The sequence below is a fragment of the Pseudomonas sp. 3296 genome (assembly GCF_031456615.1).
GTDB lineage: Bacteria > Pseudomonadota > Gammaproteobacteria > Pseudomonadales > Pseudomonadaceae > Aquipseudomonas > Aquipseudomonas mucoides.
On sequence record NZ_JAVDUY010000007.1, the window covers coordinates 455,351 to 513,021 of the forward strand.

At 58.9% G+C, this 57,671-nt stretch carries 49 protein-coding genes (2 of these 49 running past the window's edge); 20 read left to right on the forward strand and 29 right to left on the reverse strand.

The window, feature by feature from the left end; translation table 11 throughout:
- The 3 genes from J2X66_RS21440 to J2X66_RS21450 all read right to left on the reverse strand — a co-directional run.
- Window positions 1-563, reverse strand: the beginning of a protein-coding gene (locus tag J2X66_RS21440) for an FAD-binding oxidoreductase (RefSeq protein ID WP_310268159.1). 739 nt of this gene lie to the left of the window's left edge; only the first 563 of its 1,302 coding nucleotides appear in the window; the start codon lies at window positions 561-563; its stop codon lies off the left edge, out of view.
- A complete protein-coding gene (locus tag J2X66_RS21445; RefSeq protein ID WP_310268162.1) occupies window positions 560-1,648 on the reverse strand; it encodes a polyamine ABC transporter substrate-binding protein in 1,089 nt (362 codons plus the stop codon). The genes J2X66_RS21440 and J2X66_RS21445 overlap by 4 nt, the downstream gene beginning before the upstream one ends.
- Window positions 1,649-1,787: 139 nt before the next feature.
- Window positions 1,788-3,146, reverse strand: coding sequence for a glutamine synthetase family protein (locus J2X66_RS21450; protein WP_310268166.1), 1,359 nt, complete (start codon window positions 3,144-3,146; stop codon window positions 1,788-1,790).
- A gap of 161 nt (window positions 3,147-3,307) precedes the next feature.
- Between J2X66_RS21450 and J2X66_RS21455 the strand changes: the two genes are divergently transcribed.
- Entirely contained in the window at window positions 3,308-4,216 is a 909-nt protein-coding gene (locus J2X66_RS21455; RefSeq protein WP_310268169.1) for a helix-turn-helix domain-containing protein, read from the forward strand.
- A 24-nt stretch (window positions 4,217-4,240) separates the two neighbouring features.
- Here J2X66_RS21455 and J2X66_RS21460 read toward each other — a convergent pair whose 3' ends face one another.
- Window positions 4,241-6,631: a DUF3772 domain-containing protein gene (locus J2X66_RS21460; protein ID WP_310268172.1), complete on the reverse strand. Its 2,391-nt coding sequence runs from the start codon at window positions 6,629-6,631 to the stop codon at window positions 4,241-4,243.
- A 197-nt stretch (window positions 6,632-6,828) separates the two neighbouring features.
- On the opposite strand from J2X66_RS21460, the gene J2X66_RS21465 reads away from it, so the two are divergent.
- Entirely contained in the window at window positions 6,829-7,284 is a 456-nt protein-coding gene (locus J2X66_RS21465; RefSeq protein WP_027923093.1) for a YMGG-like glycine zipper-containing protein, read from the forward strand.
- Here J2X66_RS21465 and J2X66_RS21470 read toward each other — a convergent pair.
- The 5 genes from J2X66_RS21470 to J2X66_RS21490 all read right to left on the reverse strand — a co-directional run bounded on the left by J2X66_RS21470 (window position 7,269) and on the right by J2X66_RS21490 (window position 13,075).
- A complete protein-coding gene (locus J2X66_RS21470; RefSeq protein WP_310268177.1) occupies window positions 7,269-8,297 on the reverse strand; it encodes a DUF2955 domain-containing protein in 1,029 nt (342 codons plus the stop codon). The two genes, J2X66_RS21465 and J2X66_RS21470, sit on opposite strands and share 16 nt — an antisense overlap.
- Complete coding sequence (locus J2X66_RS21475; RefSeq protein WP_310268179.1) at window positions 8,287-9,414, reverse strand: HlyD family secretion protein; 1,128 nt, start codon at window positions 9,412-9,414, stop codon at window positions 8,287-8,289. The genes J2X66_RS21470 and J2X66_RS21475 overlap by 11 nt, the downstream gene beginning before the upstream one ends.
- Complete coding sequence (locus tag J2X66_RS21480; RefSeq protein ID WP_310268182.1) at window positions 9,407-10,963, reverse strand: TolC family protein; 1,557 nt, start codon at window positions 10,961-10,963, stop codon at window positions 9,407-9,409. Before J2X66_RS21480 ends, J2X66_RS21475 begins: the two co-directional genes overlap by 8 nt.
- Window positions 10,964-11,042: 79 nt before the next feature.
- The gene (locus J2X66_RS21485; RefSeq protein WP_310268184.1) at window positions 11,043-11,675 is read right to left on the reverse strand and encodes a response regulator transcription factor; all 633 of its coding nucleotides are present in this window, start codon (window positions 11,673-11,675) and stop codon (window positions 11,043-11,045) included.
- Between the two features lie 32 nt (window positions 11,676-11,707).
- Entirely contained in the window at window positions 11,708-13,075 is a 1,368-nt protein-coding gene (locus J2X66_RS21490; RefSeq protein ID WP_027923098.1) for a cache domain-containing protein, read from the reverse strand.
- A gap of 360 nt (window positions 13,076-13,435) precedes the next feature.
- Here J2X66_RS21490 and J2X66_RS21495 point away from each other — a divergent pair, with 360 nt between their 5' ends.
- The 3 genes from J2X66_RS21495 to J2X66_RS21505 all read left to right on the forward strand — a co-directional run bounded on the left by J2X66_RS21495 (window position 13,436) and on the right by J2X66_RS21505 (window position 17,497).
- Window positions 13,436-15,493 (forward strand): carbon starvation CstA family protein, encoded by a 2,058-nt coding sequence (locus J2X66_RS21495; RefSeq protein WP_310268187.1) that lies wholly within the window; start codon window positions 13,436-13,438, stop codon window positions 15,491-15,493.
- A gap of 15 nt (window positions 15,494-15,508) precedes the next feature.
- Window positions 15,509-15,706, forward strand: coding sequence for a YbdD/YjiX family protein (locus tag J2X66_RS21500; protein WP_007949127.1), 198 nt, complete (start codon window positions 15,509-15,511; stop codon window positions 15,704-15,706).
- 180 nt (window positions 15,707-15,886) lie between these two features.
- Window positions 15,887-17,497: a mechanosensitive ion channel domain-containing protein gene (locus tag J2X66_RS21505; protein WP_310268191.1), complete on the forward strand. Its 1,611-nt coding sequence runs from the start codon at window positions 15,887-15,889 to the stop codon at window positions 17,495-17,497.
- A gap of 7 nt (window positions 17,498-17,504) precedes the next feature.
- Here the strand turns inward: J2X66_RS21505 and J2X66_RS21510 are convergent, their stop codons facing one another.
- Genes J2X66_RS21510 through potE form a run of 3 tightly spaced genes read right to left on the reverse strand, consistent with a single transcriptional unit; the run spans window position 17,505 to window position 20,005 of the window.
- On the reverse strand, window positions 17,505-17,693 hold the full coding sequence (locus J2X66_RS21510) for a hypothetical protein (RefSeq protein ID WP_310268194.1): 189 nt from the start codon (window positions 17,691-17,693) through the stop codon (window positions 17,505-17,507).
- A gap of 31 nt (window positions 17,694-17,724) precedes the next feature.
- A complete protein-coding gene (locus J2X66_RS21515) occupies window positions 17,725-18,618 on the reverse strand; it encodes an amino acid ABC transporter substrate-binding protein (protein ID WP_310268197.1) in 894 nt (297 codons plus the stop codon).
- 46 nt (window positions 18,619-18,664) lie between these two features.
- Window positions 18,665-20,005 carry a putrescine-ornithine antiporter gene (gene potE / locus J2X66_RS21520; RefSeq protein ID WP_310268200.1) on the reverse strand — a complete coding sequence of 447 codons (1,341 nt, stop codon included), beginning with the start codon at window positions 20,003-20,005 and terminating at the stop codon, window positions 18,665-18,667.
- 95 nt (window positions 20,006-20,100) lie between these two features.
- Here potE and J2X66_RS21525 point away from each other — a divergent pair, with 95 nt between their 5' ends.
- Entirely contained in the window at window positions 20,101-20,442 is a 342-nt protein-coding gene (locus tag J2X66_RS21525) for a potassium channel family protein (protein WP_310268203.1), read from the forward strand.
- A 23-nt stretch (window positions 20,443-20,465) separates the two neighbouring features.
- Here J2X66_RS21525 and ppk2 read toward each other — a convergent pair whose 3' ends face one another.
- From ppk2 to J2X66_RS21565, 8 genes are all read right to left on the reverse strand, one after another.
- The gene (gene ppk2, locus J2X66_RS21530) at window positions 20,466-21,284 is read right to left on the reverse strand and encodes a polyphosphate kinase 2 (protein ID WP_310268206.1); all 819 of its coding nucleotides are present in this window, start codon (window positions 21,282-21,284) and stop codon (window positions 20,466-20,468) included.
- 141 nt (window positions 21,285-21,425) lie between these two features.
- Window positions 21,426-23,150 (reverse strand): SulP family inorganic anion transporter, encoded by a 1,725-nt coding sequence (locus J2X66_RS21535; RefSeq protein ID WP_310268208.1) that lies wholly within the window; start codon window positions 23,148-23,150, stop codon window positions 21,426-21,428.
- A 158-nt stretch (window positions 23,151-23,308) separates the two neighbouring features.
- The gene (locus tag J2X66_RS21540) at window positions 23,309-24,268 is read right to left on the reverse strand and encodes an efflux RND transporter periplasmic adaptor subunit (RefSeq protein ID WP_310268210.1); all 960 of its coding nucleotides are present in this window, start codon (window positions 24,266-24,268) and stop codon (window positions 23,309-23,311) included.
- Between the two features lie 3 nt (window positions 24,269-24,271).
- On the reverse strand, window positions 24,272-24,643 hold the full coding sequence (locus J2X66_RS21545; protein ID WP_310268214.1) for a DUF3302 domain-containing protein: 372 nt from the start codon (window positions 24,641-24,643) through the stop codon (window positions 24,272-24,274).
- A 302-nt stretch (window positions 24,644-24,945) separates the two neighbouring features.
- The gene (locus J2X66_RS21550) at window positions 24,946-25,227 is read right to left on the reverse strand and encodes a hypothetical protein (RefSeq protein ID WP_310268218.1); all 282 of its coding nucleotides are present in this window, start codon (window positions 25,225-25,227) and stop codon (window positions 24,946-24,948) included.
- A 100-nt stretch (window positions 25,228-25,327) separates the two neighbouring features.
- Window positions 25,328-25,936: a trimeric intracellular cation channel family protein gene (locus J2X66_RS21555; protein WP_027923110.1), complete on the reverse strand. Its 609-nt coding sequence runs from the start codon at window positions 25,934-25,936 to the stop codon at window positions 25,328-25,330.
- Window positions 25,937-26,129: 193 nt separating this feature from the next.
- Window positions 26,130-27,068: a universal stress protein gene (locus J2X66_RS21560; protein ID WP_310268223.1), complete on the reverse strand. Its 939-nt coding sequence runs from the start codon at window positions 27,066-27,068 to the stop codon at window positions 26,130-26,132.
- Window positions 27,069-27,215: 147 nt separating this feature from the next.
- On the reverse strand, window positions 27,216-27,863 hold the full coding sequence (locus J2X66_RS21565; protein ID WP_310268226.1) for a BON domain-containing protein: 648 nt from the start codon (window positions 27,861-27,863) through the stop codon (window positions 27,216-27,218).
- A gap of 333 nt (window positions 27,864-28,196) precedes the next feature.
- On the opposite strand from J2X66_RS21565, the gene mgtA reads away from it, so the two are divergent.
- On the forward strand, window positions 28,197-31,793 hold the full coding sequence (gene mgtA / locus J2X66_RS21570) for a magnesium-translocating P-type ATPase (RefSeq protein ID WP_310268229.1): 3,597 nt from the start codon (window positions 28,197-28,199) through the stop codon (window positions 31,791-31,793).
- Window positions 31,794-31,826: 33 nt separating this feature from the next.
- On the opposite strand, the gene J2X66_RS21575 is transcribed toward mgtA, so the two are convergent.
- A complete protein-coding gene (locus J2X66_RS21575; RefSeq protein ID WP_027923114.1) occupies window positions 31,827-32,060 on the reverse strand; it encodes a hypothetical protein in 234 nt (77 codons plus the stop codon).
- 88 nt (window positions 32,061-32,148) lie between these two features.
- The gene (locus J2X66_RS21580; RefSeq protein ID WP_310268235.1) at window positions 32,149-32,646 is read right to left on the reverse strand and encodes a BCAM0308 family protein; all 498 of its coding nucleotides are present in this window, start codon (window positions 32,644-32,646) and stop codon (window positions 32,149-32,151) included.
- A 307-nt stretch (window positions 32,647-32,953) separates the two neighbouring features.
- On the opposite strand from J2X66_RS21580, the gene groL reads away from it, so the two are divergent.
- On the forward strand, window positions 32,954-34,570 hold the full coding sequence (gene groL, locus J2X66_RS21585) for a chaperonin GroEL (RefSeq protein ID WP_310268239.1): 1,617 nt from the start codon (window positions 32,954-32,956) through the stop codon (window positions 34,568-34,570).
- 21 nt (window positions 34,571-34,591) lie between these two features.
- Here the strand turns inward: groL and J2X66_RS21590 are convergent, their stop codons facing one another.
- Window positions 34,592-35,644, reverse strand: coding sequence for a phosphotransferase (locus J2X66_RS21590; protein ID WP_310268242.1), 1,053 nt, complete (start codon window positions 35,642-35,644; stop codon window positions 34,592-34,594).
- Window positions 35,645-35,904: 260 nt separating this feature from the next.
- Here J2X66_RS21590 and J2X66_RS21595 point away from each other — a divergent pair, with 260 nt between their 5' ends.
- Genes J2X66_RS21595 through J2X66_RS21620 form a run of 6 tightly spaced genes read left to right on the forward strand, consistent with a single transcriptional unit; the run spans window position 35,905 to window position 41,967 of the window.
- Window positions 35,905-36,792 (forward strand): universal stress protein, encoded by an 888-nt coding sequence (locus J2X66_RS21595; protein ID WP_310268245.1) that lies wholly within the window; start codon window positions 35,905-35,907, stop codon window positions 36,790-36,792.
- A gap of 31 nt (window positions 36,793-36,823) precedes the next feature.
- Window positions 36,824-38,587 (forward strand): acetate--CoA ligase, encoded by a 1,764-nt coding sequence (acsA, locus tag J2X66_RS21600; RefSeq protein ID WP_310268248.1) that lies wholly within the window; start codon window positions 36,824-36,826, stop codon window positions 38,585-38,587.
- A complete protein-coding gene (gene pdhA, locus J2X66_RS21605; protein WP_027923120.1) occupies window positions 38,584-39,567 on the forward strand; it encodes a pyruvate dehydrogenase (acetyl-transferring) E1 component subunit alpha in 984 nt (327 codons plus the stop codon). Before acsA ends, pdhA begins: the two co-directional genes overlap by 4 nt.
- The gene (locus J2X66_RS21610; protein WP_027923121.1) at window positions 39,564-40,550 is read left to right on the forward strand and encodes an alpha-ketoacid dehydrogenase subunit beta; all 987 of its coding nucleotides are present in this window, start codon (window positions 39,564-39,566) and stop codon (window positions 40,548-40,550) included. The genes pdhA and J2X66_RS21610 overlap by 4 nt, the downstream gene beginning before the upstream one ends.
- Window positions 40,551-40,597: 47 nt before the next feature.
- Window positions 40,598-41,713 carry a dihydrolipoamide acetyltransferase family protein gene (locus J2X66_RS21615; RefSeq protein WP_310268255.1) on the forward strand — a complete coding sequence of 372 codons (1,116 nt, stop codon included), beginning with the start codon at window positions 40,598-40,600 and terminating at the stop codon, window positions 41,711-41,713.
- 11 nt (window positions 41,714-41,724) lie between these two features.
- The gene (locus tag J2X66_RS21620) at window positions 41,725-41,967 is read left to right on the forward strand and encodes an acyl carrier protein (RefSeq protein ID WP_027923123.1); all 243 of its coding nucleotides are present in this window, start codon (window positions 41,725-41,727) and stop codon (window positions 41,965-41,967) included.
- 86 nt (window positions 41,968-42,053) lie between these two features.
- On the opposite strand, the gene J2X66_RS21625 is transcribed toward J2X66_RS21620, so the two are convergent.
- From J2X66_RS21625 to J2X66_RS21635, 3 genes are read right to left on the reverse strand one after another with little or no spacing between them, the layout of a single operon-like run.
- Entirely contained in the window at window positions 42,054-44,396 is a 2,343-nt protein-coding gene (locus J2X66_RS21625) for a serine hydrolase (RefSeq protein ID WP_310268259.1), read from the reverse strand.
- Window positions 44,396-45,664, reverse strand: coding sequence for a putative glycoside hydrolase (locus J2X66_RS21630; RefSeq protein ID WP_310268262.1), 1,269 nt, complete (start codon window positions 45,662-45,664; stop codon window positions 44,396-44,398). Before J2X66_RS21630 ends, J2X66_RS21625 begins: the two co-directional genes overlap by 1 nt.
- Window positions 45,661-46,509, reverse strand: a complete 849-nt coding sequence (locus J2X66_RS21635) for a polysaccharide deacetylase family protein (protein ID WP_310268264.1) — start codon at window positions 46,507-46,509, stop codon at window positions 45,661-45,663. Before J2X66_RS21635 ends, J2X66_RS21630 begins: the two co-directional genes overlap by 4 nt.
- 252 nt (window positions 46,510-46,761) lie before the next feature.
- Here J2X66_RS21635 and J2X66_RS21640 point away from each other — a divergent pair, with 252 nt between their 5' ends.
- From J2X66_RS21640 to glgP, 6 genes are all read left to right on the forward strand, one after another.
- Entirely contained in the window at window positions 46,762-47,322 is a 561-nt protein-coding gene (locus J2X66_RS21640; RefSeq protein ID WP_310268267.1) for a nitroreductase, read from the forward strand.
- A 213-nt stretch (window positions 47,323-47,535) separates the two neighbouring features.
- Window positions 47,536-48,135: a Spy/CpxP family protein refolding chaperone gene (locus J2X66_RS21645; protein ID WP_310268269.1), complete on the forward strand. Its 600-nt coding sequence runs from the start codon at window positions 47,536-47,538 to the stop codon at window positions 48,133-48,135.
- A gap of 32 nt (window positions 48,136-48,167) precedes the next feature.
- The gene (locus tag J2X66_RS21650; protein WP_310268272.1) at window positions 48,168-48,596 is read left to right on the forward strand and encodes a hypothetical protein; all 429 of its coding nucleotides are present in this window, start codon (window positions 48,168-48,170) and stop codon (window positions 48,594-48,596) included.
- Between the two features lie 98 nt (window positions 48,597-48,694).
- Window positions 48,695-50,512, forward strand: coding sequence for a DNA polymerase/3'-5' exonuclease PolX (polX, locus tag J2X66_RS21655; RefSeq protein ID WP_310268274.1), 1,818 nt, complete (start codon window positions 48,695-48,697; stop codon window positions 50,510-50,512).
- Window positions 50,513-50,733: 221 nt separating this feature from the next.
- Window positions 50,734-53,160 (forward strand): phosphoenolpyruvate synthase, encoded by a 2,427-nt coding sequence (gene ppsA, locus J2X66_RS21660; RefSeq protein ID WP_310268277.1) that lies wholly within the window; start codon window positions 50,734-50,736, stop codon window positions 53,158-53,160.
- A 65-nt stretch (window positions 53,161-53,225) separates the two neighbouring features.
- Entirely contained in the window at window positions 53,226-55,727 is a 2,502-nt protein-coding gene (glgP, locus tag J2X66_RS21665) for an alpha-glucan family phosphorylase (RefSeq protein ID WP_310268279.1), read from the forward strand.
- Between the two features lie 95 nt (window positions 55,728-55,822).
- Here the strand turns inward: glgP and J2X66_RS21670 are convergent, their stop codons facing one another.
- The 3 genes in view from J2X66_RS21670 to J2X66_RS21680 are tightly spaced (at most 48 nt apart) and all read right to left on the reverse strand, a layout consistent with a single transcriptional unit that may run on beyond the window.
- Window positions 55,823-56,356: a flavin reductase family protein gene (locus J2X66_RS21670; RefSeq protein WP_081743932.1), complete on the reverse strand. Its 534-nt coding sequence runs from the start codon at window positions 56,354-56,356 to the stop codon at window positions 55,823-55,825.
- Between the two features lie 48 nt (window positions 56,357-56,404).
- A complete protein-coding gene (locus J2X66_RS21675) occupies window positions 56,405-57,370 on the reverse strand; it encodes a ribose-phosphate diphosphokinase (RefSeq protein WP_310268284.1) in 966 nt (321 codons plus the stop codon).
- A gap of 38 nt (window positions 57,371-57,408) precedes the next feature.
- A protein-coding gene (locus tag J2X66_RS21680; RefSeq protein WP_027923134.1) for a phosphoribosyltransferase family protein crosses the window boundary here: on the reverse strand, window positions 57,409-57,671 show its 3' portion. It continues 304 nt past the right edge of the window; the window shows 263 of its 567 coding nt (coding positions 305-567); its start codon lies off the right edge, out of view — the gene reads right to left on this strand; it ends in the stop codon at window positions 57,409-57,411.

Consider the following 57,671-nt stretch of genomic DNA (forward strand, 5'->3'; position numbering starts at 1 on the left):
TGCAAGTGCCCCGAGCCCATGTCCATCAAACCACCGGCATACACGCCGGAGTTCACCACCTGCTCGCGGATCTGTCCGGGTTCGACCAGGCGGGTTTCATGGGCGTAGCCCGACGCGATCAGTTGCGTGTGCTCGGCCTTCAGCCCGGCGAACTGCGCCGGGGTGTTGGCCAGTTCACAGAAGCCCCAGCGCAGGTCGCAATCGATGCCGTGTTCGCGGACTCTATTGCCCACCACTTGCACTGATTCGACGCCGGCACGTTCCAGATAGCGCACACCTTCGGCGCCGACATGCTTGGCAAACCCGCTGACGTCGTGGCCGATGCCGCGAATCAACTGGCCGCCGTTGCGCCCGCTGGCACCCCAGCCAATCCGCCGGGCCTCCAGCAGAATCACCGAGAGCCCGCGCTGGGCCAGTTCGATGGCGGTGTTGATGCCAGTAAAACCACCGCCGATCACGCAGACATCGGCCGTCAGGTCCGAAGTCAGCGTGGGGTGCGGCGTCAGGCCGTTAGCCGACGCGGCGTAGTAGGAATGGGTGTGTTCGTTGCTGTACTGAGTCATTTGTTGGACTTCACTTTGCTCCAGGAACGGGTCATCAAACGCATGATCGCCTGGGGCGGGGTGGTCGAAATGTAGAGTTTGTCGAGGACCGCCTGCGATGGATATACCTCAGGATTGTTCACCAGTTCCGGGTCCATGAATGCCTTGGCCGGCGGGTTCGGGTTGGCGTAGCCGACCGATGCGCTGACCTTGGCAATCACTTGTGGGTCCAGCAGGTAGTTGATGAACGCGTGGGCCTCTTTGGAATTGCTCGCATCGGCGGGAACGGCCAGCAAGTCGAACCACAGGTTGCTGCCTTCCTTGGGAATGGCGTAGGCGATGTTCACACCGTTCTTGGCTTCCTTGGCGCGGTTGGCGGCCTGGAACACATCACCCGAGTAGCCGAAGGCCACGCAAATGTCGCCGTTGGCCAGATCGGACACGTACTTCGAGGAGTGGAAATAGGTGATGTAAGGACGGATCGCCAACAACTTGGCTTCGGCCTTTTTGAAGTCTTCAGGGTTTTCGCTGCGTGGGTCCATGCCCATGTAGTTGAGGATCGCCGGGAACACTTCATCCGCCGAGTCCATCATCGATACGCCGCACTGGCTGAGTTTCTTGATGTTTTCCGGTTCGAACAGCACGGCCCAGGAATCGATGTGATCGACGCCCAGTACTTGCTTGACCTTATCGACGTTGTAGCCGATGCCGTTAGTGCCCCACAGGTACGGTACGGAGTGCGCATTTTGCGGGTCGTTCTTTTCCAGCAAGGCCAATAGTTTCGGGTCGAGGTTCTTGAAATTCGGCAGTTGTTCGCGGTCGAGCTTCAGGAACGCGCCGGCTTTCACCTGACGGGCGAGGAAGTGGTTGGACGGCACTACGACGTCATAGCCGGTGCGGCCCGCGAGCAGTTTGCCCTCCAGGGTTTCATTGGAGTCGAAGACGTCGTAGATCACCTTGATCCCGGTTTTGGCCTGGAAGTCGGCGAGGGTGGTTTCGCCGATGTAATCGGTCCAGTTATAGACGCTGACCTGTGGCTGGGCCTGCACACCGGCGCTGAACATTGCCGCCAGCGCGACCGGGAACATGGATTTCAATAGACGCATGTCGACACCTCTTCTAATTATTGGATTCTTCCGGGATTTCATTGGTGTTCTGGAGGCCGACATCGCGAGCAAGTTCGCTCCCACAAGGGAATGCATTTCAAAATGTGGGAGTGAGCCTGCTCGCGACGGGGCGTACGGACTAGACGCTCATCATCAGGAACTCACGCTCCCAGGAGCTGATCACCCGCTTGAAGTTTTCGTGTTCGGCACGCTTGACCGCGACATAACCGCGAACAAACTTGTTGCCCAGATAACGTTCGACGGTGTCGCACTCTTCCATCTGGGTCAGGGCGTCTTCGATGGTGATCGGCAAGCGCAGGTTGCGACGTTCATAGGCGCGGCCCTGTACCGCAGCACTCGGCTCGACGCGCTCGACCATGCCCAGGTAACCGCACAGCAAACTCGCGGCAATCGCCAGGTACGGGTTGGCGTCGGCGCCCGGCAGGCGGTTCTCCACGCGCATCGCATCCGGCGACGAGGTGGGCACGCGCAAACCGACGGTACGGTTTTCTTCGCCCCATTCGACGTTGACCGGCGCCGAGGTGTCCGGCAGGAAGCGGCGGAACGAGTTCACGTTGGGCGCGAACATCGGCAGTACTTTGGGGATGTACTTTTGCAAACCGCCAATGTGGTGCTGGAACAGCTCGCTCATGTTGCCATCGGCGTCGGCGAAGATCGGCTGGCCGGTGGCGATGTCGACCACGCTCTGGTGAATGTGCATGGCGCTGCCAGGCTCATCGCCAATCGGCTTGGCCATGAAGGTCGCCGCAACGTTGTGCTTGAGCGCGGCTTCACGCAGGGTGCGCTTGAACACGGTGATCTGGTCCGCCAGGTCCAGCGCGTCGCCGTGACGGAAGTTGATTTCCATCTGCGCCGGGCCGTCTTCGTGGATCAAGGTGTCGAGGTCCAGGCCCTGCAGTTCACACCAGTCGTAGACGTCTTCAAACAGCGGATCGAACTCGTTGGCCGCGTCGATGGAAAACGACTGACGACCGCTTTCGGCACGGCCCGAACGGCCCATCGGTGCCTTGAGTGGCAGGTCAGGGTCTTCGCAACGCTGGGTCAGGTAAAACTCCATTTCCGGCGCCACAATCGGCCGCCAGCCTTTGTCGGTGTACAACTGCAGCACTTTCTTAAGCACGTTGCGCGGCGACAATTCAATCGGGTTGCCGAACTTGTCGAAGGTGTCGTGGATGACGATGGCGGTCGGCTCGATGGCCCATGGAATCACATAGACCGCATTCGGGTCCGGCTTGCAGACCATGTCGATGTCGGCCGGGTCGAGCAGGTCGTAGTAGATGTCGTCGTCGACAAAGTCCCCGGTTACCGTTTGCAAAAGCACACTTTCCGGCAGGCGCATGCCTCGCTCATGCAGGAACTTGTTAGTGGGTGCAATCTTGCCGCGTGCAATGCCGGTCAAGTCACTGACCACACACTCGACTTCGGTAATCTTGTGATCTTTCAGCCAAGTGAACAGCTGATCGAAAGGGACATTCATAAAGACCTCGTTATTGGTTTTATTAACGTCGGGGAGGGCGGTTTCATCCACCGCACTCTTCCCCTGAGACGCGTTGACGACTATCTTGGGCGAGCCTTGCGGTTCCATCTATCCACTTTAAGCAGCACCAAAACGCACCAAACGAGTGCGTAAGGTCACCCATGTCAGCGTCCAGTCCGATTCAGGTTCAAGCGTTCAACACCGAAGATGTTGCCGAGCAAATCCGCGCCACACCGGGTTGGGTCCAGCACTATCAACAGATGTCGCCAGGGCATTTCGCCGGGCGTGTGCGCTATCTGGACTTGCAAGGCGTGGAGATCTACGAAGAACAGATGAACACCCGGGTCGAGCAGAATTTCAGCGCACCCGAGGGGGCACTGGCGTTCTGTTTTGATCGCAGCGACAACGCGCTTTACCTGCTCAATGGCGAAAGCCGAAACATCTGGATCACCCCCGAGAACTACCAGGAAATCGCCGTGGTATTCGGCTCTGAATTCGTTCAGCGCCAGGGTTTGGACGTGACGCGGCTGGAAGGGTTGTTCCTGTCGCCGCTGAACTCGGGGCAGAACGCCTTGTTCAGCCGTTGGTTGAGCGGCACGCTGACCCGCTTGGGCGAAACACTCGACCCACCGAGCAAGGAAGCCCTGACGCAGCAGTTGCTGGAGGACTGTCTGTATATCCTCGACAACGCTTGCGTGTGCCTCGACCGGGGTGGTTTACGGCGCCGCACCGAAGAACGCGCGATCATGAAACGCATCGGCGAGTGGGCCGCCGACTCCCCGGAAGAAACCCTCAATTTGCTCGAGCTTTCACAGGTCGCCGGGGTCTCGCTGCGCCAGTTGCAGCATGCGTTCAAGGGCTTCACCGGGATGACGCCGACCCATTGGCTGCGCCTGCGCCGGCTCAACAGCGCACACCGTGAACTGCTTAGCCGCACACCCAACGAGACCACCGTTGCTGAAGTGGCGATGAACTGGTCGTTCTGGCATCTGGGGCGATTTTCCAGCAGTTATCGGGCGTTGTTCAACGAGTTGCCGAGTGAAACACTCAAGCGCTGCGGCCAGCGCTGAACGAACTAAACCGGACGCCATCCTTCAGTCCGTTGTCGCCGGTTTGGCCAGTTCAATCCCCGCCGCGCCCAGGCGCTTCAAAATCTCGAACAACAGGTCGCTTTTGGTGATGCCGACGATTCTCGGGCTGCTGACGTAACCGGTGATGGTCAAGGTGATGCCGTCGGGGCTGAGTTTGCTGAAGCGCACAAACGTCGCCGGTTTATCGAGGATGTTCTCGTTCTCCTGGTAGGTGTCATACAGCAGGTTTTTCACCTGCTCCGGGTCGATGTTCAGCGGGAACATCAACTCAAGGCTCGCCACGCCTTGGGCACTGCCGCCCAGCGTCACGTTGCGCAGGTTTTGCGAGATCAGTTGGGAGTTGGGCACGATCACAATCGAGCGGTCGCTGAGCTGGATTTCCGTGGCCCGGACATTGATGCGGCGGATATCACCTTCGACGCCGCTGATGCTGATCAGGTCGCCGACCTTGACCGGACGCTCGGTCAGCAGGATCAAGCCAGAGACGAAGTTCTTGACGATTTCCTGCAAGCCGAAACCGATACCCACCGACAGGGCGCTGACAATCCACGCGAGGTTGGTCCACTTGATGCCCAGTGATGACAGCGTCAGCAGAATCACCAGGGCGTAGCCGATGTTGGCGAACAGGGTACTCAGCGAGGCACACATGCCGGGGTCCATATCGGTTTTCGGCAGAAATTCGTCATCGAGCCAGCGGCACAGGGCTCGAATCAGGTAGACACCGATAAACAGGGCCAGGATGGCGTTGAGTAAATGGCCTGGAATGATGTTCAGTTTGCGCAAACCGTCACCGCCGAGAATCGACAGCGCCTGGGTTACCAATTGTCCGAACGTGGTGCCTACGCCGCCGACAAACAGCGAAATGACCGCCAACAGTATTAACGTCGCACGACCGGCACCGGACAAAATGATCTGGGCTTGCTCAAGGCGCACATCGCCCATCCCCAGCAACTGTTTGATCGCCTTGCCGCTCGGGCTCTTGGGAGAGAACAGGTATTCGCAACTGTCCTTGAGCAACTGGACCAGCATGTAAAAGCCCGAGAGGACGATAAAACCCCAGACCAGTTCGTACGTGATGAACCTTGCCAGGGAGACATAGCCGATCAGCAAGGCGAAGAACGAGATGACCAGCGCAATGATCGTGCAGGTGTAAATCAGGCCGGCCAGGGCAGTGCCCGCTTCAATGCTGTCGCCGGCGGCAACCAGAACTCTTCGGGCGTGACTCGCGCGGCGGAACAGCAACGCGAAGATAATCGCGACCACCAGTGCGATCAGGCCTCGTCCCAACAGCACGGCGCCGCCGCTCATGCCGGAGACATTGGTGATTTGCGCTATCGACACCGTCACCAGGAGGGTGGCGGCCAGTATTCTGGGGTAGGGCTTAATGGCCTCCGCGACGGAATCGTCGATAGCGGGTAGCCGCCAGGAGGGGTGCTGGTTGGCCAACAACGCACGGCTCAACCCGGTGATCAGCACGCAGGTATAGACCACCCTTTCGAACTCCTCGGCGAAGTTCTGGATCATCGGCGACAACGGCAGTTCCCGCGTGAGCGCGTAAAACAACAGTTGCAATGCACAGGCGGTGGTCAACACCGTGGCCACGACAGACGCCAGGGCCAGCGTACTTCGCCGCAAACGCCCTTCAGGCAGGCGATGGATGCAAATCCAGGTCAGCCCGCGATCAGCCAATCTGCGGCCCCAGATCCAGATGACCAGGGCCAGCAACATCAGCAGGACTGCCGACAGACGCTGGCCGGGTTGCCACGCCGCCGCGAGGGTGTTGCCGGCTTGTTCAATGAAATTGATGAGCCGCAGGCGATCCTCCTGGAGTGGGTTAATTAACGGAGCCCAAAAATCCCGTCCCAGGATGCTGCCACTGCGCAGTGTGACTTCGCTTTCCAGAAGACTGCGCCGGATGCTGGCGATTTGTGTAAGGAGGTCGACGGCGCTGGCTCTCAGTGCGGCGAGGATTTTCAAGCTGGCATCGACGTTTTTCTTTTGCTCGGAAAGAACGGCTCGTTGCGCTGTGATATCGGATTTCTCGACAGCCTCGCCCCCCAGGGAAACAGGACCGCTCAGCACATCAAGTTGCGCTTGCAGCTGTTTCTGTTCGGGCAACAGCGACGATTGCAGGTTGTCCACGTCATTGATAAACGACTGAACGGAGTCTTGCAGGCCGACCATCATGGTGACGTTATTGGCCAGTGAAACCCGCTGTTTGATCAGGTCCAGGCGCAATTGCAGGCCTTGCAGTTCACTGGTGGACACCACCGCCGCCGAAGAGCCAGGCGCAATTATTGAAGACGGTGCGGGATCATCCGCAGGCAGCGCTGCGCCACTGGGCACCAGCAGGGTGAGCGCGACGAAAATCACAGACATCAATACATGACGCATAGGCGTTCGGCTCTGTTGTTGGTCACTCAGCCTATGAGGTTAGGTCATCAGGCCAAAACGATCGAAAAGTTTCATCTTTACGGGCCGCAATCGACATAAGGCCCTGAGGCGGCTAATGGCTGATCTACACTTCTAGATGCTCAATCGAGCGCGGGAGGGCGGTCAACGGACTGCTCGGAACTGCGCAGGAGGTCATCATGCCTAGGTTGTCTTCCATCAGTCTGTGCCTCGCGTTGTCGGTTTCATCTGCCCAGGGCTGGGCGCAAACCGTTGTGCCGACCAAAGGCCAGAGTTCACAACAGACCCAACTGGATATCAATGAATGCCAGAGCATTGCGGCCAGTCAGACGGCTTCGACCGACACCTCTCCTTCCGGAGGAAGAGTGAAGGGGGCCGCGGTGGGGGCCGCCGCCGGTGCCGTTGCAGCCGATGCGCGCGGGCGTCAGCACGACGAGTTTTACGACAACGCGAATGACAACGTGAAGCAGGAATACCGGCAGAATCAAGCTAAAGGGGCGGCGGCGGCCGGTGTCGTGGTGGGTGGTTCGCGCCAGCGTCAGGAACGCCGGGCGGATGAAAAAACCAGCGCTGCCAACAGCCAGACGGCCTATACCAGTTGCCTGCAAGGCAAGGGGTATCAGGTCAATCCCTGAGCCGGTGACTGTGCCGGGCGGTCAAGCAAGCGAACCATCACGCAGGCGTACAGCGTGACGGCGATGAACAGGCCCATGCGCACGGCGAAGGCGGTGTAGACGTCTTTGCCCAAGGCGCTGTCCTGCACGGACTGGCCCAGCAGGATGATCAGGGTGATGAAGGTGTTGAGCCACAAACCCGGGCCATACCGGCTCGGACTCAATGCATATAGCTTGCGCGCCAGGATCAGGCCGAACAGCAGCATCCACAGGAAGAACATCCACAGGTGCACAAACAGGCTCAGCGCACACCAGAACAGGATGGCCAGCAAACCGCCGAGCAAGGTCGCGCCGAGCAGCTCACGCCCGGCATTGCGCGCGCTGGTGGTTGAGCATTGCTGACCCAGGCCGACCGCCTTCAGGATGATCGGCAGGTAGGCCGCTGGGTCGATCATCGCCAGCAGGAATGTCGGCAAGACGATCAAGGTTGCACGCAACGCAATCCGACTGGCTTCTACGCCCTGCGGTGGTGGGGCGGCGGGTGGCGAGGGAGCATTGGCCGGTTCCGGGAATATCCAGTGACTGAGCGCAATCACCATCACCGCCAGTAACAAACCTTTGACCAGCGCGGCGATGACCATCGCCGCCAGGTCGAACTCGGCGACACCCGCCGAAGAGATCATCGTCAGCCCCATCACCAGCAAGGTCACGATCAGGTTATTGCCGCCACTGAGACCCCAGCGAAAGACCAGGAACAGGCTGACCGTGACCAGCAGCACGCCGGTCAACGGGTAGTAACGCAGGATCGGGATCAAGAGCAGGCCGATGCCGGTGGTGAGCATCGCCACCAGGGCGAGCACGATTGCCGCCTTGAACGGCAGCGGGCGGTTGACCGAGGCCAGGAGCAGCAGGCACAACACGGGGGCGAGAAACGGGATCGGCAGCGCCAGACCGAAACTGATGGCCAGGCACAGAGCCGCGCCGCTGGCCAACCGCAGCGCGCGTTGCTCCCGGGGTGTGCGTTTAGTAGGCATAGGACAGCCAGCTCATCACGCCTAAAAATGCGCGACCAAGCGGGTTGAGCCAATTGTCCGGTGAAGGGAAGGCCATGACTTCCGCCTGCCCGCCGGCACGAATGTTCCCGCTGCCAAGCAGTGCGTTCATGGACTGCTCGGAAAACTCGATGATCACCGGGAAGCGTTGGGCCGGGCGCAGCCAGTCCCGGCTGTTTTGTATGCCGGGCAGGGTGCCGGGCGGGGTTGGCTGGCCGACGCTGATGCCATAACCGACGCTGCGGACATGGCCCTCGAAGACTTCACCCGGCAGCGCATCGAGGACGATGGACACCGGCGTGTCGGGACGCACCAGGCCGAGGTTGTTCTCGGTCATGTCGGCCGTGATCCAGATGTCCTGAATGGTGATCAGGGTCATCACCGGGCTGCCGGCGGCGGCGAATTGCCCGACGTCAGTGCGCAGGTCCGTGATCAACCCCGCCGAGCGTGCCCGTGTTTGCGTGTTGGACAGGTCCAGTTCGGCTTTTTCCAGCGCCGTGGCGGCGCTGCGCAGTTTTGCGTTGACGTCTTCACCGCCACCTTCCGTTTCTTTAGCCCGCTCTACCTCGGCGCGGGCGGCGGCCGTTTGGCTGATTGCGGCTTCGCGGCTGGTGCGTGACGCGTCAAGTACGCGCACGGAAATCGTCCCCGGGTCTTCACGATACAACCCTTCCAGGCGCTGATTCTCCTGGCGGGCCTTGGTTTCGTTGGCCTGGGCCGCACGCAAGGCGGCTTGCGCCGAGGCAATCCCCGCAGTGCTGGCGCCCAATTGCCGACGGGTTGTCTCAAGGTCGGCGCGGGCGCGGTCGACGGCAATCTTGTAGGGTGCCGGATCCACCTCGAAAACCACGTCGCCGGCCTTGACGATCTGATTGTTGTGAACGTTTACCCGGACCACCCGGCCCGCGACTTCAGACGCCACCGGAATGACGAATGCACCGACCCGGGCCTGTTGCGTATAGGGCGTGAAACGGTCGGCCAACAGGTACCAGACCAGGCTCAGGATGATCAGCAGCAATACCCATTTGATGCCTTTTTTCGCCGGATCGGCCGCCACGGGCTCGGCGGCGTTGGGGGAGGGCTGCGCGGGGTCACTCATGGCTATTTTCCTTGGCAGGTAGCGGGAAAGCGGGCAGATCGGCGGCGGGCTCGTCCAGCATGTCGCCCCAGTCGGTGCGTTGTTCCATCAAATGGCGCGTGGCCGGGTCGACGCGTGGCAGGGCGGAGTACCAACCACCGCCCAAGGCCTTGTACAGAGCGATGACATTGCTCACCGCATTGCCCCGTGCAATCAGGTAATTGTCCTGCTGTTCGAGCAGCGCCCGTTGCGCGTCGAGCACCCGCTGGAAGTCGGAGTAGCCTTCGCGAAATTGCACGCTGGCCAGTGTCAACGAGCGCTTGGCGGCACCTCCGGCTTCACGCAGGATGCGCTCGCTTTCCAGTGACTGGATCAGGCCGTTGGCCGCATCATCGGCCTCGCGCGCCGCCTGGCGAACCTTGTCGCGGTAGGCTTCGATCAACTGCTGCAACCGCGCGTCCTGCACGCGCACGTTGTTGGTGATCTGCCCGTAATCGAACACATTCCAGCGCAGACTGGGGCCACCGACCAGGTCCAGGCTGCTGGACGTGCCGTGGAGCGTGTCCGTCGACCAGACAATGCTGCCAAGCAACGTCAGCGACGGATAGAAATCACTTTCGGCCACGCCGATCAGCGCCCCTTGGGCGGCGACATTGAGTTCGGCCGCGCGCACGTCAGGCCGACGCAACAGCAGACTGGCGGGCACGTCTTGCAGTACGGCGCGATCGACCAGCGGCACCAGACTGTCATTCTCGACCACCTGCGGCAGCCCGCCTGGCGGTTGCCCAATCAGCACGGCCAGGGCGTTACGCGTGCGTTGCAACTGGTCCTGTAGGTTGGGAATACTGGCCAACGTGCCGAGGTACTGGGTTTTGGCCTGTTGCAGATCGAGCTCGGCATCCTGTCCGCTCTTGAACAGTTTTTCGGTGATCTCGAAATTGCGCTTTTGTTGCTTGGCGTTTTCACGGGCGACGCGCAGCCGGGCTTCGGTGGTGCGCAACAAATAATAGCTATCGGCAACTTGGGCGCGCAGCAAGACCAGCACGTCTTCGTAGTTGGCCTGGGCGGAAAAATAAGCGGCATCGGCGGATTCGATGGCGCGGGCGAAGCGTCCCCAGAAATCGAGCTCCCAGCCGATGTCAAACCCGGCACTGTGTTGCCAGAAATTATTGTCCTGCGGATTGTTGCCACCGTATTGGTGACGTTTGACATACAAACTGTCAGCGCTGACTTGCTGCAGTTGCGGGTACAGCGTGCTTTGCGCAATGCCCAGTTGGGCGCGTGACTCCATGACTCGCAGACCGGCGATTTTAAGGCTGGAGTTGTAAGCATCCGCTTGCGCAATCAGTTGATCGAGCACCGGGTCGTTGAAGACATGCCACCACTCGCGCAGGTCCGGATCAGCCCCGCGCTGGCTGGATTGCTCAAGGGCCGGAGTGTCCCAATGTTTGATCCATTCCTCACCCGGCGGCTGGAAGTCCGGACCGAGCCGAATGCAGCCGCTCAGGGTCAGCGCGCCCAACAGGATGAGGTAGCCCGGTTGCACCCGCGCGGACCGACTTGGAGGCATAGTTCCGTGTCCAGCCAAGAAAGATCACTGGAGCATAGACGCCTGTATGCACTGTCGAGTGGCCGGCGGCAGTTTTTTTCTAGCGCGAAATAATCCCGTGATCGATCGCGTATTTGACCAGCGCCGCCGGTTTGTCGATGTTGAGTTTGCGGCGAATGCTCAAGCGATGGGTTTCGACCGTGCGCACACTGATGTCGAGTTCGCGGGCCATTTCCTTGTTGTTCAGGCCTTGAGCCATTTTGTACAACACTTGGCTTTCGCGTGGGGTCAGCTCGTTGTCGGCGCTTTTATCGGCGATCAGGCGCTGGGCGATTTCGGCGCTGTAGAAAGTGCCGCCGCTGGCAATGGCTTCGATGGCCGCAATGATTTCCCGTGATGGCGAATTCTTCAGCACATAGCCGCTGGCACCGGCACGCACGGACTCGCTCACGTATTCGTTATTGTCGTACATGCTCAGTACCAGCACTTTCAGTGTCGGGTACTGACTGCGCAATACGCGTGTCAGTTCGAGGCCGTTCATGTCGCGCAAACTGATGTCGACCAGCAACAGGTCTGGCTGGCAACGCCCGACCATCTCGATCGCCTGCGCACCGCTTTCGGCTTCGCCCACCACTTCCAGGGGTGCCATGACCGCCAGCAACGCTTTGATCCCGTCACGGACCAGGGAATGATCGTCGACCAGGGCGACGCGGATCGGGTAGGGCAGGTTCATCGCGGGTATTCACTCTTGTTGTAAGGGGCGAGTCAGCGTTTCGTAGCGGGTACTTTCATCGGCAGCTGCACGTCCAGTTCACTCCTGCCGGGGATCGATATCAGTTCGAAGCGTCCGCCAAAGTGCTCGACCCGTTCACGGATGTTACGCAAGCCGATGCCCGCGTGGCGACGCTCGACCTGAGCGACATTGAAACCGATTCCGTCATCCACCACGCTCAGGCGTACCGATTCTTCGGCGCCGTGCAGGGTAATGGAAACGTTCTTGGCCTGGGCGTGGCGTTCGATATTGGTCAGGCCTTCTTGCACGATCCGGAACAGCGCGACGGCCGCGCCGTCGACCAGGTGACAGTCGAATTCGTTGTCGTCATACGTCACTTTGAGACCGCTGCGTTGCTCGAACTCCGCGGCCAGTTGGCCGATGGCGGCCGGCAAGCCCAAGGTGTCGAGCAGGGAAGAACGCAGGTCATGGGAGAGGCTGCGAACCTCACCAATGGCTTCGCCCAGGCGCTCGGTGGCATCCTTCAGCGTGCTCAAGCCCTTGTCATGTCCCTGTTCGTTTTCCAGCAGATGGCTGGCCAGTTCGAAGCGAAACTTGATCGACACCAGCAACTGGCTGATGCCGTCGTGCAACTCGCGGGAGACCCGTGATCGCTCTTCTTCCTGGAGGCTGACGATACGTTGGGTCAGGCGCTGCAATTTTTTATCCGCCAGACGATGCTCGCTGACGTTCAGTGTCATGCCGCTGGCGAATACAAACAGCACCGCCACCAACGCCACCACGGCAATCGCCAGCATGGTCTTGCGGATGCCCTGAGCCACTTCGTCACGGGCCTGCTGCGTGGCGCGTTCGACGTCCTCCAGGTAAATGCCGGTGCCGAGCATCCAGCCCCAACGGTCCAGCATCACGACGTAGGCGAGTTTGTCGGTGACCTGACCGGAGGAGGGTTTGTTCCAGGCATAACGCTGAAAGCCTTCGCCCGATTGCGCACTTTTGAGCAGCGCCTGAATCACCGGCAAGCCGTGCGGGTCTTTCATGTCCCACAGGTATTTGCCCACCAGTTCGGTCTGGCGCGCGTGCATCAGGCTGCGACCTTCACGGTCGTAGACGAAGAAGTAGCCGTTGATGCCGAAGCTGAGCTTGCGCAGTTCTTCCAGGACTTGCTGCTGGGCGTGTGCGTCACCGTGGCCGTCGTCGTACAGCGGCGCGATCAGGCTTTGCGCCATTTCCACGTAGTTTTTAAGCTCGGCACGCTTGCTGGCCAGGATGCTGTCTTCAATCAGCTGGGCCTGTTGATCGCCGAGTTGGCGGTTCAGGGAAATCACCAGCGCACAAATCACCGCAATGGCCAATACCAGCGGCAGAATTCCGAGCGCGACGATTTTGTGTTTGAGCTGCATCTTGGCTCCTGACCGGACCGAAGAAGGGCGAAGGCCGGCATCATAGGCCAAAGCGACATTCATCCAGTAGCGCTGCTGGACGGAATGCGCCGGTTGAAATACAAACCCCCTGTAGGAGTGAGCCTGCTCGCGATGGCGGTGTATCAGACGACATTGATATTGGCCGGTAGATAGCTATCGCGAGCAGGCTCACTCCTACAGGGGATCAGTGGCGTCTACGTAGAACTACGTAGACGTCGCGTACGTAGTAACGCGGATTTATTTGTAGACGGCATGCGGGGATATTGGGCCAGCTCCGCACTGCGGACACAATTATAAAAATTACCGCCGCAGTCACTGGCTGTCGGCAGGAGACACGCTATGCCCCGTCTGGCTAAACACCTCGCCTGGTTTGCCGTGGCTGTTCTGGGAGCGTTTGCGCTAAGTGTCGTGGCCCTGCGCCGCGGCGAAGCGATCAACGCCCTCTGGATCGTCGTCGCAGCTGTCGCTATTTACCTCGTTGCCTATCGCTACTACAGCCTGTTCATCGCCACCAAGGTGATGCAACTGGACCCCAATCGTGCCACACCCGCGGTCATCAATAACGATGGCCTGGACTACGTGCCGACCAATAAACACGTACTGTTCGGTCACCACTTCGCGGCCATTGCCGGCGCGGGTCCCTTGGTCGGCCCGGTACTGGCGGCGCAAATGGGCTACCTGCCCGGCACGCTGTGGCTGATCGCCGGCGTGGTGCTGGCCGGTGCGGTTCAGGACTTCATGGTCCTGTTCATGTCCACTCGCCGCAACGGTCGTTCGCTCGGCGACATGGTTCGTGAAGAAATGGGTCGCATCCCTGGCACCATTGCGCTGTTTGGCTGCTTCCTGATCATGATCATCATCCTCGCGGTGCTGGCGCTGATCGTGGTGAAAGCGCTGGCCGAGAGCCCTTGGGGCATTTTCACGGTGATGGCGACCATCCCGATTGCGATGTTCATGGGCATTTACATGCGCTACATCCGCCCGGGCCGCATTGGCGAAATCTCCGTGGTGGGCGTGGCGTTATTGCTCGGCTCGATCTGGCTCGGTGGGCAGATTGCTGCTGATCCGGTGTGGGCCAAGGCCTTTACGTTCACTGGCATTCAGATCACCTGGATGTTGATCGGCTACGGTTTTGTTGCCGCGGTGTTGCCGGTGTGGCTGATCCTGGCACCCCGTGACTACCTGTCGACCTTCCTGAAAATCGGCACCATCGTGGCGCTGGCGATCGGCATTCTGATCACCATGCCCGAGCTGAAAATGCCCGCGCTGACCCAGTTCATCGACGGCACCGGCCCGGTGTGGAAGGGCGGTCTGTTCCCGTTCCTGTTCATCACCATCGCCTGTGGCGCGGTCTCGGGTTTCCACGCGCTGATCGCGTCCGGCACCACGCCGAAACTGCTGGCCAGTGAAGGTCATGCCCGTTACATCGGTTACGGCGGCATGTTGATGGAATCGTTCGTCGCCATCATGGCCATGGTTGCCGCCTCGGTCATCGAGCCAGGTGTGTACTTTGCGATGAACAGCCCTGCGGCGTTGGTCGGCGCGGATGTTGCCTCTGTCGCTCAAACCGTCAGCAGCTGGGGCTTTGCGATTACCCCGGAAGCCCTGCAAGCGGTGGCGCATGACATCGGTGAAACCACTATCCTGGCCCGTGCCGGCGGTGCGCCGACCCTGGCGGTCGGTATCGCGCAGATCCTGCACCACGTCCTGCCGGGTGAAAACACCATGGCGTTCTGGTACCACTTCGCGATTCTGTTTGAAGCGCTGTTCATCCTGACGGCGGTCGATGCCGGTACCCGTGCCGGTCGCTTTATGCTCCAGGATTTGCTGGGCTCTTTCGTACCAGCGCTCAAACGCACCGATTCCTGGCCGGCCAACCTGATCGCCACCGCCGGTTGCGTGGCGATGTGGGGTTACTTGCTGTACCAAGGCGTGATCGATCCTCTGGGGGGGATCAACACCTTGTGGCCGCTGTTTGGTATCTCCAACCAGATGCTGGCCGGTATCGCGCTGATGTTGGCAACCGTTGTGCTGATCAAAATGAAGCGCCAGCGCTACATCTGGGTGACCATGCTGCCAGCCGTCTGGCTGCTGATCTGCACCGTGACGGCAGGTTTCATCAAGCTGTTCGACGCCAACCCGGCCATCGGTTTCCTCGCCCTGGCGAAGAAGTACAGCGATGCACTGGCCAACGGTCAGGTGTTGGCCCCGGCCAAGAGCATTGACCAGATGCAGCATGTGATCTTCAACGCGTATACCAACGCGACGCTGACGGCGCTGTTCCTGTTCGTGGTCTTCAGCATTCTGTTCTTTGCGCTCAAGGTCGGCATCGCCGCCTGGGGCACCAAGGAACGCACGGATAAAGAAGCGCCATTCCAGGCCATTCCACAGGCTTGATGGAGGAGGGTGTTGATGTTCAATGACTTGAGTCGTCTCGGTAAATACCTCGGTCAGGCCGCGCGCCTGATGGTGGGCATGCCGGACTACGACACCTACGTCGAGCACATGCAGAACAAACACCCGGACAAACCGGTGATGAGCTACGAGGTGTTTTTCCGGGAGCGCCAGGAAGCTCGATACGGCAGCAAGGCTGGGCCGAAGTGCTGCTGAAGCACTAAGTCCAGACAAGAAAACAGGAGCCCGGCTTGCCGCGCTCCTGTTTTTTTTTGCTCGCTGTCCGCTACCCAATCGCTTGCCAAGGACCGACGGCGGGAATCTGACAACCGCTCATCGCTCGACTACGCTGCGATACAGACCCTGTCCTAATCCTGTGACGTAAGGAACTGACGCATGCGGAGCAGGTTGCTCGCGGTGATATTGATCGTTGTGGGGATGTGCGGGGCGGCATTGGTGTGGGCCGAAAATGCACCCAATGGGGTGGATCCACCGGCTGAATTGAAGGTCGCCAACCGTAGCGTCATGGTGTTTCGCGCAACGATATTGGGTGAACCCCCGGTGGCGCGGGTCAAGCGCGCGAAAGCGGTGATCGGCGAAGCGCTGGATGAGGCAGATGATCTGAACGTCACCGTCGATCCGGTGCTGAACAGTTATATGGTGCTGCTGGGCAGCCGGCGCGCGTTTATCGTTTCGGCCAAGGATTTCGACGCCAGCGAATTCGATTCGGCGCAGCAGGCGGCAGAAGCGGCAGCGCGCAATCTGCGTATGGTGGTGTCTGAAACCCTGGAAGCGCACAGCGTGCAGTTGATCATCAGGTCGGTCAGCGCTGCGGCACTCGCCACCGGTATTTACATCGCCTTGCTCTACGCCATGGCGTACCTGCGACGCAAACTGCTGAAGAAACTTCCCGGATTGGTGCAACGTCATAGCCAGGCACTGAAGGTCGGGCGCACACAGCTTTTCGACGTCAGTTACCTCTATCCGTTGGTCAGCCGTGCGTTTGAGTGGCTGCGCTGGGCTGTGGTGGTGTTGCTGACCTATGAGTGGCTGGGGTTTGTCCTTTCGCGTTTTCCCTACACCCGGCCATGGGGAGAAAGCCTTAACGCCTACCTGTTGGAGCTCGGCGACTATTTGCTGCAAGGCATCCTCGGCGCCATTCCCGGACTGGGCGTGGCGGTGGCGATTTATTTCATCGCCCGAGGCGTTACCGCCTTCATGCGTCGGGTGCTTCGGCGCATGGCGACCCCCGGCACCTTCAGTTGGCTTAACCATGAAACCCTGCAACCGACCCAGCGCCTGGTGTCCCTGGCGGTGTGGTTGTTTGCCCTGGCCATGGCCTATCCGTACCTGCCGGGCGCCGGCACCGATGCATTTAAAGGGTTGTCGGTGCTGATCGGTTTAATGATTTCGCTCGGCGCGTCCAGCGTGGTGGGGCAGGCGGCGGCGGGGTTGATCCTGACGTATACCCGAACATTGCGTCCCGGCGAGTTTGTGCGCATTGGCGAATATGAAGGCACGGTGACCGAGTTGGGTATATTCACCACGCGCATTCGCACTGGTTTGGGTGAAGTGTTGACCCTGCCTAACTCCATGATTACCAACACGGTGACCAAGAATTACTCGCGCACCGTGAAGGGCGCCGGTTACGTGGTCGACACGGTCGTGACCATTGGCTACGACACGCCGTGGCGGCAGGTGGAAGCGATGTTGCTGGAAGCCGCCAAACGAACTCAAGGCATCCTTGGAGACCCGGCCCCGCAAGTGTTTCAAACCGCGTTGTCAGACTTCTATCCCGAGTACCGACTGGTGGCCCAAGCGATTCCCGCCCTGCCTCAACCGCGTGCGGAGTTGCTGAGCTTGCTGCACGCCAATATTCAGGATGTGTTCAATGAGTACGGCGTGCAAATCATGTCGCCGCATTATTTGGGTGATCCACAGGCAGAGAAGTGGGTGCCCCGGGACAAATGGTATACGGCACCCGCGCAAGAACCGAAGGACAGTTGAACGCTATTCACATTCTCTGCCGAGGCATCGTCGAAGGTTGAAGTTGCTGCTGCGGAATGTACTTGCCATTGCCGTCGGTAAACGGCGGATGTTGCACGGCGTTTTCGTTGTTGTCCTTGTCATAGTCATGGCACGACGAACCACTGATCGCGATGAGCACGGCGACCATGACAGGGGGGATGAAGTGCTTGATCACGGGAATTCTCCAGAACCCTCACACCGCTTGATTAAGGCAGCGCATAGACCTTGAACAGCTTTTTGGTCGTGTCGCTGGCGCCTTCCAGGTACTTATCGTACGCCTGTTCAATCTCGCCGGAACGGTACATTTCACTCAGTGTGGTGTCGACCAGCAAGCGGAAATCTTCATCGTCACGCGGTACCGCCATGGCCGTTGGGGCGTACTCGAAAATACGCTCCAGCAGGACCAGGTTGCCGGTCGGGTAACGGCTGTCGAGGAGGTTCCTGAGCATCATCCGTTCGCTGAACATGGCATCGGCTTTGCCTTTGGCGACCAGTTCCAGTCCGTCGGCGGTCGTGTTGACCGTGATCAGTGTGGCAACCACACCCAGCAAGCGCATCTGCTGACGAATCCACGCCTCGCTCACGCCTCCTGCCGTGGTGACATAAGTCTGGTTGGAGAGACCATGGTTGACGGTGGCACGCCAGGTCGGTCCGGTGTGGGCCACTTTGCCATTGAGCACGTCCAGCAGCGTCGCCGGGGCATCCTGGCGCACCACCGCCGAGAGGCCTGCAGTGTAAATGGGCACCGAGTAGCTTACCGATTTTCGTCGCTCAAGGGTGGGCGGTGTCGGTGTGCAAAGAAGGTCGACCTTGCCCGAGCTGACCGCACTGATTCCATCAGCGATGGTGACAGGCTGATAACTGACCTGTAGTTCGGGCAAACCCAGTTCGGCCTTGATCTTGTCGGCGATTTTGTCGCAAAGACCGATGGCATAACCCTGGACCTTGTCGCCCACGTTGAAGCTAAAGGGTGCGAGGTCCGGCAGGTAGCCGAGGTTCAGCGTATTGCTTGAACGCACCCGTTCAAGGGTGTTGGCACTGGCCAGCAGCGGCAGGCAGGCAAAAAGCAGTGCGATGGTTTTGCTTCGTTGTGCATTCATGTCCCATTCCCCGAGTTCAGATGTCAGTTCCGTCCACAAACCAGACCTAAGGGGTGTCGACCCTTGCGGGGTCGATGGGAGACACAACGGCAAAGCGCTTGGCGAGCCAGCCATACAGCGGGTAGCCGAACACCAGCACTAGGGCGCCCCCGAACACCGCGTCCTTGCCGCACGAGTGCAGGGCATACAATGAATAGGCGAGTGCGATCAGCAACACGGGGGTATTGCGCAGATAAACGGCTGACGAAACCCGCGCCTTGTACATCATGACCAGCAGCCCGGTCAGCGCCGTCACGTAGGGGATCAGGTTGGTCACGGCGGCAAGATTGACCAGTTTGCCGAACTGAGCGGCGGCATTGGGCGAAATGGTCGACAGGGCCATCAGCGTCTGCAACACACCACAGACCAGCATGCCCAGGAGGGGCGCGTTGTGCCTGTTGAGCTTGCTGAACAGTTTCGGAAACATCCCTTGGTCAGCGGTCATTTTCGCCGTTTGAGCCAGGGTGAACTGCCATCCCAAAAGCGAGCCCACACACGCCATCACCGCCAGCGCCATGATGATGGTGCCGACCGTGGGGTTGAACATTTGCGCGTAGACCAGCGCGAAAGGGGCCGAGGAGTTGGCCAGTTCCTCATTGGGAATGATGCCCTGGATAACGGTCGTCGATAGCACGTAGACCACCGCCGCACCCAGTGTGCCGAACAGACAGGCGAGTGGGACGGTGCGCTTGGGGTTTTCAACGGCGTCGCTGGCCTGCGCCGCTGATTCCATACCCAGAAATGCCCAGAGGGTCAATGGAATCGCACTGCTGATCGCGTCGGCGTTGGAAAGGTTATTCGGGTTCCAGGCGGACACCAATATCTCCGGTTTGAACCAGAACCAGCCAATGATGCTCAGGCCTGCCACCGGGATGATCACTCCCCAGACGGTAATCGCGCCGATCCTGCCGGTGATGCCGGGGCCACCGAAGTTAGCGACGGTGGTCAGCCACAGCAGGCCGACCGTACCGATGAACAGCGGGATTGCGCCCGTGCCCAGCCAGGGCAGGAACGAGGTCATGTACCCCACGGCCGAGATAGCGACCGCGACGTTGGCAATGGCCAGCGACAGGAAGTACAGATACGAACAGAGGAAGAACCCTGACTTGCCATGCGCTTCTTCGGTGTAGGCGGATAACCCGCCGGAGCGCTGACAATAGATGCCACATTGGGAAAAGCAGTAGGCGATGGCCATGGAGCCAATCGCCGTGACAATCCATGACAGCAATGAAATGGCCCCGAGCTGGGCCATGCTGGTCGGCAACATGATGATGCCCGACCCCATCATGTTGACCATCACCAGGGTAGTGAGCCCCACAAGGCTCATTTTTTTACTTGAGTCGGCCATCGAAAACTCCTTTCTCTGCACTTGTGCCAAGCTGTCAGGTGTCGCTGCACCACGCTCTCAGATGTCGCCAAACTCAACTTCAGGAAGCCCATGCCATGACGCAATCTCATGCAAAGTACGTCCGTCGCGAGTTTTACAAGACAGTGTGGTTCTACATTCGTGTTGTCTGGCCGATTTTCTCAATTCTGTTGTTTACGATCGTGCTGTTCGGTCTGATCATCGCCTACCTGGAAGGGTGGGGGGCGTTTGACGGTATCTACTTCGGGTTCGTGACCGGATTGACCATCGGTTACGGTGATCTGGTACCGAAAACACCCCTCTCACGTGTCCTTGCAGTTTTGCTGGGTTTCAATGGCGTTCTGATGACGGCCATATTCGCCGCCGTCAGTATCCGCGCCATCGAAGAGACCGCGCGAGCGACCAATTCCGAGGAATGAGGCCGTCGCAAAACGCTGAACCCTCAGTAGGGTTCAGCGATGTATTTGAACGGGTAATTGGCGGCCTTGTAGCTGCCGATCTTGCGTTTCGGCAGGCTGACTTTTTCTTGCTTGACCTTTTTATAGGGGATGTTCCCCAACAAGTGAGTCAGCACGTTCAGCCTTACGGATTTCTTGTCCTCGGAACGGGCGACGTTCCAGGGAGCCCAGTCGGTGTCGGTGGCTTCGAACATCTCATCACGGGCGCGCGTGTAGTCGTCCCAGCGGTTGTAGGACTTGATGTCCATCGGTGACAGTTTCCAGATTTTGCGCCCGTCGGTGATGCGTTCCTTGAGCCGCCGGGCCTGCTCTTCAGGGCTGACCTCCAGCCAGTACTTGAACAACAGCACGCCGGAATTGACCATAAGCCGTTCGAACAACGGCGCCAGCGTTAAAAAGCTTGTTACCTGCTTCTCGTCGCAGAACCCCATGACCCGCTCGACGCCCGCTCGGTTGTACCAGCTGCGATCGAAGATCACGACTTCGCCGGCCGCCGGAAAGTGCGGCATGTAGCGTTGCAGGTACATCTGGCTTTTTTCTCGTTCGGACGGTGCTGGCAGGGCCACCACACGAAACACCCGTGGGCTGACACGTTCGGTCAACGCCTTGATCGTGCCACCTTTGCCGGCGCCATCGCGGCCTTCGAAAACAATCACGACCTTGGCCCCAGTGGCGACCACCCACTGCTGCAGTTTGACGAGTTCGACGTGCAGGGTCTTGAGCTGTTTTTCGTAGTCTTTGCGGCTAAGCGTGTCGGCTTTTTTTTGCGCAGAATCGGCAATTTCACGATTGGTTTTTTTCATCGCGATACTTCAACCTCTGGTGGTCTTGAATAGAGTGTGTGCCGGTTGCGAATTCCCGGTACCGCTTGCGAACTAAAGGGTAGTTCAAATTCCCGACGTGCAGATGACGCAAATCATCAGTCTTCAGGGCTGCGCGCGAAATCACGCTTGCTCTCTTTGTTGGCGCTGATAAGCCGCAACCGCTTGCTCAAGATTGGGGAGCATCCGCGTATCACCCAATGCGACGCCCAATGGAGCATGAATCACCATCGCGTAAACACTGGGACTCATGCCCACCAGCCACAACGAAATACCTTTTTCTCGCAAACGCTGTTCCGCCGCCGTGAGCATTTTCAAAGCGGTGTACTCCAGGTCGAAAACACTGCGCAGATCGAGAATCACAACGCGTGGCGCAGCCGCCGCGATCAACGAGCGGATTTTCGAACCGAGTCGTTCGGCGTTGGCGAAGAAAATGCGACCTTCAGGGCGCAGCATCAGCAACCCCTTGAAGTGCTCGTCGTCAGTCTCGGCGCAGGGCGGGCGATACACATTGGTGCCGGGTTTGCGCCCAAGTATGTGAACGGGCGGGTCAGAGACCTGGTAGGCCAGTGCCAGCAGCGAGACAATGATCGCGACGACGATCCCCTGCAGCGTGCCGAGCAACATGACCCCCACCAGTGCCACCATTGCCCAGATAAATTCTGTGCGGCGCACCGAAAGAATGTCGCGAAATTCCGAAGGCTGGATCAGGCCAATCGAATACACGATCACCACGGCGGCGAGCGTGGCATTGGGCATCAGGCCAATGAACGGCGCGATCAGCAGACAAGTCCCCAGTGCCAGTCCGGCCGTGATCAACCCCGCCAGTTGTGATTGCGCACCGGCCAAGCGGTTGACGGCGGTTTGGGTGGTCCCACCCCCGGCCGCCATGGCCCCAAGTAATGCACCGCCGATGTTGGCGAACCCTGTCGCCACCAACTCACGGTTGGGCTGCAGCGCGGGTTCATCACTGCGGGCAAAAGCTCGTCCCGCCGCGATGGTTTCGGTAAAGCTCATCAGCGCTATGCCCAGGGCCGATGGCCAGAGCTGCGACACGATCGACCAGTCGGGCATCGTCAACGCGGGCAACCCGATTGGAACGATGCCTACGGCCGACACACCCAACTGCTCCAGATTCAGGACACTCATGCCGACAATGCCGAGCGCAACCGCAATCAGCGGTGCTGGCAATCGGGGGGTGAAGTGCTTCATGCCGATCAGAATCAGCACCATGAATACACCGACGGCCACGGTCGGCAATGAGGCATGCCCCAACCCTTCGACAGTGGCGAGGACGTTGTGAAAAAACCCACCTTTTTCGATATGGATGCCCAGCAACTTGGGCAGTTGATCAAGCACGATGACAATCCCGATGCCGGCCTTGAAGCCCACGAGCACCGGTTCTGAAATGAAGTTGGCAACGAAGCCGAGGCGCAGTATCCCGGCCAGGAGCAATAGGGCGCCGACCATCAAGGCCAGCGTGGCGGAGGCGACGATCAGGGTCGCCGTATCGCCGGACGGGCTGACCTGACCCAGTGCGGAGGCGACCAGGATCGCAAGGGTCGTGGTGGTACTGACGCTGAGCGGGCGTGAACTGCCGAGCACGGCATAGATCGCCATCGGCACCAACACGGTATAAAGGCCGATCTGTACCGGCAGGCCGGCAATGGTGGCGTAGGCCAGTGCCTTTGGAATGACCACGGCCGCGGCGGTCAGACCCGCGATGGCATCGCCTTTGAACCAGCCCTTTTGATAGTCGCCAAGCCACTCTGGTAACAGTGCACTCACAACTCGCCGGGGGGTTAATCCTGAAAGCCGATCTTCCTGATCGCTACGTTGTTGGTTCATGGAGTGCTCCAACCCAAACTTTTCATGCCGCGTTAAATCCCTATCCCATCGCCCACACGGCGCCTGAACGGCGGCGTGCAGTGACAGAAAATGCAGTTGATCGAGGACCAGGCGAGGAGGGCAGGCGCCCCCTGTTAAAAGGGGACGCCAGTCATTTATTAATGGAATGGAAAGATGTAGTTCATCCAGGCAGCCATGCGCAGCAGGATTTTGCGCATCATTGCGATATGCTCAAAGTGCTGGCTATAGAGTGCCGCCTGCCCATACGCGCCGCCCGGCATCTGGCTGCTGTATTGGGCATAGTCCGGATCGGTGATCTCGATAATGACCGGTACCCGACCTGCCGGCGGTGAGCCCGTGAAGCCGATCAATGTTCCGGAGGGCTGAACTTGTCCCTCTGCGATAACGTTGACGACCGTCTTGACCCGCCCCTCGAACACCCTGCCGGGAATGCCATCAAAAGCCACTTCCGCCTCATCGCCGACCGACAAACGCAACAGGCTGTTTTGACGCATCCACGCGGCAAAGTAATGTCCTTCATCCGGGATGAACACCATGGAAGGACGCAACGGTAACTTGGTCGCCATCATGCCTGGACGCAAGGAAACATGGGTGACGAAGCCTTTGCTCGGGGCGCGAACGGTGGTGTTGTCCAATTCATACTGGGCATTTTCCAGTTGTGCCTGCAAATCGTCCGAGCGAGCGACGACGACGTCCAGTTCACGTTGGGTGGCAAAGTTGCGCTTGATCAGCTCTGTGATTCGGGCTCGATCAGCTTTCGCTGATAGCAACTGTGCCTTGATGGACTGGATCTTGTACTCGAAGGGGGCAGGGTCGATGCGAAACAGCACATCGCCTTTTTCCAGAGGCTCGTTACCCTTGACCGGCACGTCGATAACCTGGCCACTGACCACCGGAATGACCGGCACGGAGACGAAGTAAGTGCGCGCGACCTCAGAGTACGGGTGGTTGTAGTTCATCGTGAAGATCATTGCACCCACGATCAGGATCCCACCGAGGACTGCGGTCGGTACCGTCCATTTGTTCAGCGGGATGCGGAAAATCTTGAAGATGGCGGTGCAGATGGCGGCATAGGTCAAAACAAGCAGAAGATCCATGGCTTAGATTCCCTCACCGCGATTGTCCGACGCTGGCATGCCCAGCGCAGTGCCTGTTGCCGTTTCCAGTCGCTCAATGCGACTTTGCAGATCGGCAACCTGTTGTTCCAGATGAGCAACATGAACTTGTGGTGACTGGCCATCACCAAATCCCCAGCCCCGGTCTTCCCGGTACGCCATCGCCCAGATCCACAGAAATGGCCAGAGCGCATGCAGGGTGAACAAACTCACCCAGCCGGTGGCATGGATCGCATCCTGGTGCGGGTGATTGCGGTGTACGGCGATTTCGTAGGGTATGTCGTGTAGCGCGATGATTCCGTAGAACAGGACCAGCCCGACGAAGAACAACAGGCCTAGCGCGAAGTAATCCAGCATGGTCGCCCCCTCATGGCACAAGCGATGTACTTGGGTCAGTGTAGTCACGGTTTTTATGAGTGCGGGCAGTCCTGATGACCAGAACTGAACCGACCACTCAATTGTCAGCCTGCGCAGGCCTGGCCTGCGGGAGAGCGAGCGAGAGAATCTGCTTAATTACCGCTGTGTTCTAGGTCGTTTTATGCAAGTGTTTGTATTTTCTTGCATTACTGAGTACTGGCTGTCGGACCGTATCGGTGAGAGAGGCGAGGCCTCTACTGTGCACTCTCGAGAGCTCTCGCCACTCATTTGGCGTCCGTCAATCAATCCCTGCGTTTATCAAGGCATTGACGGCGCAGGGTCATGTTGTTGATCTCCATGCAACTGACCGAATAATCATCAGATTTGTTTTTGGCATCCTTGGCTTTATCGCAGTTGCCATTTCCATTGCAATTGCCTTTCCCTTTTTGATCATTGTTGTTTTTTATGCAGTTTTTGGCAGCACTTGCACTGCCCGCGTTATCGCAATTTGACGCAGCAAAGGACAGCGATGGCAAAGCCAGGGAGAACATGAGTGTGCATACAAGGGTCGCGATGATTCTCATAACCAAGCTCCTGAGTAGATTTTTACTGACCAGCAACACTGTTCGGATCGATCAGCGTTGGAAGGTTCATTGCGAGTAACACCGAACGTCAGCTTCATTTTTACCCCTGCCGGGTGGATAAAATCGTTGGCATTTGCAGATCCTTGTAAATGGCGAGAAACCGCAGGCCCGAGGTGAAGAGCAAGGCAATCCAGCCGGCGACCTGGATGGTCGGGAATGCATCGCGCAACAAGACATAGACGATGCACCCCAGCAGGATCGGCGTGGCGTAGATCTCACGTGACATCAACAACGAGGTTCTGCCGGCCAGTACATCACGCACGATACCGCCGCCAATACTGGTCAGTACACCCATCATCACGGCAAAAGGCGCCGCGAGATGCAATCCAAGCACTTTCTCGGTAGCGACCAATCCGAACAGCGCGGCCGCAAATCCATCGAGGTACAGCAAAAGGCGATAGCGCTGCTGGAACCTTTTGGTGAGAAAAAAAGCCAGCGCAGCTGCAATCAAGGCAACCCAGATATAGTTGAAGTCAGCGATCCAGAAAATCGGTTGATCGAGCAACAGGTCGCGAACGGTGCCGCCACCAATAGCCGTGATGATGCCCAGCACCACGGCGCCGAACACATCGACCCCCGCTTTCTGGATAGCCAGCACCCCGGTGATGGCAAACACGGCGGTGCCCAACATTTGCTGAAAATAAAGCATCCGTTACTCCGTTCTCAGGCTGTGCCCATCAGCAGTCAGTCATTTGTTCGCACCCAGCACGACGCGATAGCGCGGCGCAGATAAGGAAGTGTAGCGGGGCGCTTGCGGTTGTCTCGGATGTTGATGAATGGGGCGCACCAGGGTGTGGATTACCCGGTGATTGGGTGACTGAGTTGATGGCGAAACATGCCCGTCAGTGGACGTCACTTTCAATGATTACCTGCGGGGAAATGACCCAAATACTGCATGGCATTTTGAACAGCAGATGTTCCACCGTACTGCCGATAAACCGGTCCATTGTCCGGTGCCCGATTCGTCCCATCACAATCACATCGGTTTCATACGCAGCAGCGTAGCTGGCAAGCACCTTGACGGGGTTACCCATGATCAGATGCTGGCGTTCCGGCGGGATACCGTTGCGCTCAGAGAGTTCACGAAAGGCATCAGCCTGTGCGTCAAATAGCGTTTTGGCTTTGCTCGATGAAAAAAACGGCGCGCCATTTTCGAAGCCGAATTCATCCGCGCTGATCGATGAAAGGTCATGGGCATAGATAACGTCGAGCTCTGCATGACAGGTGCTCGCCAGTTTTTGGGCCTCCTGCAGAATTCTGTCGTTGAAACGTTTGTACTGCCCATTGCGATGAAAAGGGTCGACCGCGGCGACGATCTTGCGTGGCAATGCGTGGTGCATGTGGCTGACAAAGTGCATGGGCACCGGGCATTCGCGTAACAGATGGACATCTAACGGAGTAAACATCAGGCGTGATAGCAGCGTTTCGTGTTCCAGCGCCTTGATCAATACCGCCATGGATTGTTCTTTGAGATGGATGAGGATTTCCTGCAAGGGTCTTTCTACCCAGACGACTTCAGTTGTGACGTGTACTCCGATTTTGCGCAACGCACGGGCCTGGTCTTCCAACCATTGTCGATGGCGCTCGACGTAGCTGATTTGCATTTGCTCCCGCGCTTGCCGGTTGACCATTCCGGCAGTCGCCAGCCCTTCGAGATAGTCGAATGCCACAATGTGAAGTGCCGCGTCAGACGCTTTGGCCAGCGCGGCGGCCCGTTCGAAAGCGGGATTGTTCTCCATCAGGGGCGGAACGACCAGCATGAAACGTGCTTGATCAGACATGACAAATCTCCCGTAGGTAATCGTGCAAATGCCTGCCCAATGACTCCGGTGTCCGACGCCTTTACGAGGATCGAATCCGTCCAGTTCTGCGCAATTGAGCAGCACTTAATCCTCTTGGGGAACCATCGGCTCCCCAGGGGTATTGACTCACGCAAGCAGCAAATGGTCTTCCACTTTGCTCACGCCTGGCACCGACCAAGCGGCCCGTTCTGCAATCTGGCGTTCGCGCCACAAGTGAACCCGACCTTCGAGCCTCACCACATCACCTTCGACGGTGACATGAATATCCTTGGCATCCACTTCGGCGCTACGCTTTAGCGCGGCCTCAATGCGTTGCTGGATATCAAAGACATCCAGCCGAGGGCGCAAGGTGAGGCGATTACTCACGCCAACCACGCCGGATAACTTGCGCACCGACCGCTCCACGGTTTCTTTCTGATATTGCCAGTCCACTTGTCCTTCCAGAGTGATCCGCCCGCTCTGCACGATGACTTTGACGTCGCCTTCGGGAACGTCGGAACTCCAATGGATGATTTTCAAGGCCCGGGTGGCGATCGAGTCGTCGGAAGTCCCGGCGTATTTATCCAGCCTGACCTGAATTTCATCGGCCAGCGCGCGTACGCCATTGATGCCTTTGACCGCGCGTTCCGCGCTGATTTTCTGGGCGTAGCTGCTGACGTGACCGGACAGCGTGACCACGCCATTGTCCACGGCTACGCCAATGTTGGCGGCCTCGATATCGGGTTTGAATTCGAGCTCTTCCAATATGGTTTTACGCAGGCTCAAGTCGCTCATGTCTGTGTCCTCTGTTTGATCCGGTATTGGCGGGCCGCAAGAGCCCTATCGGTTTTTTCTACGCCTGAGCGGCGCCAAGACATTGAGCTAAATCAACAAGGCGTCAGTGAGCGCCACCCCTGGTCGACAGCCGGCGATCAGCAGAAAAAAATCAGAGGGTGCAGGCGGCTCGGATCAACTTTCTGATGCTTTCCAGCCATGAAGCCGTGGTCACGTAGACGGGTACGGAGATAATCGGCGAGGGGGCGGGCGAGAGTAGTTGACATTGATCAAAGAGACTCGTCGTCACGCGCCCAGAATCAAGGCTCCTGCTCAATGGCTCAGGGGCACGGCATGTCTGTTAAACCGCCCAATCCGGACCTGAATCACCCGCCTGTCTTTGAAGAAGACCCGCATTACAGTCGACCTGCGCTCTGGCTGACCTGGCTGCTGGGGGCCGCGATGTTTGCGACGGTCATTGGCGTCGCGCTGCACTTCACCGATGTCGAATCCTTCACGCGATTGCTGGTGGAGGCAGAACCGCTGTGGCTCATCGCTGCCTTCGGCTTGCAAGCCCTGACGTATGTCGCCCAGGGGCAGGTGTTTCGCGTGGTGCTCAAGGCCGGGGGCCAACGCCTTTCACTCTGGGATTCGGGCAAGCTGAGCTTGATGAAACTGTTTGTCGATCAAGCACTGCCGTCTTCCGGTATCAGCGGCGCATTTGCGGTGGTCGCCTCATTTGTGCGACTCGGGTTTGCCAAACCGGTGGTGTTGGCGTGTCTGGTACTGGATGTGTCCGGGTACTTCCTGGCCTACGTGCTGTCCGTTGGCGTGGCGTTGCCAGTGGTGATTTTCCAGGGGCATGCGACGGCCACGGTACTGACCACTTGTGTGGTGTTTGTGGCGGTGAGCCTGGTACTGGCGGTGATCATCCCAAGACTGGCGGGTAATAGCCGCCTGGCTGCCCATGTGCCGGGCCAGGGGTTTTCGATTATCGCCAAGGGCGTTTCGTTACTGACCGGCGCCGACAAAAATCTGGTTCGCAGTCACGCCTTGCTCTGGCGCGTTACGCTGCTGGAGTTAGCGATCATTGTGCTTGATAGCGCAACGTTATGGGTGCTGGTCCGAGCGCTGGGCGTCTCGGCACCGCCGTTGGAGCTTTTTGCCGGATTCATGCTGGCCAGTGTGCTGCGCAGTATCGGCATTGTGCCGGGTGGTCTCGGTGCCTTCGAGGCGGCGGCCGTGGTGACGTTGCATTGGGTCGGGGTGAACATTGCGGTGGCGCTTTCGGCCACGTTGTTGTTTCGCGGATTAACCTTCTGGTTGCCGATGGTGCCGGGCCTTTGGCTGGCGCATCGCGAATGGCAATCGACAGGCAAAAAAACAACGCGTGACAAAAACGCCGATTATTGGAGCCCGCCGGTCAGCCAGGTGTTCAGTACCCTGCACAGCACCCCGAAGGGGTTGAGCCAAACTCAGGCCGCAGCCCGAATGCGCAGTGCCCCGGTTCAGGCAACGGACCGGCCACGGGGGTTGACCAGACTGGTGCTGGAGCAAATGCGCACACCCTTGGTCCTGATTCTGATTGTGGGCGCGTTGGTGGCCGTGGTGGTGGGGGACTGGCTCGACGCGGCGATTGTGTGGTGCATAGTGCTGATCAGTGCGGTACTCAGCGCCTGGTATGAGAGTCGGGCTAGCCAGGCGGTGGAACAGCTGCGCAGCAAGATTGCCTTGCGGGCGATGGTACGTCGTGAGGGCAAGCCCCTGGAAGTGGCCGCCAGTGAGGTGGTGCCGGGGGATATCCTGTTACTCAGTGCCGGCAGCCTGATTGCCGCTGACGGCCGCATCATACAAGCGCTTGATTGCTTCATCGCCGAGAGCCTGCTGACGGGGGAAACCTTTCCGGTAGAGAAGCTGCCCGGTGATTGCGCCCCCGATGCCCCCCTGGGGCAGCGCCACAATTGTGTGTTCATGGGCACCTCGGTGCGCAGCGGCACTGCCGAGGTGGTGGTGACGCGCTATGCCCAGGAGAGTGAAATCGGCCACATCGCCAAGACCTTGGCGCTACGGCCCCCCGAAACTGAATTTGAGCGTGGCCTGCGCCACTTCGGTGGCTTGCTGCTGCGGGTGATGCTGGTCATCACGATTGTGGTGTTCGGCATCAATATGTTGCTGCATCGCCCAACGCTCGACACCCTGTTGTTCGCCATTGCCTTGTCCATCGGCCTGTCGCCGGAACTGTTGCCGGCGATCCTCAGTATCACGCTGGCCAAAGGCGCGCAGCGCATGGCGGCCAAAGGGGTCATCGTGCGTCACCTCAATGCCATCGAAAACCTCGGGGCCATGGACATCCTGTGTACCGACAAGACCGGTACGCTGACCCGGGGGGTCGTGGTGCTGGACGGTGCCATGGATGTAGAAGGCGTCGTCGCCTCTGATGTCTTGCAACTGGCGGTGTTCAATTCGAGCTTCCAGACCGGAATGCGCAACGCGATGGACGATGCCATCACTCTGGCCGGCAAAGACCTGCCTTGCGCAGGCGTCAGCAAGCTCGATGAAGTCCCTTATGACTTCGTTCGCAAGCGCCTCAGCGTGGTGGTGGCCAATGCACCCGAGGCCAGCAGACTGATGGTGACCAAGGGGGCATTGGACAATGTGCTTGAGGTTTGCACGCACAGGCGTCGAGGTGATCAGGTTATCGCGCTGAACGACGCAGAACTCGCGTCGATTGCTCAACGCTTCGCCGATTGGAGCGAGCAGGGGTTTCGAGTCCTGGGGCTTGCCACCCGCACATTGCCGGATCAGCCACACTATGGCCGGGACGAAGAAAAGGACATGACCTTTCGCGGTTTTCTGTTGTTCTTCGACCCTCCGGAACCCGGAGTCAAAGACACCATCGCCGCCCTCGACAAGCTCGGTGTGCAAGTGAAGATCATCAGCGGCGACAGCCATCTGGTTGCCCGCCACGTGGGCATGGCGGTGGGCCTTCCCGTTGAGCGGATCATCACCGGTGCCGAGCTGTCAGCGATGAAAGACGAAGCGTTGATGCACCTGGCCCCGCTGACGACCCTGTTCGCCGAGGTCGATCCCAATCAGAAAGAACGCATTATCCGAGCCCTGCAGAAGACCGGGCATGTTGTCGGGTACATGGGCGATGGCATCAATGATGCACCCGCACTTCAAGTGGCCGATATCGGGATCTCCGTGGACAACGCCGCCGACGTCGCGAAACAAGCCGCCGACTTCGTGTTGCTGGAGCACGATCTGAATGTCCTGCGCGAAGGCATCGAAGAGGGCAGGCATACCTTTGCCAACACCCTCAAGTACATTTCCATCGTCTCCAGTGCCAACTTCGGCAACATGATCAGTATGGCCCTGGCTTCTCTGGCGTTACCTTTCCTGCCCCTGCTGGCCAAGCAAATATTGCTCAACAACTTCCTGTCTGACATCCCCTCCATGGGGATTGCCAATGACAACGTTGATCGCGAATGGGAAAACACACCTCACCGGTGGAACATCACTGAAATCCGCAATTTCATGGTGGTTTTCGGGCTGGTGAGCTCGTTGTTCGACATGCTGACGTTCGTAGCCTTGTACCTGCTCGCCGACATGGTTCCCGAAGTCTTCCGCAGCGGTTGGTTCGTTGAGTCGCTGCTGACCCAACTGCTGACGATTTTCATCGTGCGCACTTACAGGCCGTTTTACCAAAGCCGCCCGGCGAAACTGCTGATGATCAGTGCGCTGGGCATTGGTCTGCTTGCAATCGGGCTACCGTACAGTGCGCTAGCGCCATGGTTCGGCTTGGTGCCACTGCCGTTCCATATCCTGGCGGTGGTGTTGACGATCAGCCTGGTTTACATGGCGTCAGCTGAATGTGTGAAGCGTATTTTCTACCGTCGTCAGCGCTCGAAGCGCCATCGCAGATCCATCGCCACGCCTGTCTCTGGATGACGGGAAAGGCATGGATCAAGCCTTCACGTGCGGTCATCGGGCGTTTTTGCCCTTGGTATGACGCCATTCCTGCCAGGCTTGTCGGTATTTTTCATCCGCCCGTTTTTTTGCTTCAGTAAATTTATGGATGGTGTGCGTCGAAACGGGCTCGTCCAACAGGGCGTAGGCTTTATCGTTCAGACGGTCGGCTTCAGAAAACAACGCCATGCTGCCATTGGTCGATTGAAGGTTGGCTGCAGGCTGCAGGGCTGATTCATTGATGGCCATATTCATACGCCCTCGGGTAGCACAAGAAGGTGAGCGGGGGTGTCCTGGTCCCCCTCCATTTTCCCTGTTGAGACAACCGCGCCCGGTTCTATTCGTCACGTGTCCAGTCGACGCTCAAGCCATACTCGTTGTCGCCGTACCGGTAATCAGAGTTCCCTTTGAACGCGGCCTCCAGTGCATGGCCCAGGCGATTCGCGAGATGAATGCCAGTCGTGGTCACGATCAGGTCACCCGCTGAATCGGTCAAGTCCATGATGCGTTCCAGGGCATGCTCGGCTTTTTCCTTTTTTTCGGTGTTTTCGATCAGGCTGATGATTTCGTCTCGATGCTTGAGCAAGAAGCTGCCCGATAACGTCAGCGTCCCCACTGGCATGTTGTCATTGATGCGCCGACAGGCTGGGCACGTCGCTGTTTGCGCGTTATGAACGACCATGTTTTCAGGGTGTTTCCAGGTCCAGTTTCCGGCTTGATAGACCGCGTCGCACTGCGGGCAGATGGCTGAACCTTCAACCTTCTGCAAGCAATAGGGATCATGGGTGGATGTTTTGAACAGCTTGCTTTTTTGACTTTGCTGAAACTTGTCCATGGCGTTTTTCCTCGCGCATCAAATGGAAAAAAATCTCACCTGTGACCGAGACCCAATACAGATCCCTTCTCCTTTCAGCCTGCTCAACACACACCTTCATTTGGACTCGGTTTCTGGCGGCGCGAATTGATCTGTGTCAATTCCGGGACGTGAGCTGACAGTCGGTCATCCCTACGGTGCGCGCATTCTTTGCGGCGGCCGGCTTGGTGGCGTTTTGAGTTTGTTGATAAAAGTCAACGTCGCGCGGGCCCGTTCATAGAAGCTGCCAAAACGCACTTGTTATAAAACTGGCCAGGAGAGCACCTTGATGGCTCACACTAAAATCGTGTTTCGCGCTGCAGCTCGCGAGAAAATCCTGAGTGGAGCCACACAGTTGGCGGACGCCGTGCGTGTGACGCTGGGGCCGAAATCAAAATCGGTACTGATCCAAAATAAGTGGGGCAATCCGACGGTCTGCAATGATGGCGTCACGATCGCCAAACGCATTGACCTGCTCGACCCCGAGGAAAACCTCGGCGCGCAAATGTTGCGTCAGGCGGCCGAACGCACAGGCGATGCGGTAGGGGACGGGACCAGTACGTCAACGGTGTTGGCCCATGCCATCCTGGCCGATGGCATCCGCAACGTCGTCGCGGGTGCCAGTGCGATCGACCTCAAGCGCGGCCTGGATCGTGGCCTCTTGTTGGTCATCGAATCCCTTGCCACCCAGTCGCGTCCCGTCAGCACGCCCAAGGAGAAGGCCCAGGTCGCCACGCTGTCAGCGCATAACGATGCCGTCATCGGTCAACTGGTGGCAGACGCCCTGGAAAAGGTCGGCGTTGAAGGGGTCGTCAGTGTCGAGGAATCCAAGACCACCGAAACAGTGGTCGAGGTCATGGAAGGCATGCGGTTTGACCGGGGGTATGTCTCACCCTATTTCGTCACCGACGCCGAAAAGATGCAGGTCGAACTCGATGACGCCTACCTGCTGCTCTGTGACCACAAGATCGGTGCACTCAAAGACTTGCTGCCCTTGCTTGAGCTCGTCGCTAAAAGCGGGCAACCCCTGGTTTTGATCGCGGACGATATTGAAGGTGAGGCATTGACCACGCTGGTCGTCAACCAGATACGCGGTGTTCTGCGAGCAGTGGCAATCAAGGCGCCGGGCTTTGGTGATCGGCGCAAGGAAATGCTTCAGGACATGGCCGTTCTGACGGGGGCAACCGTGGTTTCCCACGAGCTGGGCATCCCCCTTGAACAGGTGGAACTGAACCAGTTGGGGCGTGCACATCGAGTCGTGGTGCAAAAAGACAGCACGGCGTTAATAGGGGGCGCCGGCACACGCGAGGCCATCGAGGCTCGGTTGCAGCAGATCCGTGCGCAAATAGACAGTACGACCAGCGATTACGACCGCGAAAAGCTTCAGGAACGACTGGCCAGGCTGTCGGGTGGTGTTGCGGTGATCCGTGTCGGGGCGCCTTCCGAAGCGGAAATGAAGGCGCACAAAGATGCGCTGGACGATGCCATTTCAGCGACCCGGGCGGCGATCGCCGAAGGCATTGTGCCGGGAGGCGGGCTTGCGTTGCTCAAGGCTGTCCCGATTATTGCGGCCGAAGAAGCCCGTTATGAAGGCGATGCCAGGACCGGCTTGCAGATTCTTCGCCGGGCGCTGGAAGCCCCGGCCAGACTCATCGCTGAAAATTCGGCCGTGGATGCCGGCGTCGTGGTTGCGCGCATGCTTGCGGAGCCAGGGAATATTGGCTTCGATGCGTCCACCAATAGCTATGTCGACATGTACGAAGCCGGCATCATCGACCCGACCAAGGTGGTGCGTATTGCCCTCGAAAATGCTGTTTCAGTCGCCAGCATCTTGCTGCTGACCGAGGCGACCATGACGGATATTCCGGAAAAGGAATCACCCGCCCAGCCATCTTTTCCTGAATGAAAATCCGGTGGTGGGTAGCGCTCATGTATAGGAGGACGCCTCAGTCATCGCCAGGTGATTGAGGATCGGGTTTTCGCCGTGCAAGTAACTCAGAGCCTGGTGCATCAACTGGACCGCTTTTTCCTTCTTCTCGTATCGCTTGGCCGGATCGACATGACGTAGCGCTGCACCCGCGAGGGAGAAACAGCGCGTAGCAGCCCTCAAAGAAAGAAAAAACGCCAAGGGTTTGCAATCTTCCTGCACATCACTGTGGTTGAGGTAACTGGACAACAGACGCGCCCCTAGCCTGTTCAGCCCATGGTGTTGCAGGTCCATCAGCACAAAAGCGAGGTCGTAGAGCACATCGATACAGGAAAGCCGCTCACTGAACTCGATGCCATCGAAGAGCGTCGGCGTACCGTCGAGCAGGCAGATATTGGCCAAACGCATATCACCATGGCAACGACGAACGCGGCCCTTATGGCGGCGATCTTCAAGGCAGCCGTTCAACGACTCCAGTTGGGTCCGCGAGGAGTGAGCAATCGCGGTGACTGTCGCAAGGTCGAGGATCGGTGGATAACGCGACATTTCCCGATGGTTTTTCTCGATTTCTTCGTACAGGTCCGGGATGCGACCGAAAGAAGGGGTGATTTGTGCGTTGGCATGAAAGCGAGCGATCCCGCCCCCCAACTGTTCCATCATCGGTTCCGTCAGACGTCCCTCAATGGCCATACGGTCAAACAGCCGATTCTGAGCAAAACGGCGCATGACCACGAGCCAGTCAACCACCTGTCCGCCACCATCGAGCGCCAACTGGCCATCCGCCTGGCGATTGATCGAACACACGCTCAAATACAGCGTCGGTGCTGTTCGTCGATTGAGTAGCAATTCTGCCTGACAGGCGTTTTTCCGGCTTTCCAGGCTGAGGAAATCCAGCTCGGCAAACGCCACGGCGCGTTTGAGTTTGTAGGCGCGGTTGGCCTGCAGAAAAATCACCGAACCATGGGTCTCGATACGCTCCACGGGCTGGTTTGACGTGCCGTAGCTGGACGGCCTGGAGAGAAAGGCAATGACCTCGTCTTGCAGGTTGTTCATTCTCGCCTCCACGCCGTCTGCGGACTTTTCGGCAGTGTGAAGAAGGGAAGGCCTGCTCCGATTGATATTGATCAAGTGCGGTGGAATGAAAGGCTGCGCGTCTTGTGGGCTTCACGCCGGTTTTTGATATTTATCAACGTCTGGCACATTCCAGCGGAGCAACCTGAATCAACGCTGGTACTGGGTCCGGCGTCGACGCAACGGCTGAGCTCCGCGAGGATCAGCGGCAAGCGTTGAAGCCCTCTGCCTGGAGTCAGACCATGAGCCAGTATCAACGGTTGTTACTCATCATCCACCTGGCGCTGCGCCATTCTCCGGCAATCGACCATGCAGCAGCGATCGCCAAGGCCAGCGGTGCATGTCTGCATATTGCGGCGTTGATCCCGACGTTGAAATTGTTGCCGCTGCTCGAAGAAGGCGACCGGGAAAAGGCTCGGGAGCGTTACCTGCAGGACCATCGCGACTGGCTGAAAGACCAGGCCAGACAACTGCGTGCCAGAGGGGTCGAGGTGACCACCGAGGTGGCGTGGGCGGATGACGTGGAGCAAGACATCCTGGATCACGTCAAGGAGTTGCAACCCGACCTGTTGATTAAGGAAATCCAGCATGAATCAGCGCTCAAGCGCACGTTGTTCACCCCCCTGGACTGGCACTTGCTGCGCCACTGTCCGGTACCGGTTTATCTGGTGGGTGGGGCGCACCATGCCTTGCCGCTCAAGATCGTGGCGGCGGTTGATGCTTCGGCGGTTGGGCTTGAAAACAGCGAATTGAATGACCGGATTATCCAACAGGCTTCCAGCCTCGCCATACAGTGTGATGCCGAGTTGCACCTGTTGTATGCCTATGACATCACGGAAGACTACCTGGAGGAATTGGGCGGTGGCTTGAAACTGTCGGAGCTGACCAAGGGGCTGCGCAAGGAACTGGAAAAATCGTTCCTGACATTCGCCGGTCGGTACGGTGTGCCTGCCAACCGTCGGCATTTCATTCTGGGACATCCCGTTTCGGCGCTGAGCGAGTTCGCCGACAAGCACAACGTGGATGTGATCGTGATGGGCAGAGTCCAATACCACGGGATGGAGAAACTGCTGGGCAGCACGACCGAACATATTCTGTATCAGGTGCCCTGCAGCGTCCTGGCGGTCTAGGACGGACCGATGACGACTCAAGGGGGCGATCATGCATCCAGCGATCATTAAGAAAACCCTGGCCAACCTGCCGCTATCGCCGAACTGGCTCGATAGCGTGCAAGCTCGGGACGCCTTTTCCTGGCAGGTGGAAGCCCGTGCTCTGGCCGGTTTGCCGGGCGGCGGTTTGAACCTCGCGTATGAGGCCGTGGATCGGCATGCGCAGGGTGCGCATCGACGGCATACCGCATTGCGCATTCTTGACCGCAATGGGGGCAGTTGTGACATCAGCTACGCCCAACTGAGCCTCCTGACCAATCGATTTGCCAATGTATTGAAAAAACTGGGCGTGATGCCCGGCGAACGAGTATTTGTCCTCTGTGGCCGGGGGCTGGAACTTTATCTGGGCGTGCTCGGCGGCCTGAAACTCGGTTGCGTGGTGTCGCCATTGTTCTGTGCGTTCGGCCCGGAGCCCATCGAAACCCGTATGCGTCTTGGCGAAGGCAGTGTGTTGCTGACCAGTGAAACCCTCTACCGGCGCAAGATCGCGGCCATACGTGAGCGTTTGCCGGCACTCAAGCATGTGCTGCTGTATGACGAAAATGGCGGGGACACGGCGCCTATCGAGGGGACGCTTAATTTGCATCAACTATTGGCGCAGGCAGAGGAAGCCTTGACCGTTGCCAATACGAACGCCGACAGCCCCGCACTTTTACACTTCACCAGCGGCACGACGGGCACCCCAAAAGGTGTCTTGCATGTCCATGGCGCGGCGCTGACTCACCGCGTCACAGGAAAATACGCCTTGGACTTGCACCCCGACGATGTCTATTGGTGCAGCGCCGATCCGGGTTGGGTGACCGGCACCTCCTATGGGATCTTTGCCCCGTTGTTGCTGGGCGTCACCAGTGTGGTCGAGGGCAATGAATTCGATGCTGAGCGTTGGTACCGGATACTGGAGAAGCAACAAGTGACAGTCTGGTATACGGCCCCGACGGCGATTCGGCTCTTGATGAAAGCCGGTGCAGCATTGGCGCGCGGCCATCATTTTCCGAGTCTGCGGTTTATTGCCAGTGTCGGCGAGCCGCTCAATCCCGAGGCAGTCTGGTGGGGCAAAGAGGTGCTTGGGCTGCCGATCCACGACAATTGGTGGCAGACCGAAACCGGCGGCATCATGATTGCCAACACGGTCGCGATGCCGATCAAACCGGGCTCCATGGGCAAACCGATGCCGGGTGTCGAGGCGGCCATCGTCGTACGAGGTGAAGAGGGCGGATTGGTGTTCCTGGGCGATAACGAGGTCGGTGATCTGGCCTTGAAACAGCCTTGGCCTGCCATGTTCCGTACCTACCTGGGACAGGAGGAGCGTTATCGCCACTGTTTTGTCGGTGAGTGGTACCTGAGCGGCGATCTGGTGCGTCGCGATGCCGATGGTTACTACTGGTTTATTGGTCGCAGCGACGACGTCATCAAGTCGGCGGGTCACCTGATCGGTCCGTTCGAAGTTGAAAGCTCCCTCATGGAACACCCAGCCGTGGCCGAGGCTGCGGTGATTGGCAAGCCCGATCCGCTGTTGGGCGAAACCGTGAAGGCCTTTGTTTCACTCAAGCGGGGTTTCACTGCCAGCCCGGCCCTGCACGACGAGTTGCTCGGTCATGGACGCAAGCGTCTTGGGGCGGTCGTTGCGCCCAAGGAGCTGGAATTTGTGGAGGTGCTTCCGCACACCCGTAGCGGAAAACTCATGCGGCGTCTGCTCAAGGCCCGGGAACTGGGTTTGCCTGAAGGCGATACGTCCAGCATGGAGAGCCCGTCATGAGCCTACCACCGCGTTCCCGGGACATTTCGCTCGATTTGCTGCGTGACATGGTGCGCATCCGCCGTCTTGAGGAGCGGGCTGGCGAGTTGTATGGGGAGGGCAAGATTCGTGGCTTCCTGCACCTGTACATTGGTGAAGAAGCGGTAGCGGTCGGCGTGCTCCATGCGCTGGCCGCCAACGATGCGGTGGTCGCGACGTATCGCGAACATGGCCACGCGCTGATCAAGGGCGTCCCCATGAAAGCCATCATGGCCGAGATGTATGGGCGCCAGGAAGGATGCTCGCGGGGACGCGGCGGTTCTATGCATTTGTTTGATGCCACTACGCGATTCTACGGCGGCAATGCCATTGTGGCGGGTGGCTTGCCACTGACGGTCGGCCTGGCGCTTGCTGAACGCATGCAAGGTGGATCGCGTCTCTGTGCCTGTTTTTTTGGTGAAGGTGCGATGGCGGAAGGGGCCTTCCATGAGTCCATCAACCTGGCGGCATTGTGGCAGCTGCCGATGCTGTTTTGCTGCGAAAACAACCTCTATGCGATGGGGACTGCCCTGGACCGTTCGCAATCGCAAACTGACCTGTGTGCGAAAGCCTCGGCCTACAAAGTTGATACCCGGTCCGTGGATGGCATGGACGTGATCGCGGTGTATGAAGCCGCTCGTGATGCGGTTGAACACATCCGCGCGGGGCGTGGGCCTTTTTTTCTGGAATTTCGCACCTATCGGTTTCGTGCCCACTCGATGTTCGACCCGCAGCTGTATCGTGACAAGGACGAGGTGGAGCAATGGAAGACCCATGGGCCGATCCATACGTACAGTGCACAGCTTAAGGCGCAAGGTCTTTTGGACGAGCCCGGATTTCTGGCGATCCTGACCCAGGTGGACGCGGAAGTGGAAGCCGCCGTGACGTATGCCGAAAGCGGTCGCCTGGAGCCACTCGAGGATTTGTCTCTTGATGTATACACCCCAACGGTGGCGCCATGAGCATTCGCATGACCTATCGCGAAGCGCTACGCGAGGCCATGCGTGAGGCGCTGCAGCAGGACCCACGGGTATTTCTGATGGGCGAAGACGTGGGTCGCTACGGTGGCAGCTATGCCGTCTCCCTGGGGTTGCTTGAGGCGTTCGGCCCCGAGCGCATTCGAGACACGCCGTTGTCCGAGCTGGGTTTCGTGGGCGCCGGTATAGGGGCGGCATTGGGGGGCATGCGGCCGATTGTCGAAATCATGACCGTGAATTTCAGTCTGCTCGCCCTCGATCCTTTGATGAATACGGCGGCCGCCTTGAGGCACATGTCCGGTGGACAGTTCTCCGTGCCCTTGGTCGTGCGCATGGCGACCGGTGCCGGACGCCAGCTTGCAGCGCAGCACTCGCACAGTCTGGAGGGTTGGTACGCCCATATTCCCGGGTTGAAAATCCTCGCTCCGGCGACCATCGAAGATGCGCGCGGCATGCTCCGGCCCGCGCTGCTGGACCCAGACCCGGTGCTGATATTCGAACACGCCCAGCTCTATAACCTGGAGGGTGATGCGGGCGATTGGGAGGCAGTGGATATCAGCTCTGCCAAGGTACGCCGGGCCGGCAAGGACCTGACCCTGATCACGTATGGCGGCACTCTCGGCAAAACCCTGGAGGCAGCGCAGGTGCTGGCCGGGGAGGGCATTGATTGCGAAGTCATCGACCTGCGGGTCCTGCGCCCTCTGGACGACCAGACGCTGATGGCTTCAGTCTGCAAAACCCGTCGCGCCCTGGTGGTCGATGAGGGATGGCGCAGCGGCAGCCTATCTGCCGAGATCATTACGCGGATCATTGAACAAGGCTTTTTCGAGCTGGATGCTCCACCGGCACGGGTGTGCAGCGCCGAGGTGCCGATCCCTTATCCCCGGCATCTGGAAGAGGCGGCCCTGCCACAAGTGTCGACGATCGTCGCGGCCGCTCATGAGTTGTGCCAGGGGACATCCGGGTGAGCGCAATGACAATGGCGCGTTCGAGTATCAGACGCGGAGGGTAAACGATGATCGAGTTCAAGTTGCCCTCTCTGGGGGCTGATATGGATGAAGGCACGTTGCTGGAGTGGAAAGTCCATCCGGGCGATGTGGTCAAGCCAGGTCAGGTGATTGCCGTCGTCGATACCGCCAAGGCCGCCATCGATGTCGAGTGCTGGCATGACTGCACGGTGTCGCAACTGCTGATCGATGTCGGCGCCAAAGTACCGGTCGGTACCGCCATCGCCCGATTGTTGGAACCGGGCGAAAATCCGCAAAGTGCACGACGAACGACAGCGGCACCTCTGCTGATCGAAGAGCAAGCCCCGGCGGGCAGGCGCCCGCGGGTTTCTCCAGCGGCGCGCAAGCGTGCTGCCGAGTTAGGGGTCAGTGCCGGTGATGTAAAAGGCCATGGTCCACAGGGTGTCATTACCCTGGAGGACATCGAGACCGCTGCCCGTGTGACGCACCCTCCAGACCCCGATCAGGCCATGCGGCACGCCATCGCCGCAGCCATGAGCCGATCAAAACGCGAAATTCCCCATTACTACCTCAGCGAAACCGTCGCCCTGGATAACGTCATGGCGTGGCTGCAGGTACACAATGTGCAAAGCACACTTCAGGAACGCCTGCTGCCCAGCGTCTTGCTGCTCAAGGCGGTGGCGCTGGCCTTGCTCGAGTATCCGCAGCTCAATGGTTTCTGGCTGGATAACGCCTTCAAGCCCGCACTCGATACCGACCTTGGGGTGGCAATCACCTTGCGCCAGGGGGGCCTGGTCGCCCCGGTTCTGCATCATGTGGCGGACACCTCCCTGACGCAGTTAATGAGTGAACTGGCCAGCCTGGTCGAGCGCGCCCGCAGCGGCTCCCTGCGCAGCTCCGAGCTGGGAGGCGCCGGCATGACGGTCACTCAACTCGGCGATCAGGGCGTGGACAGCGTATTAGGGGTGATCTATCCGCCCCAGGTGGCCTTGGTCGGTTTCGGTCGGATCACTGAGCGGCCCTGGGTGAAAGACGGCCAGTTGTGTGTGATGCCGACGGTCATTAGCAGTTTGTCCGCCGATCATCGAGTCAGCGACGGTCACTACGGCGCACGTTTTCTGGGCGAAGTCCGACGCTTGTTGCAGACGCCAGAGGCGCTTTGAGGAGAGGACACATGAACCCGAACATGATCCGCGATGAAGTCTGGAAAGCCTTGAAAGGCATTGCCCCGGAACTTGAGATCGAGCAGCTGCGACCCGATCGGTCGTTACGCGAAGAGGTTGATCTGGATTCCATGGATTGGCTTCGTTTCATCGAAGCGCTGAACCGCAGTCTGGGCATTGCAATTCCTGAAAGCGATTACCAGCAAGTGGACACCCTGGACAAACTCATCACCTACCTGGGGAAAAAGGGATGAAGGTCCCGAACAGTGGCCGCCCGGCAGCGATTGCGGGCTGCACGATGGAGGCTCTCACTCACAGGGATTGACGTCCGTACTCACACTCAATAAAGCAGGTTTTGCTGCCGCAGTCGTGCGAAGCGCGCAAGCGCCGCAGCGTCGAGTGCTTGCGCTGCATCCGGTGTAGCACCGTCGTGAATCGCTTGCCACACGGTTTGCGAGCCGATCGAACCGCGCGTTGCCGCCAGCTTGAACGTATCGGGATAGAGCCGGTGCAATGTGGCGAGCAGTGCCAGTCCCAGGCTTGCCACGGGGCGCCGCTCGGAAGCTGCGTCGCGCGTAATACTCACCCCATGACAGAGTTGACCGCGCCAGGTGGACTCGGTAGGGACGAAGTCGAATGGCGCGAAATGCGCGCCGGCATCCAGCGCATTCAGGGCGGTTGCCAGGCGGGTCGCGTCGATCCACGGCGCGCCGATCCACTCGAACGGATGCGGCGTGCCGCGCCCGACACTCACATTCGCGCCTTCGAGCAACCCGACATCCGGGTACAGATCGAGTTGGGACAGTGTGCGCAGGTTCGGCGATAGCGGCACCCAACCGAGACCGGTGTCGGTAAACGTCATTGTGCGTCGATAGCCCTGCATTGGCACCACGCGCAGGTCCGCGCCAATGTGTTTATTGCGATTGAATAGAGTCGCCAGTTCACCGACCGTCATGCCGGGTTGAAGCGGCGCAGGAAAATAGCCCGTGAACGATTCGCGGAGGCTGTCCAGCACCGGACCGCCGAAGCGCTGTGCACCGAGCGGATCGGGCCGATCCAGCACAAACAATGGAATGCCTCGCGCCGCGGCGGCTTCCAGCGCGTAGCCGAGCGTCGTTTCATAGGTGAAGAAACGCACGCCGGCGTCTTGTATGTCAAAGATCAGCGCATCGAGTCCACGAAGTGACCCCACCGGGAAACGCTGCGTTGCGCCGTACAGGCTGTGTACGGTGAGGCCCGTCGCCGCGTCGCGGGTGTCACCGACCCGTTCATCCACATCGGTATCAAGCCCGTGTTCCGGCGAGAATAGCGCCGCCAGCGTGACGCCTGGCGCATGCGCGAGTACGTCGACGGTGCGCCTGCCCTCGGCGTCAAAACCGCTGCGATTGGTGATCAACCCCACGCGCAGGCCAGCGAGCGGCGCAAACCGCTGCGCTTCCAGCACGTCAATGCCGGTCTGTACTGGGCCGGTCGAGGCCGGTAGGCGATTGGCTTCATGCAGCGCCGGCAAGGCTGACGGCAACGACCGACCGATCTGTGCAGCACTCACAGGCACGGCTCGGCTTGCCAGTAACGCGAGCAGCTGCGCACGAAGCGGGCGAGCATCACCGCGGTCGTCCGGGTACACACGGTTGGTCAGGATGACAATGAACTGGCGTGTTACCCGATCGATCCATAGGCCCGTACCGGTATAGCCCGTGTGGCCGATGACGCCAATCGGCGGCAGGCGGTCATGATTCTGCACGAGTGGTGCGGCCAGTTCCCAGCCGAGGCCGCGCCACGGCACGGCCGCGAGCGGTGAGGACGCTGCCGCCAGTGCGGCGATGCTCTCGGGTCGCAGAATGCGCACGGAGCCTGCGCGCCCGTTGTTGAGCATCATTTGCGCGAAGCGGGCGAGGTCGTCCGCGGTGGAAAACAGCCCCGCGTTACCGGAAACGCCGCCCATCCAGCGGGCCGTGGGATCGTGCACCCGCCCGCGAAGGATGCCGGCCTTGTTGGCGATGGTCGGTGCACTGCGTGCCGCTCGACCGGCGTCCGGCATGAAGACCGTGTCGTGCATACCGAGTGGGCCGAAGATGTGAACACGGCAATACGTGTCCAGCGGGAGGTGAGTGATGCGCTCGACCAGCTCGCCGAGCACCACGAAATTCAGGTCACTGTAGCGCACGCGTTCACCGGGCGCGCTGCGCGGATGCTGCGCCGCGATCGCACTCAATACGGCTTTCCGGCCGGGCTGCGGGGGCCGCGCAGGCAAGTCTGGCGCTAGCCCGGAGGTATGGGCAAGCAGCTCACGCACCGTCACCGCGTTTTTGCCTTGCATCGCAAACGCAGGCCAATACCGGGCAACGGGTGCGTCCAGATCGAGGCGGCCCGCTTCGGCCAGTTGCATAATCGCCGTGGTCGTCGCGATGACCTTGGTCAGCGACGCAAGATCGAACTCGGTGTCCAGCGTCATCGGTTCGGGGGAGGGCGTCGTCATGCGTTGTCCGAAGGCTTGGCGATACAGCACCTGTGTGGAATCCCCGATCAGAACAACGGCACCTGGAAGTCGTCCGGCGGCAATCTGTGTGTCGACGATCTGTGCGGCTTGCAGGCGTGTCGGCGCATCAAGATCGCTGGCACTCGTCATCTGCGCCGCCGTCGCCATGCCGATCAGCAGCGTCCAGTGCTTCAGCGCACCCATCAACGCTGTGGCAGGTCGCTGACTTCGTAGTGATTGCGAGGGTTCCATAGCATCCACCCATCAGTGCCGGCTGCGTCGGCGGCGTCAACCTGCGCCTTGATCGCCGCCGCATCAAACGGGCGATGATCGAACGCGTAGTCGCGAAATGCCTGCAACCACGGACGAAAGCGCACGCCCGGCAGGCCGGTGCGCTGCATGGCCTCCGCCAGGGAACGCCGGACTATCTGGCCGGGGTCGGCGGCCGGGTTGGTACAGCCCGGCAACCCCCACGTGAAACTGGAGGGGTACAACATCGGAGAAATATAGTCGAGCGCCGCGCCGAGCAGTTCGATCTGCTGGCCGATCGCAGTGTCATCAAGGTTCCAGCAGACGTAGCCGAAGATGTCCGCCGAGATGAAGACGTTATAGGGCGCGAGCCGTGTGCGTGCGGCCTGCAGGAACTCGACAATCGCCGCAGTCCGGTTGGCCCGGGTGTTCGGGAGGGCAAAGCGTAGCCCGCTCTTGTCGGGAAAGCGCACGTAGTCGAACTGGATCTCATCGAAGCCCATCCGCGCCGCCTCCTCGGCGACATCAAGATTGTGCTGCCAGACGTCGTGGGAAAACGGGTCCATCCATTGCAGGTTTTCGCGATCCCGCCAGGGTTGTCCGTCGGCGGTGTGCACGCTCCACTGCGGATGCGCGTCGGCGAGCGGGTCGTCTTTGAACACCACAATCCGCGCGATCAGGTACAGGTGTTGTGCATGCAGCCTGGCCAGCAGCGCAGGAAAGTCCTGCGCCTGTGGTACGCGGGTGGTCACGCGGGCCGCTGCGCCGATTGCCTCGCGCGTTGCACTGCGATAGGGCGTCAGACCGCGGTCGCCCTTGACGTCGATGACCAGTGCATTGATCACCGTATGGTCGGCAAGGCTGACGGCCCTGTTGCGCAAGGTCACACTGGTGATGCCGAACACCGACAGGTAAACCGCTTTCGGACGAAACGGAGTCAATGTGAGCGTCACAGGCGTCTCGTCGGACAGCTTGGCCTCGGTGCGCAGATACCCCGGGGCGCGAACCGCGACGCTCCGGGCCGCGTGAGCCGTCACGAATTGCCCATGCTCATTGGTGTGGGTTACACCGGCCAACGTCGTAATGGTCGCGCCAGCCACCGGATGACGGGTGCTCGAGTCGAGTACGACACCGGTAAAGGCCAAGGTTTGAACAGCCAGCAAAGCCGTGACGACGAACAACATCGGGATCGCCAAACGCCTCAAGACGCGGGTCAACGTCATGGCGCGCTCCCTGCGGCGGGCACTGGCTGAGTGGTCGGTTCGCCGAGCAGGCGTGCGAACGTGTTGGCGCCATAGGCGTCGGTCATCAGAAAGCGTGGCAGTGCCAGCAGCCGTGCGTGCCGGTCGGCCTTGCGCGCGTCCAGGGTCAAACCGACGATATAGCCTTCATCGGCGGAGAGCGTGATCAATTCGTCGTCGTAGATACCGAACGGCCACGCGAGCATGTCGACAGGGGCGCCGGTTTGCGACTCGAGACGTCGACGTGACTTGTCGAGTTGTGTGTGAACGAATTGCTGGAAATCTGCTGGCGAACGGTGTCGGCGCTCGACGTTGAAATTGGGATGCCAGAACGTGTGCGACTGAATATCCACGAGCCCGGTCTGCCTGAGTGCACGCAATTGCTCCCAGGTCATGGCATAGGACGCGTTGGAAATCGCCGAGGGGTAGATAAAGAGCGTGACCGCGAACCGCTCTCGCAGCATCACCGGCAGCAATTTTTCGTATACCGAACGATGGCCGTCGTCGACGGTGATCGCCACTGGCTTGGGCGGTAGCGTTGCCTCGGGATCGCGTAGCCAGTCGACCACTTCACGCAGCGGCACGATGTGGTAGCCACGCTCGCGCAGGACACGCAATTGCGATTCGAAGGTGCTCATGCGCACGGTCATCGAGTCGTCTGCTGTGTCCGAAAAACGGTGGTAAACGAGGATCGTGACGCGCGGTTCGACCCTCAGCACGGCGTCGTCCGCGCCCCAGGCCACTGCGCAAGCGCCCACCAACACGGCGCGTATCAGAAACCGCAGCGCGGCGCTGCTTCTGGTAGGTACCAGGGTTTTTCCATACATGTCAGCGCTCCTGCGCGAGCCATTTCTCCCGCGTTGCCCGTCTCGCAAGAGCGAACCCGGCCAATCCAGTGTGCAGTGAGCGCACAGCGTTCATCTGATGCAGATCAAGTTCGCGCGACGTGGCGTCGTTTAGACGTGCGCGAGTTGTCTGACGAAACGAGAGGCGGGTTCCGCCTTGATTTGATCTAAATCAACAGCAGGTCCACGCGGGTGGACAACCTTATGAGACGGCCCTTTATCAGGTATGCACTCATGAACATCGACAAGGCAATCTCCGGCCGGCGCTCGGCGCGTGAATACACGACAGAAGCTGTTGATGAGAACGTCCTGCGGCGTTTGATCAGTGCCGCGGCCCAGGCGCCCAGCGCAATGAACCAACAACCGTGGACTTTCACGGTGATCCGCGACCAGGCACTGCTGGATCGGATCTCCCGTGAAGCGAAGGCGCACATGCTCAAGACGATGCCCGCAGGCTTCCATTCCGAGCACTTCCATACGTTGCTCAATGACGAAAACTTTCAGATCTTCTATCACGCACCTGCACTCATCCTGATTTCGGGAAATGCTCCGAGTCCTTGGATCGTCGAAGACTGTGCCCTGGCTGCCGAGAATCTGATGCTCGCCGCCTATGCAGAAGGACTTGCCACCTGTTGGATCGGTTTCGCGCAGAACTTTCTTAATACGCCGGATGGCAAGCATGCCCTTGGCCTGCCGGCCGAGTGGACGCCAGTGGCGCCCATTATCGTTGGCCACCCCAAATCTGCACCTGGCCCCCTCTCACACAAGACGCCGGAGATACGCTGGATTGGCTGATCGCAAAACACTCTACCGCCCATGACATGGAGGAAGCGGATGTGCTTTGCGAAGGGCTGGCGATCCGTCACCAAGGGAACACGGCGGGCTGCCACTATCGACCGTCTAGCCGCAACCTCATTTGTCTGGCTGTTTTCTGATGTGGATCAGATTATCCACCTGTCCGGCTCCTAATCTCGAACCATCCCCACCATGGTGTTGAGAAGAGCTGAAATGAACAAATCAAGCGTGATCGGACAATGCATGTTGATAGCGGCGAGTGTTTTATTGATGCCAGCCAGCAGCGTCTTCGCCAACCCACCCCTGTCACCGCAAGGTGGCATGCCCCATCATTTCCAGGACTTCGATTGGGTCAAACATACGCAGGGGAGCCTGGATAAACTGAAAGCCAAGCTCAATCTCAAGCCGGAGCAAATGCCCGCCTGGGAGACATGGGCTGCCGGGGTCATCGCGGATGCCAATCAGCAACTGGAAAAGGACAAGGCCCGGCGCAACGAGATGGCGAGCGCGAAGCCAGCGCCAATTGATGAAACGACGCCGGAAAGAATGGCAACAGGGATAGAGCGTCTGCGCGCAGAAACCAACTGGATGCAGGCGCAGTTGGTGCGTCTGGATGCTGCTCAGGTGCGTACCAAAACGTTTTATGACGCTCTGGAAACTGAACAGAAAACCATATTCGACCTGTTCTGGACAGCGATGCACCACAGGAATGCTGGCTATGACGGTTCGCAGATGCCAATGCAAATGCCGATGCAAATGCACATGCCAAGACCGCAAATGGACGGCGACCAGGACCAAACAGACCTGAAGTAGGCGCTGACTCACTGTTCGATTGGGTGTACATCATGAACCTCGACACGGTAAGACGGTGCGCGTTGACAGGGATCATCCTGATTGCCACAGGCCTGGCCTTACCAGCCAATGCCGACTCGCATCACGGCGGTGCAGGGGCATTTTGGTGGGGCATAGGCCTGGGACTGGGCCTCGGTTGGGAAGCTGCGCGTATTCCCGGTCCTTATTACTACCCTGCCTATCCGGTTTATTACTATCCCGCTCCGATTTACTACTACCCGGCCAATCCACCAGCAGTGATCATCGAATCGCCGCCAGCAATCCTTCCTCCCGGCGCAACCCCAGGGGCTGTACCGCCCGCCGCGCAGTCACCACCCAATTGGTATTACTGCGACTCTGCCAAAGGCTATTACCCCTATGTGCGCCAGTGTCCTGAAGCATGGCGCATGGTTCCCGCGACACCCCCCGGCCGCATACGCTGAAGGGGTGAGCGGGGCTCGCCCGCCGGTCTGGAGTCAGATCGTGAGTCAATATCAACGCTCAGACGCGCGTTTTTCATCCCACTGGACGGGCTCTTGCAATGAAGCTCACCGCCGTACCGTCTCAGGAACCGTTACCCGCCTTGCTATCGGCCTCGCTCAAGGACTGGCAGGTGATTGGCAATGATCAGATTGCCGCGGTTTTTGACGAAATTGCTGATCTGCTGGAAATCGATGACGCCAACCCCTTTCGGATCCGGGCCTACCGTAATGCGGCGCGCACGTTAAGGGCGTTGACCTTCGAGCTCGCAGAGACCATCGCGCGTGGCGAACCACTGCCCAAACTGACCGGTATCGGAGTTGATCTGGCAGGCAAGATCAACGAAATCGTTACCACCGGAAATTGTGCTTTGCGCCAGCGGTTGCGTTCGACATTACCGCCCGGATTGGTTGAACTGCTGTCCATCGCCGGATTGGGCCCCAAACGTGTCAGGCACCTGTATCACGATCTGGGGATCGAAACCGCGCAGCAGTTATGCGAGGCGGCTCGACAGGGGCGAATCCGCCATCTGCCCGGCTTCGGCGAAAAGATGGAAACGCGGCTGTTAAGTGCCGCGCAGCAGGGGATCGGAAAAGAACACCGTTTGCCGCTGGCGTTTGTGGAGCCCGTGGCGCGCCGGCTGATCGAATACTTGCAGCAGCTTGCGGGCATCGAGGAAGCAACGGTGGCCGGAAGTCTGCGTCGCATGCGCGACACCGTCGGTGATATCGACATCCTCGTGGCCGCAGCGCCGTCTGTGAACGTCACGGCACACTTGCTCAAGCACCCGGAGATTTCCACCGTGTTGGTTAAAGGGCGCACGCGTGCCAGCGTCGTGCTGGGTTCAGGCCTGCAAGTGGATGTGCGTATTGTAAAACCGGCGCAATTTGGCGCCGCTCTGGTGTATTTCACTGGCAGCAAGGCGCATAACATCGCGATTCGCCAGAGGGCCCGGAAGTTGGGGCTCAAACTCAATGAATATGGGGTGTTCAAGGCCGCAGAATGCGTGGCCCATACCACCGAGGTGGCGGTTTATCAGGCCTTGGGGTTGGTATGGATCACCCCGGAACTGCGCGAAAATCGCGGTGAAGTCGAGGCGGCACTGACAGGTCGTTTACCGAGGCTGATTGAGTTGAGCGACCTCAAAGGTGACCTGCATGCTCATACCCGTGACTCGGATGGCGGCAATAGCCTGGAAGAGATGGCGTTGGCGGCGCAGCAAGCCGGGCTGGAATACCTGGCAATTACCGACCACTCCCGGTCCCTCAGGGTGGCCCATGGTCTGGACACTGATCGATTGTTGAAGCAAATCGACCAGATCGATTCGCTCAATGCCCGTTTGCAGGGCATAACCTTGCTCAAGGGTGTTGAGGTCGACATTCTCGAAGACGGGCGCCTGGATCTGCCGGACGACATTCTGGGGCGCCTGGATCTGGTGGTGGGCGCCGTCCACAGTCATTTCGGCTTGACGCTGCATCAACAAACCCAACGCCTGCTCAGGGCCATGGATCATCGCTACTTCAGCATACTGGCACACCCCCTGTGTCGGTTGATCAATGAACGCGGGCCTCTGAACATGGACCTGCCTGCAATCATCAAGGCAGCCGCTGAGCGTGGTTGCGGCCTGGAACTCAACTCGCAACCCCAGCGCATGGATCTGTTTGACCTGCAGTGCCAATACGCCAAGGATCAAGGGGTGCTCATCAGCATCAATTCGGACGCCCATCGCACCGCGGATTTTTCTTATTTGCGCTACGGGGTCGCTCAGGCGCGCCGAGCCTGGCTGGAAAAACACGATGTGCTCAATACCCGTTCGCTGACCTCACTCAAGTCGTTTTTACGGGATGGCGGTGGTCGACCGCAAAGCGCACAAAACTGATATCAGCCGTTGACAGTCTTGTTGTCCGGGGTCCGGGGCCAGTTGGTGTCCAGGTACACCTTCTGCATAAATCAAAAAGGGGGCTGAAACTCCCCGCTATTACTGCTCAAAAGACGCTCATTGATCTAGATCAACACACGCAGACGGCATCAAGCCATAAAGCTTTGTATGAAGTAGAAACGGCCGACAAAGTCTCCCCCATCCAATGGAGAAACATCGTGATGCCTTCACATATCCGCTGGTTCAAAGAGCTGGGTATCAACGATGTATCGCTGGTGGGTGGCAAGAACGCCTCGCTGGGAGAGATGTACCAGAACCTCACGACTGAGGGGGTATGCATCCCCAACGGCTTTGCCATCACCGTTGAGGCGTATCGTTATGTGCTTGATCACAATAAGGCCTGGCAGCCTCTGCATGTGGCACTTGACGGACTCGACCCCGCCAACATCAAGGATTTGCAGGCGCGGGGGAAAAAGGCGAGGGCGATTGTATATGGCTGTTCATTGCCGGAAGACCTAAAGACGGCGATTTTGCACAGTTATGCCCAACTCAAAAAAGAATACGGCGAAAACATTTCATTGGCAGTGCGTTCCTCGGCGACCGCTGAAGATTCGCCGCAGGCCTCATTTGCCGGGCAGAACGACAGCTATCTCAACATTGCCGGTGACGATGATCTGCTTGATGCCTACAAACGTTGCCTGGCATCCAACTTTACCGACCGCTCCATTCACTACAAATACGACAATGGCTTTGATTACTACAAGGTCTATCTCGCCGTCGTGGTCATGAAAATGGTGCGTAGCGATATCGGGGCCAGTGGCGTGATGTTTTCGCTGGACACGGAAACAGGCTTCAGGGATGTCGTCTTCATCAATGCCGCGCTGGGGCTTGGCGAGAATGTGGTGCAGGGCACAATCGACCCCGACAGCTTCTATGTGCACAAACCCAGCTTTCTCCAGGGTTATCGGGCGGTCTTGAAGCGCAGCCTGGGCAGCAAAGCAAAGAAGATGATTTTTACCGACACGCTCAATACCGGCAATATCGCGGTGGAATACACCGAGAATATTGACACGCCCCAAGAAGAACGAACCCGCTTTAGCCTCTCTGATGCGGATGTGATGGTGCTGGCCGACTATGCCATCAAGGTTGAAAACCACTACTCGAGCAAAGCCGGTTTTTACAAGCCCATGGATATGGAATGGGCCAAAGACGGGATCGATGGCCGCTTATATATGGTGCAGGCGCGACCGGAAACGGTGGAATCGCAAAAGAAAGGCAGCGTGCTTGAGATTTACCATCTCAAGCAAAGATCAACAGTGCTGCTCAAGGGCAGGGCGGTCGGTACCCGAATTGGCGCCGGCAAGGCGCGTGTCATCAACGATGCCAAGCATCTCAGTGATTTCCAACCGGGCGAGGTGCTGGTCTCAGATACCACGGCACCCGACTGGGAACCTGTCATGAAGACCGCAGCGGCTATTGTGACGAGCCGGGGCGGCCGTACTTGTCACGCCGCCATCGTGTCGCGTGAACTGGGCATTCCCGCCATCGTGGGAACCGCAAACGCGGCAGAGAAAATAGAAACCGGCACACCGATCACCATTAGCTGCGCCGAAGGCGAAACCGGAAACGTCTATGAAGGCATTCTGGATTTTGACATTCAGCACACCGATCTCAGCCAGCTGGGACATCCAAAAACAAAGATTATGATGAACCTGGGCAATCCTGATCAGGCCTTTAGTCTTGCCTCGCTACCGGTGGATGGCATTGGTCTGGCGCGTATGGAATTCATTATCAATGAGTACATCAAGGTGCATCCGATGGCGCTCGTACACCCGGAAAAGGTGGATGACACGACACGCGAAAAAATCGCTGCCCTGAGTATTGCTTACAATGATCCTGCGGACTTTTTCGTCAAGACCTTGGCCGAAGGCGTCGCCACAATTGCGGCGGCGGTGTATCCAAAACCCTGCGTCGTGCGCATGAGCGACTTCAAAAGCAACGAATACGCGACCCTGCTGGGCGGTCAGTATTTCGAGCCGGAAGAAGACAACCCGATGATCGGCTTTCGTGGGGCGTCCCGTTATACCCATAGTGCCTATGCCGAAGGTTTTGCGCTGGAATGCGCGGCAATGAAGCGGGTGCGCGACGAGATAGGCCTGACTAACGTCAAATTGATGATCCCTTTTTGCCGCAGAGTGGAGGAGGGTGAAAAGGTGTTGGCAGCGATGGCCAGCCATGGCCTCAAGCGCGGAGAGAACGGACTGGAGGTCTACGTCATGTGCGAGATCCCCAACAACGTCATCCTGATCGACGCCTTCGCCAAACTGTTCGACGGGCTCTCCATCGGCTCCAATGACCTGACCCAATTGACGCTCGGCGTGGATCGCGATTCGGAAATCGTCGCCTTCGATTTCGATGAACGCGATCCGGGAGTGAAACAGATGATTCGTCTGGCGGTGGAGGGAGCAAAACGCAACGGCCGCCACTCCGGTATCTGCGGACAGGCGCCGTCTGACTATCCCGAGATGGCTGAATTTCTGGTGGAAATTGGCATCGACTCGATAAGCCTCAATCCGGATGCAGTGCTCGCCACGACTCGGCATGTTCTGGCGGTGGAAAAGCGCCTGTCACTTAATCGCACACCGTAAAGCCGTTGCCGCATGGTCCGCCTGATCAAGATCCGCAAAACTGCCGATTACATTGAGGTGTCGACGTGTATGCCTTCTTGCCACGTGAGTTGCCGGAGCAACTCTGCACACTGACCGAGCTCGCACTTAACCTGCGCTGGACCTGGAATCATGCACTCGACGACCTGTGGAAATCGATTGACCCAGAACTTTGGGAGCGCACCCATAATCCGTGGATGATTCTGCAGAATGCTTCGCAGCAGCGTCTTGACGAACTCTGCCGAGATGCCCATTTCTCGCAGAAACTGGCGCACGCCATTGCAGAGCATCGGAGTTATCTCGACGACTCAGGCTGGTATGCGCAGCGGCAACCGGCTGGCGATTCGGCGCGTATCGCTTATTTCAGTATGGAGTACGGTCTGAGTGAGGCCTTTCCGCTCTATGCCGGCGGACTCGGTGTGCTTGCAGGGGATTACCTCAAGACGGCGAGCGACATGGGCGCTCCAATCCTTGGGGTGGGTTTGCTCTATCAGGAAGGCTATTTTCGGCAATACATCGACGCGCAAGGCAGGCAGCATGAGGCCTATCCTTACAACGATGCCACCAGCCTGCCGATTCAGCCAACCATCGGAAATGAAGGGGCCTGGCTGAAAATCGTGCTGCAACTTCCCGGCCGCACTTTGTATTTGCGTATCTGGCAGGCCATTGTCGGACGTACGCGCCTGTACCTGCTGGACAGTAACGATCTGCGCAACGGTGCCGCCGATCGCGGTATCACCTCTAAGTTGTACGGCGGTGGCTCGGAAATGCGTTTGCTCCAGGAAGTGGTGCTCGGCATCGGTGGCTGGGCGGTACTCGACGCACTGGGGATCGACGTGGACGTGTGCCACCTTAACGAAGGTCATGCCGCACTGCTTGTGCTGGAACGTGCCCGTCGCTTTATGCACAAGATGGGAACATCGTTCTGGGAGGCGTGGTGGGCAACGCGTGCGGGTAATGTATTCACAACGCATACGCCAGTGGCTGCGGGTTTCGACTCATTTCCACCCGCGCTTATTTACAAGTATGCGCGCGAGTTTCTCGAAGACTGTCGCATTTCATTGCGCGAACTGCTTGCGTTGGGCCGGCGTGATCCGGCGAACGACGATGAGCCGTTCAACATGGCTTTTCTGGCATTGCGTGGGTGCGCCCAGTGCAATGCCGTGAGTCGTTTGCATGGCGAGGTCAGCCGTCGATTGTTCAGTGATCTTTATCCACGCTGGCCGCTTCAAGAGATACCTGTAGGGCATATTACCAACGGCGTCCATGTGCCATCCTGGGATTCAGTGTGGTCCGATCACCTGTGGACCAGCACCTGTGGCAAGGAACGTTGGCTCGGCACGGTGGAGTCTCTCTCAGGGACGGTCTCCAACAGTGATGACAGGGCCTTGTGGACGATGGCCGCCGAGCAACGCCGCGATTTGGTGCATTACACGCGTCACCGTTTGGCATGGCATCTTGGACAACGTGGCGAGTCACCGCTGCACGTCGAAGAAGCCGCGCAGGTGCTCGATCCCAATTGCCTGACGCTCGGCTTCGCGCGGCGATTCACCGACTATAAGCGACCGAATCTGTTGCTGCATGACCCGGAGCGCCTGAGTCGCCTGCTAACCGATGAACATCGACCGGTCCAACTGATCATCGCCGGTAAAGCCCATCCCAATGACGAGCAGGGCAAGCAGCTGATCCAGGCATGGATGGAGTTTGTTCATCGTCCAAATCTACGAAGGCATGTCGTGTTCCTGGAGGATTACGACATTGAACTGGCCCAACAGTTGGTGCAAGGCGTCGATGTCTGGATCAATACACCGCGACGACCATGGGAAGCCTGCGGCACCAGTGGTATGAAGGTTCTGGTCAATGGCGGACTGAACCTGTCCCAACTGGACGGCTGGTGGGCGGAGGCGTACCAGTCCACCTGCGGTTGGGCGATCGGCGACGACGCCCCCAGCGACGATGTCGCCGACGCCGAGTGCTTGTACCGCTTGCTCGAAGAAGAAGTAGTCCCCACCTTTTACATGCGCGACACGCAGGGAATTCCACGAGGATGGGTGCAACGCATGCGCGCCAGCATGTCGCAATTGGGGCCGCAATTCAGTAGCAATCGCATGCTGCTCGAATACCTGGACGGTTGTTACCAACCGGCGATCCAGGCTTTCCGACGCCGTAGCAAGGATAAGGCCGAGCTCGCACGTGCGCTTCATGCCTGGCAGAAGGCGGTTGCCTTGGGATGGGACAACATTCATTTCGGCACGGTCGATGCGAAACACGACGGCGAGCGGCTGTACATCAGCGTGCCGGTCTACCTGGGGGAGATCGCACCGGAGTGGGTAAGGGTGGAACTCTATGCCGCCCCGTACGATGAACACCCGGCAGAATGCCTGCCGATGAACGCTGTCGGGCCCATTCCCGGCGCCATTCAAGGCTATATCTTTTCTATCTCGGTCTCTGCCACGCGGCCCGTGGATGGCTACACCCCTCGGGTACGCGCCTGGCACTCAGACGCCTTTCTGCCAGCGGAAAATGCACTTATTGCATGGCAACGTTGACGCTGACTCGCCTTCACTCGACCGATCTCAATGTATTTCACCTGGAAGATCAGCACGACGATGACGAGTCTATTTGAATGGGTGATTGCGCACGACTAGACACCCTCTGGAAGCTTCGACTGCATTCTTTCTCTTCTATCCAGTTTGCGTCCGTCCACGACGAAGGAACCATCACCCACTGAATGAATGGTTCGTGTCTCTTTGCGTGAATCGTCGATGTAGGCGGCGAGGCCTTCGAGGACAACGATATTGTGTTTCTCGATGACATCGATAACGTTGCATTCGATATTGGCCAGGCACTCCTTAATCAAGGGTGACCTGACATGTTTGCCTTTCACGGGCGTCAATCCGAATGTTGCAAACTTATCAGTGTCCGCACCGGAACAGGTCCCCACACCAATAACGCAATCGATCAAATCGACGGTGGGGATTGAAATGACGCACTCCTTGGTTTTCAGAAGCGCGGCGTATGAATAGTTCCAGGGGCCGGTGGTCATGGCGAAAGTCGGCGTGAAGCCCATCACCATGGTCCACGAAATGGTCATGATGTTGTTCTTCTGGCCGTCATTTGTGGTGACGAAGACCACCGGGCCTGGCTCCATCAGCGTGAATGCTGTGTTGATTTTCATCTTTTTCAACGTCAGGCACTCCCATTGGCTCTGATCGACAGCTTCCGCTCAGACGGAATCGAATGCTCCATTTTCAGCCAGCAAGGTGGCTATCTGGGCGGTGCTGTCGAGTACGTGCACGTGCTGCGTCACACACTCGGGCAGCAGGCGAAATGGCGGCACGCTGTCAGAGATCGCAATGTGCTCGAAAAGCGGCGGGTCGAACAGTTGGCTGCCCGCCGTAAACAAACCATGGGTCGCCGCGGCGAATAATCGGGTGGCTCCACCCTTTTGACAGGCAAGGCCCGCATGCTTCAACGTTTCACCGGTACTGATCAGGTCGTCGAAAACAATGGCTGTCTTACCCGATACGTCGCCCACCAAGAGGGTGCCCGTCAGCGTCGCGTGAGCACGGTGCTTTTCCATCAGCGCACTGCCCACTGACCGTCCCAGTTGTCGTTCGAGGGCCTGTCGAAACTGTTCGGCACGCTTGGCACCACCGGAATCCGGGGACACCGCCACCACGTCGGCGTCGCCGACGAACCTGGCGAAATGCTCGGCGAATAATTCAGGGCACTGCACGTTCCACGCAGGAATGCGAAAGGCATTGTCGAACGCTGCCGGGTTATGCACCTCCAAGGCAACCAGACGATCAACGTGGCAGGCTTCAAACAGGGTCGCCAGGTAGCGGGTGATCGTTGGGTCTTGAGGTTGGCTGCGACGATCTTTGCGTCCGTAACAGAGGTAGGGTGTTACGACCTGCACATGGCGAGCGCCGGCATCCTTGAGTGCTCCGCAAAAGAACAACAGGCGACACAACTTATCGTTAGCGCTCTGCCGATCATCCCCATACAAAGAATGGAACACCACGACCTCGCGACCGTTAACCGACGCCAGCGGTCGGCATTTATGCTCGCCGTCTTCATAGTTGCGTTCTTCATGCAGGGCCAGTTGGCAGCCCAGCCGTTGCGCGACGCGGGTTGCGTAGTGCTCACTGCCTAGCAGGGCAAAAAGAAGCGGGCGATCGGTGAGCATGCATTGGCTCCTTTGAGGCTTATCGAACAGTTGCGCCGTCATCGGACAGCACCATGCCGTAACACTTCAATGCAGAACTCCATTTCGTAGGGCGGGACGTTGCATTCGACGATGTCATGGGCGGCAACTTGCAGATGCACGCCGATAATGTCGGCACGGATCGGTTGCTGGCAAACATGCCGATCAACCAATACCGCCGTGTAGACCCGACGGGCCCCCAGTTGCGCCAGATAGGCACAGGTGCGCAGGAGTGAATGGCCCTCAAAAAGAACATCGTCGACAACGAGCAGGGTGGTATTGG

What these genes read in the sequence shown, in the direction of transcription:
- J2X66_RS21610 (WP_027923121.1), top strand. Translation starts at nt 39,564, where the DNA reads ATGAGCATTCGCATGACCTATCGCGAAGCGCTACGCGAGGCCATGCGT.
- J2X66_RS21505 (WP_310268191.1), top strand. Translation starts at nt 15,887, where the DNA reads ATGCGGAGCAGGTTGCTCGCGGTGATATTGATCGTTGTGGGGATGTGC.
- J2X66_RS21455 (WP_310268169.1), top strand. Translation starts at nt 3,308, where the DNA reads ATGTCAGCGTCCAGTCCGATTCAGGTTCAAGCGTTCAACACCGAAGAT.
- J2X66_RS21560 (WP_310268223.1), bottom strand. Translation starts at nt 27,068, where the DNA reads ATGTCTGATCAAGCACGTTTCATGCTGGTCGTTCCGCCCCTGATGGAG.
- J2X66_RS21470 (WP_310268177.1), bottom strand. Translation starts at nt 8,297, where the DNA reads ATGCCTACTAAACGCACACCCCGGGAGCAACGCGCGCTGCGGTTGGCC.
- J2X66_RS21480 (WP_310268182.1), bottom strand. Translation starts at nt 10,963, where the DNA reads ATGCCTCCAAGTCGGTCCGCGCGGGTGCAACCGGGCTACCTCATCCTG.
- J2X66_RS21620 (WP_027923123.1), top strand. Translation starts at nt 41,725, where the DNA reads ATGAACCCGAACATGATCCGCGATGAAGTCTGGAAAGCCTTGAAAGGC.
- J2X66_RS21555 (WP_027923110.1), bottom strand. Translation starts at nt 25,936, where the DNA reads ATGCTTTATTTTCAGCAAATGTTGGGCACCGCCGTGTTTGCCATCACC.
- groL (WP_310268239.1), top strand. Translation starts at nt 32,954, where the DNA reads ATGGCTCACACTAAAATCGTGTTTCGCGCTGCAGCTCGCGAGAAAATC.
- J2X66_RS21575 (WP_027923114.1), bottom strand. Translation starts at nt 32,060, where the DNA reads ATGGCCATCAATGAATCAGCCCTGCAGCCTGCAGCCAACCTTCAATCG.
- J2X66_RS21625 (WP_310268259.1), bottom strand. Translation starts at nt 44,396, where the DNA reads ATGGGTGCGCTGAAGCACTGGACGCTGCTGATCGGCATGGCGACGGCG.
- J2X66_RS21465 (WP_027923093.1), top strand. Translation starts at nt 6,829, where the DNA reads ATGCCTAGGTTGTCTTCCATCAGTCTGTGCCTCGCGTTGTCGGTTTCA.
- ppsA (WP_310268277.1), top strand. Translation starts at nt 50,734, where the DNA reads ATGCCTTCACATATCCGCTGGTTCAAAGAGCTGGGTATCAACGATGTA.
- J2X66_RS21495 (WP_310268187.1), top strand. Translation starts at nt 13,436, where the DNA reads ATGCCCCGTCTGGCTAAACACCTCGCCTGGTTTGCCGTGGCTGTTCTG.
- J2X66_RS21445 (WP_310268162.1), bottom strand. Translation starts at nt 1,648, where the DNA reads ATGCGTCTATTGAAATCCATGTTCCCGGTCGCGCTGGCGGCAATGTTC.
- J2X66_RS21565 (WP_310268226.1), bottom strand. Translation starts at nt 27,863, where the DNA reads ATGAGCGACTTGAGCCTGCGTAAAACCATATTGGAAGAGCTCGAATTC.
- polX (WP_310268274.1), top strand. Translation starts at nt 48,695, where the DNA reads ATGAAGCTCACCGCCGTACCGTCTCAGGAACCGTTACCCGCCTTGCTA.
- J2X66_RS21550 (WP_310268218.1), bottom strand. Translation starts at nt 25,227, where the DNA reads ATGAGAATCATCGCGACCCTTGTATGCACACTCATGTTCTCCCTGGCT.
- J2X66_RS21540 (WP_310268210.1), bottom strand. Translation starts at nt 24,268, where the DNA reads ATGGATCTTCTGCTTGTTTTGACCTATGCCGCCATCTGCACCGCCATC.
- J2X66_RS21525 (WP_310268203.1), top strand. Translation starts at nt 20,101, where the DNA reads ATGACGCAATCTCATGCAAAGTACGTCCGTCGCGAGTTTTACAAGACA.
- J2X66_RS21615 (WP_310268255.1), top strand. Translation starts at nt 40,598, where the DNA reads ATGATCGAGTTCAAGTTGCCCTCTCTGGGGGCTGATATGGATGAAGGC.
- J2X66_RS21535 (WP_310268208.1), bottom strand. Translation starts at nt 23,150, where the DNA reads ATGAACCAACAACGTAGCGATCAGGAAGATCGGCTTTCAGGATTAACC.
- J2X66_RS21450 (WP_310268166.1), bottom strand. Translation starts at nt 3,146, where the DNA reads ATGAATGTCCCTTTCGATCAGCTGTTCACTTGGCTGAAAGATCACAAG.
- J2X66_RS21515 (WP_310268197.1), bottom strand. Translation starts at nt 18,618, where the DNA reads ATGAATGCACAACGAAGCAAAACCATCGCACTGCTTTTTGCCTGCCTG.
- J2X66_RS21650 (WP_310268272.1), top strand. Translation starts at nt 48,168, where the DNA reads ATGAACCTCGACACGGTAAGACGGTGCGCGTTGACAGGGATCATCCTG.
- potE (WP_310268200.1), bottom strand. Translation starts at nt 20,005, where the DNA reads ATGGCCGACTCAAGTAAAAAAATGAGCCTTGTGGGGCTCACTACCCTG.
- mgtA (WP_310268229.1), top strand. Translation starts at nt 28,197, where the DNA reads ATGTCTGTTAAACCGCCCAATCCGGACCTGAATCACCCGCCTGTCTTT.
- ppk2 (WP_310268206.1), bottom strand. Translation starts at nt 21,284, where the DNA reads ATGAAAAAAACCAATCGTGAAATTGCCGATTCTGCGCAAAAAAAAGCC.
- J2X66_RS21490 (WP_027923098.1), bottom strand. Translation starts at nt 13,075, where the DNA reads ATGCAGCTCAAACACAAAATCGTCGCGCTCGGAATTCTGCCGCTGGTA.
- J2X66_RS21645 (WP_310268269.1), top strand. Translation starts at nt 47,536, where the DNA reads ATGAACAAATCAAGCGTGATCGGACAATGCATGTTGATAGCGGCGAGT.
- J2X66_RS21635 (WP_310268264.1), bottom strand. Translation starts at nt 46,509, where the DNA reads ATGTATGGAAAAACCCTGGTACCTACCAGAAGCAGCGCCGCGCTGCGG.
- J2X66_RS21675 (WP_310268284.1), bottom strand. Translation starts at nt 57,370, where the DNA reads ATGCTCACCGATCGCCCGCTTCTTTTTGCCCTGCTAGGCAGTGAGCAC.
- J2X66_RS21460 (WP_310268172.1), bottom strand. Translation starts at nt 6,631, where the DNA reads ATGCGTCATGTATTGATGTCTGTGATTTTCGTCGCGCTCACCCTGCTG.
- J2X66_RS21595 (WP_310268245.1), top strand. Translation starts at nt 35,905, where the DNA reads ATGAGCCAGTATCAACGGTTGTTACTCATCATCCACCTGGCGCTGCGC.
- J2X66_RS21670 (WP_081743932.1), bottom strand. Translation starts at nt 56,356, where the DNA reads ATGAAAATCAACACAGCATTCACGCTGATGGAGCCAGGCCCGGTGGTC.
- J2X66_RS21590 (WP_310268242.1), bottom strand. Translation starts at nt 35,644, where the DNA reads ATGAACAACCTGCAAGACGAGGTCATTGCCTTTCTCTCCAGGCCGTCC.
- acsA (WP_310268248.1), top strand. Translation starts at nt 36,824, where the DNA reads ATGCATCCAGCGATCATTAAGAAAACCCTGGCCAACCTGCCGCTATCG.
- J2X66_RS21500 (WP_007949127.1), top strand. Translation starts at nt 15,509, where the DNA reads ATGTTCAATGACTTGAGTCGTCTCGGTAAATACCTCGGTCAGGCCGCG.
- J2X66_RS21580 (WP_310268235.1), bottom strand. Translation starts at nt 32,646, where the DNA reads ATGGACAAGTTTCAGCAAAGTCAAAAAAGCAAGCTGTTCAAAACATCC.
- J2X66_RS21485 (WP_310268184.1), bottom strand. Translation starts at nt 11,675, where the DNA reads ATGAACCTGCCCTACCCGATCCGCGTCGCCCTGGTCGACGATCATTCC.
- J2X66_RS21475 (WP_310268179.1), bottom strand. Translation starts at nt 9,414, where the DNA reads ATGAGTGACCCCGCGCAGCCCTCCCCCAACGCCGCCGAGCCCGTGGCG.
- J2X66_RS21630 (WP_310268262.1), bottom strand. Translation starts at nt 45,664, where the DNA reads ATGACGTTGACCCGCGTCTTGAGGCGTTTGGCGATCCCGATGTTGTTC.
- J2X66_RS21640 (WP_310268267.1), top strand. Translation starts at nt 46,762, where the DNA reads ATGAACATCGACAAGGCAATCTCCGGCCGGCGCTCGGCGCGTGAATAC.
- pdhA (WP_027923120.1), top strand. Translation starts at nt 38,584, where the DNA reads ATGAGCCTACCACCGCGTTCCCGGGACATTTCGCTCGATTTGCTGCGT.
- J2X66_RS21545 (WP_310268214.1), bottom strand. Translation starts at nt 24,643, where the DNA reads ATGCTGGATTACTTCGCGCTAGGCCTGTTGTTCTTCGTCGGGCTGGTC.